The 56,866-nt window shown below is 72.5% G+C and carries 54 protein-coding genes, 1 tRNA gene and 1 riboswitch (1 of these 56 cut by a window edge); of the genes, 42 read left to right on the top strand and 13 right to left on the bottom strand.

Going from position 1 to position 56,866, the window contains the following annotated elements; all coding sequences use genetic code 11:
- The 3 genes in view from J2W20_RS00275 to J2W20_RS00265 are tightly spaced (at most 50 nt apart) and all read left to right on the top strand, a layout consistent with a single transcriptional unit that may run on beyond the window.
- A protein-coding gene (locus tag J2W20_RS00275) for a lysophospholipid acyltransferase family protein (RefSeq protein WP_373457951.1) crosses the window boundary here: on the top strand, positions 1-412 show its 3' portion. The gene continues 347 nt to the left of window position 1, outside the view; only the last 412 of its 759 coding nucleotides appear in the window; the start codon falls outside the window, past its left edge; its stop codon occupies positions 410-412.
- Between the two features lie 50 nt (positions 413-462).
- Positions 463-1,461, top strand: coding sequence for an NAD(P)H-dependent glycerol-3-phosphate dehydrogenase (locus J2W20_RS00270; RefSeq protein ID WP_373457950.1), 999 nt, complete (start codon positions 463-465; stop codon positions 1,459-1,461).
- Positions 1,462-1,463: 2 nt separating this feature from the next.
- Complete coding sequence (locus J2W20_RS00265) at positions 1,464-2,582, top strand: D-alanine--D-alanine ligase family protein (protein WP_307003572.1); 1,119 nt, start codon at positions 1,464-1,466, stop codon at positions 2,580-2,582.
- Positions 2,583-2,595: 13 nt separating this feature from the next.
- Here J2W20_RS00265 and J2W20_RS00260 read toward each other — a convergent pair whose 3' ends face one another.
- A complete protein-coding gene (locus tag J2W20_RS00260; RefSeq protein ID WP_307003570.1) occupies positions 2,596-3,159 on the bottom strand; it encodes a DUF3515 family protein in 564 nt (187 codons plus the stop codon).
- An 80-nt stretch (positions 3,160-3,239) separates the two neighbouring features.
- On the opposite strand from J2W20_RS00260, the gene J2W20_RS00255 reads away from it, so the two are divergent.
- The 6 genes from J2W20_RS00255 to J2W20_RS00230 all read left to right on the top strand — a co-directional run bounded on the left by J2W20_RS00255 (position 3,240) and on the right by J2W20_RS00230 (position 8,923).
- Positions 3,240-4,259 (top strand): thiamine-phosphate kinase, encoded by a 1,020-nt coding sequence (locus tag J2W20_RS00255; RefSeq protein ID WP_307003568.1) that lies wholly within the window; start codon positions 3,240-3,242, stop codon positions 4,257-4,259.
- Between the two features lie 22 nt (positions 4,260-4,281).
- Positions 4,282-5,274: a DAK2 domain-containing protein gene (locus tag J2W20_RS00250; RefSeq protein WP_307004678.1), complete on the top strand. Its 993-nt coding sequence runs from the start codon at positions 4,282-4,284 to the stop codon at positions 5,272-5,274.
- Positions 5,264-7,489 (top strand): ATP-dependent DNA helicase RecG, encoded by a 2,226-nt coding sequence (locus tag J2W20_RS00245; RefSeq protein WP_307003566.1) that lies wholly within the window; start codon positions 5,264-5,266, stop codon positions 7,487-7,489. Before J2W20_RS00250 ends, J2W20_RS00245 begins: the two co-directional genes overlap by 11 nt.
- Positions 7,490-7,507: 18 nt before the next feature.
- Entirely contained in the window at positions 7,508-8,122 is a 615-nt protein-coding gene (gene rsmD / locus J2W20_RS00240) for a 16S rRNA (guanine(966)-N(2))-methyltransferase RsmD (protein WP_307003564.1), read from the top strand.
- Positions 8,119-8,571, top strand: coding sequence for a hypothetical protein (locus J2W20_RS00235; RefSeq protein WP_307003562.1), 453 nt, complete (start codon positions 8,119-8,121; stop codon positions 8,569-8,571). Before rsmD ends, J2W20_RS00235 begins: the two co-directional genes overlap by 4 nt.
- Positions 8,572-8,725: 154 nt before the next feature.
- Positions 8,726-8,923, top strand: coding sequence for a hypothetical protein (locus tag J2W20_RS00230; RefSeq protein ID WP_066498309.1), 198 nt, complete (start codon positions 8,726-8,728; stop codon positions 8,921-8,923).
- A 3-nt stretch (positions 8,924-8,926) separates the two neighbouring features.
- Here the strand turns inward: J2W20_RS00230 and J2W20_RS00225 are convergent, their stop codons facing one another.
- Both J2W20_RS00225 and J2W20_RS00220 read right to left on the bottom strand, forming a co-directional pair.
- Positions 8,927-9,709, bottom strand: coding sequence for a spermidine synthase (locus tag J2W20_RS00225; protein ID WP_307003561.1), 783 nt, complete (start codon positions 9,707-9,709; stop codon positions 8,927-8,929).
- Positions 9,706-10,935, bottom strand: coding sequence for an aminotransferase class I/II-fold pyridoxal phosphate-dependent enzyme (locus J2W20_RS00220; RefSeq protein WP_307003559.1), 1,230 nt, complete (start codon positions 10,933-10,935; stop codon positions 9,706-9,708). The genes J2W20_RS00225 and J2W20_RS00220 overlap by 4 nt, the downstream gene beginning before the upstream one ends.
- A gap of 79 nt (positions 10,936-11,014) precedes the next feature.
- On the opposite strand from J2W20_RS00220, the gene coaD reads away from it, so the two are divergent.
- The 7 genes from coaD (at position 11,015) to ftsY (ending at position 19,122) form a co-directional block, all read left to right on the top strand.
- Positions 11,015-11,497 carry a pantetheine-phosphate adenylyltransferase gene (gene coaD, locus J2W20_RS00215; RefSeq protein ID WP_307003557.1) on the top strand — a complete coding sequence of 161 codons (483 nt, stop codon included), beginning with the start codon at positions 11,015-11,017 and terminating at the stop codon, positions 11,495-11,497.
- Positions 11,498-11,659: 162 nt separating this feature from the next.
- The gene (locus J2W20_RS00210; protein ID WP_307003555.1) at positions 11,660-12,190 is read left to right on the top strand and encodes a YceD family protein; all 531 of its coding nucleotides are present in this window, start codon (positions 11,660-11,662) and stop codon (positions 12,188-12,190) included.
- 31 nt (positions 12,191-12,221) lie between these two features.
- Positions 12,222-12,425, top strand: coding sequence for a 50S ribosomal protein L32 (gene rpmF, locus J2W20_RS00205; protein ID WP_066498296.1), 204 nt, complete (start codon positions 12,222-12,224; stop codon positions 12,423-12,425).
- An 18-nt stretch (positions 12,426-12,443) separates the two neighbouring features.
- Entirely contained in the window at positions 12,444-13,145 is a 702-nt protein-coding gene (gene rnc, locus J2W20_RS00200; protein ID WP_307003553.1) for a ribonuclease III, read from the top strand.
- 6 nt (positions 13,146-13,151) lie between these two features.
- On the top strand, positions 13,152-14,105 hold the full coding sequence (mutM, locus tag J2W20_RS00195) for a bifunctional DNA-formamidopyrimidine glycosylase/DNA-(apurinic or apyrimidinic site) lyase (RefSeq protein ID WP_307003551.1): 954 nt from the start codon (positions 13,152-13,154) through the stop codon (positions 14,103-14,105).
- 94 nt (positions 14,106-14,199) lie between these two features.
- Positions 14,200-17,832, top strand: coding sequence for a chromosome segregation protein SMC (smc, locus tag J2W20_RS00190; RefSeq protein ID WP_307003549.1), 3,633 nt, complete (start codon positions 14,200-14,202; stop codon positions 17,830-17,832).
- A gap of 69 nt (positions 17,833-17,901) precedes the next feature.
- Positions 17,902-19,122 carry a signal recognition particle-docking protein FtsY gene (gene ftsY, locus J2W20_RS00185; RefSeq protein WP_307003547.1) on the top strand — a complete coding sequence of 407 codons (1,221 nt, stop codon included), beginning with the start codon at positions 17,902-17,904 and terminating at the stop codon, positions 19,120-19,122.
- Positions 19,123-19,332: 210 nt separating this feature from the next.
- Here the strand turns inward: ftsY and J2W20_RS00180 are convergent, their stop codons facing one another.
- Positions 19,333-20,583 carry an MFS transporter gene (locus tag J2W20_RS00180; RefSeq protein ID WP_307003546.1) on the bottom strand — a complete coding sequence of 417 codons (1,251 nt, stop codon included), beginning with the start codon at positions 20,581-20,583 and terminating at the stop codon, positions 19,333-19,335.
- Between the two features lie 271 nt (positions 20,584-20,854).
- On the opposite strand from J2W20_RS00180, the gene J2W20_RS00175 reads away from it, so the two are divergent.
- The 4 genes from J2W20_RS00175 to J2W20_RS00160 all read left to right on the top strand — a co-directional run bounded on the left by J2W20_RS00175 (position 20,855) and on the right by J2W20_RS00160 (position 24,674).
- Positions 20,855-22,246: an ammonium transporter gene (locus tag J2W20_RS00175; RefSeq protein ID WP_307003544.1), complete on the top strand. Its 1,392-nt coding sequence runs from the start codon at positions 20,855-20,857 to the stop codon at positions 22,244-22,246.
- On the top strand, positions 22,243-22,581 hold the full coding sequence (locus J2W20_RS00170; protein ID WP_066498288.1) for a P-II family nitrogen regulator: 339 nt from the start codon (positions 22,243-22,245) through the stop codon (positions 22,579-22,581). The genes J2W20_RS00175 and J2W20_RS00170 overlap by 4 nt, the downstream gene beginning before the upstream one ends.
- A gap of 327 nt (positions 22,582-22,908) precedes the next feature.
- Complete coding sequence (locus J2W20_RS00165) at positions 22,909-24,339, top strand: ammonium transporter (RefSeq protein ID WP_307003541.1); 1,431 nt, start codon at positions 22,909-22,911, stop codon at positions 24,337-24,339.
- Positions 24,336-24,674 (top strand): P-II family nitrogen regulator, encoded by a 339-nt coding sequence (locus tag J2W20_RS00160; protein WP_066498285.1) that lies wholly within the window; start codon positions 24,336-24,338, stop codon positions 24,672-24,674. Before J2W20_RS00165 ends, J2W20_RS00160 begins: the two co-directional genes overlap by 4 nt.
- A gap of 87 nt (positions 24,675-24,761) precedes the next feature.
- Here J2W20_RS00160 and J2W20_RS00155 read toward each other — a convergent pair whose 3' ends face one another.
- Entirely contained in the window at positions 24,762-26,195 is a 1,434-nt protein-coding gene (locus J2W20_RS00155; RefSeq protein WP_307003539.1) for a glucose-6-phosphate dehydrogenase, read from the bottom strand.
- 128 nt (positions 26,196-26,323) lie between these two features.
- Here J2W20_RS00155 and ffh point away from each other — a divergent pair, with 128 nt between their 5' ends.
- Positions 26,324-27,910: a signal recognition particle protein gene (gene ffh / locus J2W20_RS00150; protein WP_307003537.1), complete on the top strand. Its 1,587-nt coding sequence runs from the start codon at positions 26,324-26,326 to the stop codon at positions 27,908-27,910.
- Between the two features lie 305 nt (positions 27,911-28,215).
- On the opposite strand, the gene thiC is transcribed toward ffh, so the two are convergent.
- Positions 28,216-29,967, bottom strand: coding sequence for a phosphomethylpyrimidine synthase ThiC (gene thiC / locus J2W20_RS00145; RefSeq protein WP_307003535.1), 1,752 nt, complete (start codon positions 29,965-29,967; stop codon positions 28,216-28,218).
- Positions 29,966-30,073: riboswitch (TPP riboswitch) on the bottom strand. Its footprint overlaps the gene before it by 2 nt.
- 32 nt (positions 30,074-30,105) lie before the next feature.
- Here thiC and J2W20_RS00140 point away from each other — a divergent pair.
- The 17 genes from J2W20_RS00140 (at position 30,106) to J2W20_RS00060 (ending at position 43,319) form a co-directional block, all read left to right on the top strand.
- Positions 30,106-31,209 carry an amidohydrolase family protein gene (locus J2W20_RS00140; RefSeq protein WP_307003533.1) on the top strand — a complete coding sequence of 368 codons (1,104 nt, stop codon included), beginning with the start codon at positions 30,106-30,108 and terminating at the stop codon, positions 31,207-31,209.
- 137 nt (positions 31,210-31,346) lie between these two features.
- The gene (locus J2W20_RS00135; RefSeq protein WP_307004675.1) at positions 31,347-32,180 is read left to right on the top strand and encodes a VOC family protein; all 834 of its coding nucleotides are present in this window, start codon (positions 31,347-31,349) and stop codon (positions 32,178-32,180) included.
- Between the two features lie 88 nt (positions 32,181-32,268).
- Positions 32,269-32,724, top strand: coding sequence for a hypothetical protein (locus tag J2W20_RS00130; protein ID WP_307003531.1), 456 nt, complete (start codon positions 32,269-32,271; stop codon positions 32,722-32,724).
- 186 nt (positions 32,725-32,910) lie between these two features.
- On the top strand, positions 32,911-33,318 hold the full coding sequence (gene rpsP, locus J2W20_RS00125) for a 30S ribosomal protein S16 (protein WP_307003529.1): 408 nt from the start codon (positions 32,911-32,913) through the stop codon (positions 33,316-33,318).
- 1 nt (position 33,319) lies between these two features.
- Positions 33,320-33,562, top strand: coding sequence for an RNA-binding protein (locus J2W20_RS00120; protein WP_066498269.1), 243 nt, complete (start codon positions 33,320-33,322; stop codon positions 33,560-33,562).
- A gap of 133 nt (positions 33,563-33,695) precedes the next feature.
- On the top strand, positions 33,696-34,271 hold the full coding sequence (gene rimM / locus J2W20_RS00115) for a ribosome maturation factor RimM (protein ID WP_307003527.1): 576 nt from the start codon (positions 33,696-33,698) through the stop codon (positions 34,269-34,271).
- A complete protein-coding gene (trmD, locus tag J2W20_RS00110) occupies positions 34,272-35,150 on the top strand; it encodes a tRNA (guanosine(37)-N1)-methyltransferase TrmD (protein ID WP_307003526.1) in 879 nt (292 codons plus the stop codon). It abuts the gene before it with no gap.
- Positions 35,151-35,372: 222 nt separating this feature from the next.
- Positions 35,373-35,732: a 50S ribosomal protein L19 gene (gene rplS / locus J2W20_RS00105; protein WP_307004673.1), complete on the top strand. Its 360-nt coding sequence runs from the start codon at positions 35,373-35,375 to the stop codon at positions 35,730-35,732.
- Between the two features lie 36 nt (positions 35,733-35,768).
- Complete coding sequence (gene lepB, locus J2W20_RS00100) at positions 35,769-36,434, top strand: signal peptidase I (protein WP_307003524.1); 666 nt, start codon at positions 35,769-35,771, stop codon at positions 36,432-36,434.
- Entirely contained in the window at positions 36,434-37,180 is a 747-nt protein-coding gene (gene lepB / locus J2W20_RS00095; protein WP_307003522.1) for a signal peptidase I, read from the top strand. Before lepB (J2W20_RS00100) ends, lepB (J2W20_RS00095) begins: the two co-directional genes overlap by 1 nt.
- 8 nt (positions 37,181-37,188) lie before the next feature.
- Positions 37,189-37,974, top strand: coding sequence for a ribonuclease HII (locus J2W20_RS00090; RefSeq protein ID WP_307003520.1), 786 nt, complete (start codon positions 37,189-37,191; stop codon positions 37,972-37,974).
- Positions 37,971-38,294, top strand: coding sequence for a DUF2469 domain-containing protein (locus J2W20_RS00085; protein ID WP_066498256.1), 324 nt, complete (start codon positions 37,971-37,973; stop codon positions 38,292-38,294). The genes J2W20_RS00090 and J2W20_RS00085 overlap by 4 nt, the downstream gene beginning before the upstream one ends.
- 101 nt (positions 38,295-38,395) lie before the next feature.
- A complete protein-coding gene (locus tag J2W20_RS00080) occupies positions 38,396-38,752 on the top strand; it encodes a YraN family protein (RefSeq protein ID WP_307003517.1) in 357 nt (118 codons plus the stop codon).
- Positions 38,752-40,302 carry a YifB family Mg chelatase-like AAA ATPase gene (locus J2W20_RS00075; RefSeq protein ID WP_307003515.1) on the top strand — a complete coding sequence of 517 codons (1,551 nt, stop codon included), beginning with the start codon at positions 38,752-38,754 and terminating at the stop codon, positions 40,300-40,302. The genes J2W20_RS00080 and J2W20_RS00075 overlap by 1 nt, the downstream gene beginning before the upstream one ends.
- Positions 40,299-41,561 (top strand): DNA-processing protein DprA, encoded by a 1,263-nt coding sequence (gene dprA / locus J2W20_RS00070; RefSeq protein ID WP_307003513.1) that lies wholly within the window; start codon positions 40,299-40,301, stop codon positions 41,559-41,561. Before J2W20_RS00075 ends, dprA begins: the two co-directional genes overlap by 4 nt.
- 129 nt (positions 41,562-41,690) lie before the next feature.
- Positions 41,691-42,614, top strand: coding sequence for a tyrosine recombinase XerC (locus J2W20_RS00065; RefSeq protein ID WP_307003512.1), 924 nt, complete (start codon positions 41,691-41,693; stop codon positions 42,612-42,614).
- A gap of 201 nt (positions 42,615-42,815) precedes the next feature.
- Positions 42,816-43,319 (top strand): DUF3145 domain-containing protein, encoded by a 504-nt coding sequence (locus tag J2W20_RS00060; RefSeq protein ID WP_307003511.1) that lies wholly within the window; start codon positions 42,816-42,818, stop codon positions 43,317-43,319.
- Positions 43,320-43,422: 103 nt separating this feature from the next.
- Here J2W20_RS00060 and fabF read toward each other — a convergent pair whose 3' ends face one another.
- The 6 genes from fabF to aceE form a co-directional block, all read right to left on the bottom strand.
- Positions 43,423-44,658, bottom strand: coding sequence for a beta-ketoacyl-ACP synthase II (gene fabF / locus J2W20_RS00055; protein WP_307003510.1), 1,236 nt, complete (start codon positions 44,656-44,658; stop codon positions 43,423-43,425).
- Between the two features lie 99 nt (positions 44,659-44,757).
- Positions 44,758-45,003, bottom strand: a complete 246-nt coding sequence (locus J2W20_RS00050; RefSeq protein WP_066498244.1) for an acyl carrier protein — start codon at positions 45,001-45,003, stop codon at positions 44,758-44,760.
- A gap of 101 nt (positions 45,004-45,104) precedes the next feature.
- On the bottom strand, positions 45,105-46,166 hold the full coding sequence (locus J2W20_RS00045) for a beta-ketoacyl-ACP synthase III (RefSeq protein ID WP_307003504.1): 1,062 nt from the start codon (positions 46,164-46,166) through the stop codon (positions 45,105-45,107).
- Entirely contained in the window at positions 46,163-47,104 is a 942-nt protein-coding gene (locus J2W20_RS00040) for an ACP S-malonyltransferase (RefSeq protein ID WP_307003502.1), read from the bottom strand. Before J2W20_RS00040 ends, J2W20_RS00045 begins: the two co-directional genes overlap by 4 nt.
- A 109-nt stretch (positions 47,105-47,213) precedes the next feature.
- Positions 47,214-48,452: a PucR family transcriptional regulator gene (locus tag J2W20_RS00035; protein WP_307003501.1), complete on the bottom strand. Its 1,239-nt coding sequence runs from the start codon at positions 48,450-48,452 to the stop codon at positions 47,214-47,216.
- 206 nt (positions 48,453-48,658) lie between these two features.
- A complete protein-coding gene (gene aceE, locus J2W20_RS00030) occupies positions 48,659-51,400 on the bottom strand; it encodes a pyruvate dehydrogenase (acetyl-transferring), homodimeric type (protein WP_307003499.1) in 2,742 nt (913 codons plus the stop codon).
- Between the two features lie 475 nt (positions 51,401-51,875).
- Between aceE and J2W20_RS00025 the strand changes: the two genes are divergently transcribed.
- The 4 genes from J2W20_RS00025 to gndA all read left to right on the top strand — a co-directional run bounded on the left by J2W20_RS00025 (position 51,876) and on the right by gndA (position 54,827).
- On the top strand, positions 51,876-52,292 hold the full coding sequence (locus J2W20_RS00025; RefSeq protein WP_307003497.1) for a DUF3052 domain-containing protein: 417 nt from the start codon (positions 51,876-51,878) through the stop codon (positions 52,290-52,292).
- A 5-nt stretch (positions 52,293-52,297) separates the two neighbouring features.
- A complete protein-coding gene (locus J2W20_RS00020; RefSeq protein WP_307004672.1) occupies positions 52,298-52,780 on the top strand; it encodes a peroxiredoxin in 483 nt (160 codons plus the stop codon).
- A gap of 102 nt (positions 52,781-52,882) precedes the next feature.
- Positions 52,883-52,955: transfer RNA gene (locus J2W20_RS00015), tRNA-Val, on the top strand.
- A gap of 432 nt (positions 52,956-53,387) precedes the next feature.
- Positions 53,388-54,827 (top strand): NADP-dependent phosphogluconate dehydrogenase, encoded by a 1,440-nt coding sequence (gene gndA / locus J2W20_RS00010; RefSeq protein WP_307003496.1) that lies wholly within the window; start codon positions 53,388-53,390, stop codon positions 54,825-54,827.
- A 140-nt stretch (positions 54,828-54,967) separates the two neighbouring features.
- Here gndA and J2W20_RS00005 read toward each other — a convergent pair whose 3' ends face one another.
- Positions 54,968-56,608 carry a purple acid phosphatase family protein gene (locus tag J2W20_RS00005; protein WP_307003494.1) on the bottom strand — a complete coding sequence of 547 codons (1,641 nt, stop codon included), beginning with the start codon at positions 56,606-56,608 and terminating at the stop codon, positions 54,968-54,970.
- Between the last annotated feature and the right edge of the window lie 258 nt (positions 56,609-56,866).

Below are 56,866 nucleotides of genomic sequence, written 5' to 3'. Positions count from 1 at the left end.
CGAGGGCGGGGCGATCATCGTCTACCCCGAGGGCACGCTCACCCGCGACCCCGCGCTCTGGCCCATGAAGGGCCACACCGGCGCCGCCCGCCTGGCCCTCAAGACCGGCGCTCCCGTGGTCCCGATCGCCCATTGGGGGGACCACGAGCTGTTCCCGCGCTACGCCAAGCGGCTCTATCCCTTCCCGCGCAAGAAGGCGGTGGTCCTCGTCGGGGACCCGGTGGACCTGTCCGACCTCATCGGCCGTCCGCTGGACAAGACGACACTCGTCGAGGCGACCGAGCGGATCATGGACGCGATCACGGCGCTGCTGGCCCAGCTGCGCGGCGAGCAGCCCCCGGCCGAGCGGTGGGACCCGGCCCAGCACCAGCAGTCCCTCCACGGGCGCGACGTCGAGCGCGGCGGGGCCTGAGGGTGGCCGCTGAGCCTCAGGCCCGCGGGCCGCTCGAGCGCATCGCCGTCATGGGCGCAGGGAGCTGGGGGACCACCTTCGCCAAGGTCCTGGGCGACGCGGCGGCGAACCACGGCAGCCCGCGGTCGATCCGGCTGTGGGGCCGCAACCCCGAGGTGGTCGCCGACGTGGCCCGCCACCGCAACGCCCGCTACCTGGGCGACATCGAGCTGCCTGCCGCCATCACGGCCACCCTCGACCCGTCCGAGGCGCTCGAGGGGGCGCAGCTCGTGGTCCTGGCGGTCCCCGCGCAGTCCCTGCGCGCCCAGCTCACGGCGTGGAGCGCGCACGTGCCGCGCGACGCCGTCGTGCTCTCCCTCATGAAGGGGCTCGAACTCGGGACGGACAAGCGGATGAGCGAGGTCATCGCCGAGGTCACGTCGCTTCCCCCCGAGCAGATCGCCGTGCTCTCGGGCCCCAACCTCGCCATGGAGATCGCCCGGTCCCAGCCCACCGGCGCCGTCGTCGCGTGCACCGACCACGCCACCGCCCAGTGGATCGCCGAGTCCTGCACGGCGCCGTACTTCCGCCCCTACATGAGCACCGACGTGACCGGCGCGGAGATCGGCGGCATCGTCAAGAACGTGATCGCCCTCGCCGTCGGCATCTGCGAGGGCAAGGAGATGGGCGACAACACGAAGGCCACCGTCATCACCCGCGGCCTGGCAGAGACCACCCGGCTCGCCGTGGCGCTCGGGGCGGACCTCACCACCATGGCCGGGCTCGCCGGACTCGGCGACCTCGTGGCCACCTGCTCATCCAAGCTCTCGCGCAACCACACCGCCGGGCGGCTCCTGGGGCAGGGCCTCGACACCGAGGCCGTGGGCGCCCGCATGACCCAGGTCGCCGAGGGGATCAAGTCGGCCCCGGCCGTCCTGGAGCTCGCGCAGCGCCATGGGGTGGACATGCCCATCACCGCCGCGGTCGTGGCCGTCCTGCGGGGCGAGCTGCCGGTGGAGAAGCTCGAACCGCTGCTGCTGGCGCGGCAGCTCAAGTCAGAAGGCGACTAAGCGTGACAGAGACCAGCAAGACCCGCGTTGCCCTCCTCTTCGGCGGCCGCTCGAGCGAGCACGCCGTGAGCTGCGTGACCGCCGCGGGCGTCATGGGCGCCATTGACCCCGACAAGTACGAGGTGGTGCCCGTCGGCATCACCCGGGCGGGACAGTGGGTCCTCTCCCAGAGCGACTGGCACCAGTGGGCGCTCGATGCGGGCACACCGCCCGAGGTCGAGGCCAGCGGGGCCACCGTCCGGCTCGCCGAGAACGACGGCGCAGCCAGGCTCGTGGTGAGCGAGCCCGGCCAGGTGCCGCGCGAGCTCGGCGACGTGGACGTCGTCTTCCCGCTCCTGCACGGCGCCTTCGGCGAGGACGGCACCATCCAGGGCCTCCTCGAGCTCGCCGACGTCCGGTACGTGGGCGCCGGCGTCCTCGCCTCCGCCGTCGGGATGGACAAGCACTTCATGAAGGTCGCCTTCGCGGCGGCGGGGCTCGCCGTCGGCCCCTACACCACGGTGACCGACAAGCAGTGGCGCCGGGACCCGCAGGGGGTGCGCGACGCCGTCGACCGCCTCGGCTACCCCGTCTTCGTCAAGCCGTGCCGGGCCGGCTCCTCCGTGGGCATCTCCAAGGTGGACCGTCCGGAGGATCTCGACGCCGCGATCGCCGAGGCGCGCCGGCACGACCTGCGCCTCGTGATCGAGGCCGCGATCGTGGGCCGCGAAATCGAGTGCGGGGTGCTCGAGGGCCGCGGCTGCGACGCGCCCCGCACGTCGCTCCCGGGAGAGATCGTGGTCCAGGGCGGCGCGCACACGTTCTACGACTTCGCCGCGAAGTACGTCGAGAACGACGCGGCCTCGCTCTCGTGCCCGGCCGACCTGCCGCCGGAGGCGATCGAGCAGGTCCGCGGGCTCGCCGCGACCGCGTTCGACGCCGTCTCCGCCGAGGGGCTCAGCCGCGTCGACTTCTTCTACACGCCCGAGGGCGAGTTCGTCATCAACGAGATCAACACCATGCCCGGGTTCACGCCGATCAGCATGTATCCGGCGATGTGGGCCGCGACCGGCCTGGGCTACCGGGAGCTGATCGACGAGCTCATCCAGCTCGCCCTCGAGCGCCCCACCGGCCTGCGGTAGCGGGCGAGCGGACTCAGCCGTTCGCCGGCAGCGTGGCCAGGTCCTCCTGGCCCACGCAGTGGCGGGTGGCCGGGACCTTCGCCACGGCCGGGGACAGGCTGGCCAGGACGGTCGCGGAGCTGGCCCGGCCCGTATCCAGCAGCAGCTCCGTGGCGGGCTGGCGCCCGAACGTGGTGAGCGTGTAGGTCCCCCCGTCGCCCGGCCCGGGCGCGCTCCCGCTCGCGGTGGGCGACGGCGCTCCCGCACTCGCGGCAGAGTCCTGCCTGATCACCCAGTCGACGCCGTTGACGCTCACGCACCGGTCCGTGGTCGGCCCCGGCGAGGGGACGCCGCAGCGGAGCACGACGGCGGCCGGGTCGCCCCACGCCGCCGTGGCCTGGCTCGTCGTGGTCCGCAGCTTGGCGTCGCCGATGGTGTCCGGGAGGGCCAGCATGAGCGGTGCGCACGCGGGATCGGCCGCATCCGCGGCGGGCTGCACGGAGACCGGGGCTGAGCATCCGGCCAGCGCTGCGACGAGGCCCAGGAGGACCACCGGGATGCCGTACCGGGCTGCGCGGGCGTGGCTTCGTGCGGACATGCTTCTCCATCCGGGGGGCCGAGGGGGTGCCTCCAGACTACCGCCGCCGACGGCGCCGCCTGCGCCGATAGGCTGGGACCGTGACGGATTCCCAGCGTCTGGCGGCGCGTGTGCGCGAGGTGAGCGAGCGCGAGCTGCTCGAGCGGATCTTCCCCCGGCTGGCGGTGCTCGGATCGCCGATCCTCGGCCCGGGCGACGACGCCGCGGTGCTCGCGGCCCCCGACGGGCGGGTCGTGGTGAGCACGGACACCCAGACCGAGGGACAGGACTTCCGGCTCGCCTGGCCCGACGGGTACCGCACCACCGGCGCGGACGTCGGCTGGAAGGCCGCGGCGCAGAACCTCAGCGACATCAACGCCATGGGAGCGGTCGCCACCGGCATGGTGGTGAGCCTGACCCTTCCCGCGGAGACCGAGGTGGCCTGGGTCGAGGGCCTCGCGGACGGCCTCGTCGAGGCCATCACCGGGCTGGAGGCCGGCGGCTGCACGGTGGCCGGAGGCGACCTCGGCCTCGGCGGCGAACTCTCGGTGACCGTCACGGTCCTCGGCAGCCTCGAGGGCCGGGCGCCCGTGCTCCGCTCCGGGGCCCGGCCCGGCGACGTCGTGGCCGTGGCGGGACGGCTCGGCACCGCCGCCGCCGGACTCGCCCTGCTCGAGCACGGCCCCCGGTACGCCGAGCTCGGCGGGGAGGCGCGCGGCGTCATCCGTTCCTTCTGCCGCCCGCGACCGCCCCTCGCGGCCGGACCCTCCGCCGCGCGCGCCGGCGCCACCGCGCTCATGGACCTCTCCGACGGCCTGCTCAAGGACGGGGACCGTCTGGGGCGGGCGAGCGGCGTCGTGCTCGACCTCGACGCCTCCGTGCTCGCGGCGCACGCCGCGCTCCTGGCCGGACCCGCGGCGGACCTCGGGGCGGATCCCCTCCGCTGGGTCCTGGGCGGCGGAGAGGACCACGGCCTCCTCGCGACGTTCCCGCCGTCCTCACAGCTGCCTGAGGGATTCACTGCGATAGGCTCGGTGGTGCCTCCGGCCGGCGGGCCGGGTGGGGTGGCCATCGGCGGGCGCCCCGCGGAACCGAGCGGATGGGACCACTTTGCACGCTAAGATCGCCTCGAACGCCGCTGCGATGCGGCGGTGGCTCGCCGACGCGGAGACCGCCCTCGCCAACCACAGCGACCGGCTCAACGCGATCAACATCTTCCCCGTGGCCGACGGCGACACCGGCACGAACCTCTACCACACCGTCCGCGCCGCCTCCACGGCCGCGGCGGCGACCGAGGGCACGGACCTCGGCCTGCTCCTCGGCGCCGCGGGCCAGGCCGCCATGGAGGAGGCCTGGGGAAACTCCGGCACCCTCTTCGCCGTCTTCCTCGACGCCTTCGCCGCCTCGCTCGCGGGACACACGAGGCTCAGCGCGCCCCTCTTGGCGCGCGCCCTGCACCGCGCCCAGATCCGGGCGTGGTCCGCGCTGAGCGAGCCGGTCGGCGGCACGATGCTCAGCGTGCTCGAGGCCGCGGCCGGCGGCGCCGCCGCCGCTGCCGGCGCCGGAGCCCACGAGGACAGCAACCTCGCCCTCGCGGCGGCGCTCGACGGCGCGGTCGAGGCGGCGCTCGGCGCCGTGGTCGAGACCGAGGCCCAGCTGGGCGTCCTGACCAACGCCCGCGTGGTCGATGCCGGGGGAGTGGGCCTGCTCCTCGTCCTCGCCGCGCTGCGCACCACCGTCCTGGGCGAGGGCATCCCGGAGGATACCCTCGAGACGCTCCACGGCTTCCGGGTCCAGGACCCCCACATCCACGGCGCCCAGCCCGAGGCGGTCGGCGTCGAGATCATGTGCACGATCCAGCTCAGCCCGCTCGACGCCGCCGTCCTGCGCCAGCGGCTGGACGAGATCGGCGAGTCGGTGATCATGAGCCCCGTCGGCGCGTTCGACGACGAGGCGGGCCTGTGCCGCTGGCGCGTGCACGTCCACGTGGCGGACCCCGAGGCCGCCGTCGGCCTCATCCGCGAGATCGGCGAGCCCGAGCGGGTCGCGTTCACGGAGCTCCGCTCACAGGGTCCCGGCGCCGGGGCGGAGGACGCGGCCGGACAGGTCGCCGAGGACAGCCGCCGTGGCCACTGAGCGCGGCCGGGACCTCACCCGGCTCGTCGGGGGCGCCTCGGCGAAGAAGCTCAAGGACCACCTCGGCCTCGCCACGGCCGGTGACCTGCTCGACTACTTCCCGCGGCGCTACGCCGAGCGCGGCGAGCTGACCAGCATCGCCGGGCTGCCGCTCGACTCCGACGTGACCCTGCTGGCGCGCGTGGTGAAGGCCACGAGCCGGAAGATGGCCACGCGCAAGGGCACGATCACCGACGTCGTGGTGACGGACGGCGTCGAGGGCGCCCTCGACACGATCAGCCTGACGTTCTTCAACAGCTTCGCTGCCTCGCGGCAACTCAGGCCCGGGACGGTGGCCATGTTCTCCGGGCGCGTCGGCTCCTACCGGGGACGCCTCCAGCTGACCAACCCCGACTATGTCCTGCTCGACGGCGAGGCCGAGGACGGCGCGAGCGCCGAGGAACTGGCCGGCAAGCCCATTCCGGTCTACCCCGCCACGGCCAAGCTGCCGAGCTGGCGGATCGCCCAGGCCGTCGCGACGGTCCTCGGGCAGGTCGACCTCGAGAGCCTCGAGGACCCGCTCCCGCAGCAGCTGCGCGCCAAGCACCGCCTGCCCGGGATCGCCGAGGCCTACCGGATGATCCACGTCCCCGCCACCGCCGAGGAGTGGGCCGCCGCCCGGCGGAGGTTCCAGTACGAGGAAGCCCTCGTGCTCCAGACCGCGCTCGCGCGGCGCAAGGCCCAGCACGCAGAGCTCCCGTCGAGGCCGAGTCCCGCGCGCAGGGGCGGCCTGCTCGACGCGTTCGACGCCGGGCTGCCGTTCACGCTCACCCAAGGGCAGCGGGAGGTCGGGGAGGTGCTCGCGCGCGAGCTGTCCGCCGCGCACCCGATGAACCGGCTCCTGCAGGGCGAGGTCGGTTCCGGCAAGACCGTCGTGGCCCTGCGGGCCATGCTCCAGGTTGTCGACGACGGCGGCCAGGCCGCGCTCCTGGCCCCGACCGAGGTGCTCGCCGCGCAGCACTACGAGTCGATCCGCCGCACGCTCGGACCGCTTGCGCGGGATGGCATCCTCGGATCGGCCGACGGCGTCGAGGTGGTCCTGCTCACCGGGGGCCAGAGCGGTGCCGAGCGCAAGAGGTCCCTCCTCGCCGCGGCCAGCGGCGAGGCCGGGATCGTGGTGGGCACCCACGCCCTGCTCTCCGAGCACGTGCAGTTCGCCGACCTCGGCCTCGTCGTGGTGGACGAGCAGCACCGTTTCGGCGTCGAGCAGCGGGACGCCCTGCGTGCCAAGAGCCTCGCCACCCCGCACCTGCTCGTCATGACGGCGACCCCCATCCCGCGGACCGTGGCCATGACCGTGTTCGGCGACCTCGAGACCTCGATGCTGCGCGAACTGCCCGCCGGCCGCTCGCCGATCGCGACCCATGTGGTGGGCCTCGCCGAGAACCCGTCGTGGGAGCGGCGCATCTGGGCGCGCGCCCGCGAGGAGATCGACGCGGGACGCCAGGTCTACGTGGTCTGCCCGACCATCGGGGAGTCGGGAGAGGACGAGGGCGACCTGGAGGCGCTCGACGAGGCGACCTGGGGAGGGAGCGCGCTCGGACCGCCCGAGGAACGCAGCCCCGCGGCCTCCGTCTCGGCCACTCTGGAGCAGCTGGCCGGGGAGTCTGCCCTCGGCGGCACCCGGATCGCCGCCCTCCACGGCCGGCTCGACGGCGCCGAGAAGGCCGCAGCGATGGAGGGCTTCGCCGCGGGGGCCACCGACCTGCTCGTCGCGACCACCGTGATCGAGGTCGGGGTCGACGTCCCGAACGCGACCCTCATGGTGATCCTCGACGCGGACCGCTTCGGCATCGCCCAGCTGCACCAGCTGCGCGGGCGCGTGGGCCGCGGCGGACACGCCGGGACGTGCCTCCTCGTGACCTCGCTCGAGCCCGGGCACCCGAGCCGGGCACGGCTCGACGCCGTCGCCGCGAGCACGGACGGGTTCGTCCTGGCCCAGAAGGACCTCGAGCACCGCCGGGAGGGCGACATCCTGGGGGCGTCCCAGTCCGGGCGCCGCTCGACCCTGCGGCTCCTGCGCGTCCTGCGGGACGCCGACGTCATCGAGCGGGCCCGCGCGGACGCCCTCGGCATCGTGGCCGAGGACCCGGGGCTCGAGGCGCACCCCGCGCTGAAGACCGCCATCGACGCCTACCTGGAACCGGAGAAGGAGGTGTTCCTCGAGCGTGGCTGAGACGACTCGGGCCGCCCGATGAGCAGGATCATCGCCGGCATCATCGGCGGCACGCCCCTGGCCTCGGTGCCGGGATCGGCGACCCGCCCCACGACCGACCGCGTCAAGGAGGCGCTCTTCTCGCGCCTCGACGCGCTGGGCATGGTCTCGCGGGCCCGCGTCCTCGACCTCTACGCCGGCTCCGGCGCCCTCGGGGTGGAGGCCGTGAGCCGAGGGGCCTCCACCGCCGAGCTCGTCGAGGCGGACGCCAAGGCCGTGGGCGTGTGCCAGCGCAACGCTCGGCTCGTCAACGATGCCGTGGGCCGCCGCGCCGTCACCGTGCACCGGGGCAAGGTGGGATCCTTCCTCGATGCGACCGGGCCCGGCCGGCACTGGGACCTCGTCTTCATGGACCCGCCGTATCCGCTCGGGGAGGACCAGCTCGCGCGCGTCCTCGAGGCGCTCGCGCCCCACCTGGCCGAGGACGCCCTCGTCGTCGTCGAACGGTCCTCCCGCTCGCCCGAGCCCGACTGGCCGCACGGGCTGGAGCACTTCGGGGAACGCAAGTACGGGGAGACGCGCCTGTGGTTCGCGGAGCCGGTGGCCGACGGGGCGGCGGCACCGTCAGGGTCCCCGGAGGCCGTGTCGCCATGAGTGCCCAGCTCGCGGTCGCCCAGCTCGCCGCCACCCTGCCCGCGCCCGTGCCCGGCGCCGACGTCGCCGCCGCCGTGCCGCAGTGGTGGGAGATCGTCGCCGCGCTGGCCCCCGTGGGCACGCTCGCGGCAGCGCTCGTTGCGGCCGTCGTCGGGCTCGGCACCATCCGCCAGCGCTCCTACTCGGACCGCCGCGCCGAGTTCTGGCGGCGGACCGAGTGGGCCCTCGAGGCGTCGACGTCCCAGGACCCGCAGCTCGCGGCCATGGGCACCATGGTCCTGGCGAGCCTCGCCAAGAGCGACCTCATCGCCAGTGACGAGGAGCTGCAGCTGCTCGATGCCGTGTGGATCGACCCGATCGCGGAGGCCGAGGAGGCGGGCCTCGACGAGGAGCTCGGCGACGGCGAGGACGACGGTTCCGAACACGAGCGGGGCCCCGACCGGCCCTAGGCGGCCCCGGACCGGTTGACGGCCGCGGCGGGCCCGTGGGGGGGCCGTGGACGGTCGGGGCCTGCTGAGGCGATACTGGAAGGGAGCCTGCGGCGCAGGCCCTGCCCTGCGGGCCCTCCGCGGCGGGGACGGCCAGGCACGAGAAGGAGGAGCCGTGAGCAAGCACGAGGCGCTTCCCGGCGAGGACACGGGGCGGCACACCGGCGAGAAGGCCGGCGAGCGGCGTCCGGGCGCCTCGGACCGCCGGGTCCAGATTGCCGCGGCCAAGCTCCGCGTCGTCCTCGACGAACGGCTCAACCGGCCGACCCCCGAGTGGGTCAAGCGCCTCGCCGAGCAGAAGCTCGCGAGCTGACGGTCAGCCCGCGAGCGGGTCGAGGTCGACCCCGCGGACCAGGCGCGTCGGGTGCGGCCCGGCGGCGGGCAGCTGGGCCGTCCACGATTCCGGCCACGGGCCCCGGAGCCCGATCGCAACGATGTTGCCCGGGAATCTGGCCGTGAACATCTCCGGCTCGGCCAGGGCTGCGACTTCCCCGAACACCGACCGCAGGGCCGCCAGCTGCGAGCGCACGAGGGTCAGCGGAGGATCATCGCCGATATTGACCAGGAGCGCGCCGGCCGGGGCGAGGAGCTCCGCCGCCTCGGCATAGAAGCCGGGCTCCGCGAGGTGCCCCGGTGCCTCGGGCCCGGAGAAGATGTCCAGCACGATCACGTCGAACGGCCCCCGTGCGGCGGCCTCCGGAAGCTGCCACCGGGCATCGCCCAGATGGATGCTCAGATCGGTCCCGGGTGCAAGGGGGAGGCGCTCGAGCACGAAGTCGAGCAGCTCGCGCTCCAGCTCGACCGCGGCCTGGACCGATCCCGGCCGGGTCGCCGCGATGTACCTGGCGAGGGTGAGCGCGCCGGCGCCCAGATGCAGGGCCCGGACCGGCGCTCCGGCCGGGGCGATGGCGTCGACCACGTTCGCGATGCGGCGCAGGTAGGCATAGAAGACGTGGCCCGGGCGCGCGAGGTCCACGTGGGACTGCTCCGCGCCGCCGATCGAGAGCACGTACGCCCCCGGCACGAGGGGGTCCGGCTCCACGGAAGCGTGCGCGCCGATGCCGCGGAGGTACCGGCCCGGGCCGGGGCCGGCCGTCATACGAGCTCCGCGAGCCGCGAGAGCCGGCTGGCGGCCTCCTGCAGGAGCGGCTCCTTCTTGCAGAAGGCGAAGCGCAGGAGCGTCCGGGTGCGCTCGGCGCCCTCGGGATGGCAGAAGACGGAGACCGGAATGGCGGCGACCCCCACCAGCTCAGGGAGCCGGCGCGCGAGGTCCACCGCGCTGTCGAACCCGAGTCCCGCCGCGTCCGCCGTGATGAAGTACGTGCCCTCGGGGCGGAAGACCTCCAGGCCGGCCGCCTCCAGGCCTGCGGCGAGGATGTCCCGCTTGGCGCTCAGCGCCGCGGCGATTCCTTCGAAGAAGCTGTCCGGGTAGCCCAGGCCGAGGGCCACCGCCTCCTGGAACGGCGTCCCGGAGCTGTAGGTGAGGAACTGCTTGATCGTGCGGACGCGCGCCACGAGCTCCTCGGGTCCGGTGACCCAGCCCACCTTCCAGCCGGTGAAGGAGAACGTCTTCCCGGCCGATGAGATCGTCAGGGTGCGCTCTGCCGCGCCCGGGAGGGACGCCACCGGCACATGGCGGGGCCCGAAGACGAGGTGCTCGTAGACCTCGTCGGTGACGATCACGGCGTCGTGCTCCGCCGCGAGCGCGACGATCCGGGCCAGCACGTCGCGGCCGAACACGGCGCCGGTGGGGTTGTGCGGGTTGTTCACCACGACGACCCGTGTCCGGGGGCCGAAGGCGGCCTCGAGCTCGGCCGGGTCGGGCTGGAACGAGGGCGCGCCGAGCGGGACGGTGACGTGCTCGGCGCCGGCGAAGCCGATCATGGCCCCGTACGAGTCGTAGAACGGCTCGAAGGTGACGACCTCGTCGCCCGGGCCGGCGAGCGCGAGGACGGCGGCCGCGATGCCCTCCGTGGCGCCGGTGGTGACGATGACCTCGCGCCAGGGGTCGAGCCCGATCCCGTAGAAGCGCGCCTGATGCGCCGCGACCGCCTCGCGCAGCCGCGGGATGCCCTGCCCGGGGGCGTACTGGTTCGCGCCCGAGAGGATCGCAGACCGGGCGGCCTCCGCCATCTCGGCCGGGCCGTCCTCGTCGGGGAAGCCCTGGCCCAGGTTGATCGCGCCGTGCCGGACGGCGAGGCCCGTCATCTCCTCGAAGATCGTCACACCGAGCCTGCCGTCGGCGCCGAGGAGGTTCGCCCCGGCCGCCGTGCGCTGCCACGCCGAGGCGTGCTGTCCTGCTGGTCCCTGCCCTGCGGAAGTCACCTGCCCATGCTATCGGCGCGGGCCACGCCGGTGGCTGCGCGCAGGCGGCGGGGGAGGGGGCATGCAGTATGTTGGCGCTATGCGACGCGCGGTGTGCCCTGGCTCCTTCGACCCCATCCACAACGGGCATCTCGAGGTCATCGCCAGGGCCGCGAACCTCTTCGACGAGGTCATCGTCGCGGTGTCGACCAATTACGCCAAGAAGTACCGCTTCGCCCTCGAGGAGCGCCTCACCATGGCGCGCCGGACCCTTGGGGCCATCAGCGGGATCCTCGTCGAGCCGATGGGCGAGGGCCTCCTCGCCGACTTCTGCCGGGAACGGGGAGCGAGCGCCATCGTGAAGGGGCTCCGCTCGTCGTCCGACTTCGACTACGAGCTGCCGATGGCCATCATGAACCGGCAGCTCACCGGGGTCGAGACCGTGTTCCTGCCCGCCGAGGCCCACTACGTCCATCTGTCCTCGACCCTCGTCAAGGAAGTCCACGACCTGGGGGGGAACGTCGCGGACTACGTGCCGCGATCGGTGCTCGCGCGGCTCGCCGAGACCCGGCCGCAGCACTGAGGATGCCGCGGGAGCGGCTAGAATGAACGGGCACCGCACGCTGGACACTGTCCCGGTGCGCGGCGGCACTGCTCGTTTTGGGCCTCGATGCCGCAGCGGCTAGGATAGTGTGTCGGTCTATGTTCTACAGGAGTTCTCATTAAGCGGGAAGCACGTTCGCCTTTGATGTTCGACGTCAAGGACCTCGGGCGCAGCCCGGGGAGTATGCGGACCCTTGAGGAGCATGTACCCGCGCCGGGTGAACTCGGCGTGGCGCTCATCGGCGTCAGGGAAGGATCCCCCGTGGACCTGGACCTGACCTTCGAGTCAGTGCACGAGGGGATCCTGGTCTCGGGGACCGCGCACGTCACGGTAACGGGCGAGTGCGGCCGCTGCCTGGATCCCATCGAGTACGGACTCGACGCCGAGGTGCAAGAGCTTTTCTTCTTCGAGGCCCTTGGGCTCTCGGACGGAGAAGACGATGAAGAGCAACGTCGAGTCGAGCACGATTCCATCGATCTTGAGCCGGTGTTGCGGGACGCAGTGGTACCGCTGCTGCCGTTCCAGCCGGTGTGCCGGGAAGACTGCGAGGGCCTGTGCTCCGAATGCGGAGTGCGTCTCGCGGACGAGCCGGGGCACCACCATGAGGTCGTCGACCCCCGGTGGGCTGCCTTGGCAGATCTGGCGAAGCCAGACCGGCACGACGATGAGTAAGTGTTGGCACTAAGAGAGAAATGAGTTAGCCGTGGCTGTTCCCAAGCGGAAGATGTCTCGCTCGAATACCCGCGCCCGCCGCTCGCAGTGGAAGGCCTCCGTCCCCACGCTGGTCAAGACCGTTGAGAACGGCCGCGTGACGTACAGCCTCCCCCACCAGGCCAAGGTCGTCACCGACTCGGCCGGGACCGAGCTGTTCCTCGAGTACAAGGGCCGCAAGGTCGCCGACGTCTGATCCGGCGGAATCTCGCGCATGAGCCCTCATGACGAGCTTTTGAAGCGTCTCGGCGTCGACATCGACGCCGAGACGCTTCGTCTTGCCCTCACACACCGTTCGTTCGCGTACGAGAACGGCGGCATTCCGACCAACGAGCGCCTCGAGTTCCTCGGCGACTCGGTCCTCGGCTTCTCCGTCACGGAGCACCTCTACAGGGAGTACCCCGACCTGAGCGAGGGCGACCTCGCGAAGCGGCGTGCCGCCGTCGTGAGCACCCGTGCCCTCGCCTCGATTGCCCGGCGCCTCGGCGTGGGGGAGTTCATCTACCTGGGTCAGGGCGAGAAGGTCACCGGCGGGAAGAACAAGTCCTCGATCCTCGCGGACACGATGGAGGCCCTCATCGGGGCGACCTACATCTCCAACGGGCTCGAGCCGGCGCGCCGCTTCGTCGTCGGCCTCATCGAGCCGCTGCTCGCGGACGCCGCTGTGCTCGGGGCGGGGACCGACTGGAAGACCCACATCCAGGAGCTCGCCGCGAGCCGGCAGCTCGGTCCGATCCACTACGCCGTAATCGGGGACGGCCCGGACCACGCGCGCACGTACACGGCCACGCTCCTCATCGGCGGCACCGAGTACGGGACCGGAACGGGGAACTCCAAGAAGGAAGCCGAGCAGCAGTCGGCGGCGAACGCCTGGAAGGTCCTCGGGACCGATTCCGCCGCCTCCGCGCAGGCCTGAGGCGCAATGCCCGAACTGCCCGAAGTCGAGGTGGTGCGCCGCGGCCTCGCCTCCTGGGTGGCGGGGCGGACCGTCGGGGCGGTGGACGTGGTGGACGCCCGCTCGGTGCGGCGCCACGCGCTCGGCGCCGAGGACTTCCGCGGCCAGCTCGAGGGAGCCCGGGTGGTCGACGCCGTCCGTCGCGGCAAGTACCTCTGGCTCCCGCTGTCGGACCCCGCCGCGCCGGACTCCGGCACGGCGCCGCACACCGCCCTCCTCGCGCACCTGGGCATGAGCGGCCAGCTGCTCGTCGAGGAGCCCGACGCGCCCGACGAGAAGCACCTCAAGGTCCGGCTCACCCTCAGCGACGTCCCCGGCATGCCCCGTGAGCTGCGCTTCGTGGACCAGCGGATCTTCGGCGGCCTCGCCGTGGTGCCCCTCGTGGCGACGCACGACGGCGGGCCCGGCGGCCGCGGCGGCTCCGACCTCGCGCTCATCCCGGGGGAGGCCGCGCACATCGGGCGCGACCCGCTCGATCCGCTGTTCGACCCCGAGGCGTTCCACCGGCGCCTGCGGGCGCGGCGCACGGGCATCAAGCGGGCCCTCCTGGACCAACGCCTCGTGTCCGGGATCGGGAACATCTACGCCGACGAGGCCCTCTGGAGCGCGCGCCTGCACTACGCCCGGCCGACCGACACGCTCCGCCGGCCCGAGACGGACCGGCTCGTGCACGCCGTCCGGGACGTCATGGGCCGGGCCCTCGTGGCCGGCGGCACCAGCTTCGACTCGCTCTACGTCAACGTCAACGGGGCCTCGGGCTACTTCTCCCGCTCGCTGGACGCCTACGGCCGGGCCGGGCGCGCGTGCCGGCGGTGCGCGGCGGCGGGGGAGAGCGGCGTGATCGTCCGGGAACCGTTCATGAACCGCTCCTCCTACCGCTGCACGCGCTGCCAGCCGGTTCCGCGCAACGCCCGCTGGTAGGCCCGGTTCCGTCGGTGCCCGGTGGCACAATGACGGACAACCGCCCCCGCCCGCCACTGCCGTCCCGGCCAGCCCAGAGGAGACCCGCAGTCCCTTGCACCTCAAGACCCTGACGATCCGAGGCTTCAAGTCGTTCGCCTCGGCCACGACGTTCGAGTTCGAGCCCGGCGTGACGGCCGTCGTCGGGCCCAACGGCTCGGGCAAGTCGAACGTCGTCGACGCCCTGGCCTGGGTCATGGGGGAGCAGGGCGCCAAGACCCTGCGCGGCGGCAAGATGGAGGACGTCATCTTCGCCGGCACGGCAGGGCGCCCCCCGCTGGGCAGGGCGCACGTCTCCCTCACGATCGACAACGCCGACGGCGCGCTCCCCATCGAGTACGCCGAGGTGACGATCTCGCGGACGCTCTTCCGCTCGGGCGGGTCCGAGTACGCGATCAACGGCAGCCAGTGCCGGCTGCTCGACATCCAGGAGCTCCTCTCAGACTCGGGGCTCGGGCGTGAGATGCACGTGATCGTCGGGCAGGGCCAGCTCGACCGGGTCCTGCACGCGACCCCCGAGGACCGGCGCGGGTTCATCGAGGAGGCCGCCGGCATCCTCAAGCACCGCCGGCGCAAGGAACGCACCGTCCGCAAGCTCGAGGCAATGCAGGCCAACCTCTCCCGGCTCGGCGACCTCACCGCGGAGCTGCGGCGGCAGCTCGGCCCGCTGGGCCGGCAGGCGCAGGTCGCGCGCCGCGCGCAGACTATCCAGGCCGACGTCCGCGACGCGCGCGCACGCCTCCTCGCGGACGACATCGCCACGCTGCGCGCCGCAATGGAGCAGGAGGAGGCGGACCAGGGGGCGCTCGACGCCCGGCGCGCCGCGGCGCAGGGCGAGCTCGACGCCGGGCGCCGCGCCCAGGCGGACGTCGAGCGGTCCGCGGCCGCGGCCACCCCGCACGTGAACGCCGCGCGCGACACGTGGTACAGGCTCTCCCAGAGCCGGGAGCGGCTCCGGGCCCTCGCGTCGCTCGCGGACGAGCGCCGGCGCCTGCTGGGGTCCTCTGAGCCCCCGGTCCGGGGCCGCGACCCGGAGGCCCTCGAACGGCAGGCACGCCAGCTCCGAACCGAGCTCGAGGCCGTCACGGACGGCGTCGAGATCCGGGTAGAGGCCCTCGCCGATGCAGAGGACGCGCGCGCGGCGGCCGAGGAGGCAGCCTCCGCGGAGGACCGCCGCCACACCGCACTCCTGCGCGCCCAGGCCGACCGGCGCGAGGGCCTCGCCCGGCTCGCGGGCCAGGTCGCGGCGGCCCGCAGCCGCGTCGAGTCCGCCGAGGGCGAGGTCGGGCGCCTCCGCGACACGCTGGCCGGAGCCGCCGAGCGGCAGCGCTCCGCGGCCGCCGAGTACACGGCCCTCGAGTCGCAGATCGCCGGGGTCGAGGCCGGCGAGGAGGACCTCGACACGGCCTACGAGGAGGCCGCCGCAGAGCTCGAGGAGGCAGAGGCGGAGCGCGAGTCCCTCCTCGAGCGCCGGCGGCGCGCCGCAGCGGACCGGCAGGCCCAGGAGGCGCGGATCGAGGCGCTCCTGACGGGCTTCAAGGACCGCGACGCCACGGCGTCCGTCGCAGCCTCCGCCGCCGGGGTGCTCGGCCGGGTGGCGGACCTGGTCCGCGTCGAACCGGGGTACGAGGCCGCCGTCGCGGCTGTCCTCGGGCCCTTCGCCGAGGGCCTCGCGATGGCGGGGACGGCCGCGGCGGCGGGAGCCCTCGGCGGTCTCAAGGCGGACGACGCCGGCCAGGCGGCCCTGCTCGTCGGCTCGCCCGAGGGCCCCGCGTACCCGGAACCGCGGATCGGCGACGAGATGCGTACCCGAGACGGGGAATCTGGGGCGAGATCCGTACCCGCGCTGCCGCAGGGCGCCCGGTGGCTCGCGGACGTCGCCGAGCCTGAGCCGCCCGTGGCCGCAGCCGTCTTCCGCCTGCTGCGGGACGCCGCGGCCGTTCCGACGCTCGAGGCGGCCGTCGCGCTCGTCGCCGAGCACCCGCAGCTCGCCGCCGCCACGCAGGACGGCGATGTGGTCACCGCCGCGGGACTGCTCGGCGGCTCTGCCGGAGCTCCCTCGACGATCGAGCTGCAGGGACTCCTCGACGCCGCCCGGGACCGCCTTGCGGCCGCCCAGGCGGAGCACGAGCGGTGCGGCTTCGCCCTGGCCGGCGCGCAGGAGCGCGAGCGTGAGGCCCGCGGGCGCGCGGAGGCGGCCCTTGCCGCGCTGCACGACTCGGACGCGCGCTTCGCCGCGGTGGCCGAGAAGCTCGCGGCCCTGGGCACCCAGCTGCGCGGCGCCGAGGCCGAGGAGCAGCGCCAGCGCGCCGCCCTCGAGGCAGCGCGCACCCAGCTCGAGGCAGAGCAGGTCTCGCTCGAGGCGGCGGCCGAGCGGCTCGAGCTCGCCGAGGAGGCGCCGGACGCCGAGGAGCCGGATTCCTCCGACCGCGACCGGCTCCAAGCCGAGGCCGCCGCCGCCCGGGCCCGCGAGCTCGAGGCCCGGCTCGCCCTCCGCGCGGCCGAGGAGCAGCACCGCACGCTCGAGGCGCGCGCCCAGTCCCTCGAGCGCGCCGCGGAATCGGAGCGGCGCGCCGCCGAGGAGGCCCGCCGCCGGGCCGAGCGCCGCGCCCGCGAGGCCGCACGCGCCGGCGCCGTCGCGGCCGCCGCCCGCGAGGGCCTGTCCCGGCTCGACGGAGCCGTCGACCGCGCCGCCGGCGAGCGTGATGCCGCCGAGGAGCGGCGCGCCGAGCTGGACGAGCGCCTCGGCGCCCTGCGCCGCCGCAACGACGAGCTCGCCCGCGAACTCGCCGACCTCAATGACGCCGTGCACCGTGACGAGCTCGCGCGCGCCGAGCAGCGCCTCCGGCTCGAGGCGCTCGAGGAACGCGTCGTGGACGAGCTGGGCATGGCCGCGGAGGAGCTCGTGCGCGACTTCGGCCCGCACCGGCCCGTCCCGGTGCCACCCGAGGAGGGCGGGGACAAGTGGGCCGCGCTCCGCATGGAGGTCGACGACGAGGGCAACCCCCTCCAGGACGGCGTGCCGTTCGTCCGTGCCGAGCAGGAGAAGCGGCTGAGGAAGGCCGAGCGGGACCTCGCCGCGCTCGGCAAGGTCAACCCGCTCGCCCTCGAGGAGTTCGCGGCCCTCGAGGAGCGCCACCGCTTCCTCGCGACCCAGCTCGAGGACCTGCAGAAGAGCCGCAAGGACCTCCTCCAGATCATCGCCGAGGTGGACGAGCGCGTGCAGCGGGTGTTCGCCGAGGCCTTCGCCGACACCGCGGTCCAGTTCGAGCGCGTCTTCGGCCGGCTCTTCCCCGGCGGTGAGGGCCGGCTCGTGCTCACCGACCCCGAGGACCTCCTCACCACCGGGATCGAGGTCGAGGCGCGCCCCGCGGGCAAGAAGATCAAGCGGCTCTCGCTCCTCTCCGGCGGGGAGCGCTCGCTCACCGCCGTGGCGCTCCTCGTGGCGATCTTCAAGGCCCGCCCGTCGCCCTTCTACGTCATGGACGAGGTCGAGGCCGCGCTCGACGACACGAACCTCGGCCGGCTCATCACGATCTTCGAGGAGCTGCGGGAGTCGAGCCAGCTCATCGTCATCACGCACCAGAAGCGCACCATGGAGGTCGCGGACGCGCTCTACGGCGTCTCGATGCGCGGCGACGGGGTCTCGACGGTGATCAGCCAGAAGCTCGACCGCGTCGAGGCCTAGGCGCCCGGGCGCCGGGGCGGCGCCGCGGCCGCCACAGGCGGTGGGCCGCCCTGTGAGAAGCTAGGAACCGTGACAGACCTTTCCGCCCTGCTGCCCGTCATCATCATCGTCGCGATCGTGATCCTCGTCGTCGCCGGGGTCGTCATCGGCCTCGTGAGCGGCCGCCGGAAGAAGATCACCTACACCGGCCCCCGAGACGCCAACGACCAGGTCATCGCCCCGCCCCGGCCCGGCACCTCCGAGGGCGAGGAGGCCCCGCCCGGGGGAGTCGGCACTCTGCCCGCACCGGCCGAGCCCGAGGGAGCGGCGCCCACCGAGGACGTCCTCGACGAGGCGGTCATCGAACGCGTCCCGACCGAGACGCCCGCTCCGGTGGCCGGCCGGCTCCAGCGCCTGCGCGAGCGGCTCGTCAAGAGCAACAACCTCTTCGGCAAGGGACTGCTCGCCCTGCTCTCGAGCGACAGCATCGACGAGAACGTGTGGGACGAGGTCGAGGAGACCCTCCTGCTCGCCGACATCGGCACCGAGCCGAGCCTCGAGCTCGTCGACACGCTCCGCGACCGCGTGAAGGTCATGGGCACCCGCAGCCCCGAGCACGTCAAGGCCATGCTCCGGGAGGAGCTCGTCAAGCTCGTCGACCCCTCCATGGACCGCTCGCTCAAGGTCGCCCGCGCCGACGGCAAGCCCGCCGTCGTGCTGGTGGTCGGCGTCAACGGGGTGGGCAAGACCACCACGGTGGGCAAGCTCGCCCGCGTCCTCGTGGCCGAGGACAAGGACGTCCTGCTGGGCGCCGCGGACACCTTCCGGGCCGCCGCGGCCCAGCAGCTGGCCACGTGGGGCGCCCGCGTCGGCGTGCCCACGGTGACCTCCGACGTCGAGGGGGCAGACCCCGCGTCGGTGGCGTTCGAGGCGGTCAAGGCCGGCATCGAGCAGGAGGTCGACGTCGTCATGGTCGACACCGCCGGGCGGCTGCAGAACAAGGTCGGGCTCATGGACGAGCTCGGCAAGGTCAAGCGCGTCATCGAGAAGCAGGCCGAGGTGGACGAGGTCCTCCTCGTCCTCGACGCCACCACCGGGCAGAACGGCCTGAACCAGGCCAAGGTGTTCGGCGAGGTCGTCGACATCACCGGGATCGTGCTGACCAAGCTCGACGGCACCGCGAAGGGCGGCATCGTCGTCGCGATCCAGAAGCAGCTCGGCGTGCCCGTCAAGCTCGTGGGCCTCGGCGAGGGCCCGGACGACCTCGCGCCGTTCGACGCCGAGGGCTTCGTGGACGCCATCCTCGCCTGACCCTCCCCGCCCACTCGCCCCGCCCATCCAGCACCGTTTCCGGTACGCATCTCGTCGCGGTTCTCCCGTTCCGGGTACGCATCTCGTCGCCTCTGCGGCGTTGCGGGTACAGCGGACAGGCAGGTGCAGCGGATACACGACGGCGCCCGCCTCCTTCCCGGGGGCGGGCGCCGTCGCGCGTCGGGCGGGAAGGCAGGCGGCAGGGCAGCCTCAGGGGGCGTCGGGGCGCTCCGCCGCCAGGTCCTCCGGGTCTGCCTCCGAGGCCCCGGCCGCTGGCGCGCTGGCCGGCGTGCGCGTGGCCCACAGCGGCACCGCGGCGAGGAGGCACGCCCCGGAGACGGCGAACGCCCACCCGTACCCGAGGCCGTCCGCGAGTGCGCCCGCGGCCAGCGGGCCGAGGATGCTGCCCACGTCGGAGGCCATCTGGAACACGGCCAGCGGCCGCCCGCCGCTGCGGCCGGAGCCGATGGTGTCCGCCACCGTCGCCTGCAGCGACGGGCCGAGGAACCCCGCTCCGAAGCCGGCGGCGACGGACAGCGCGAGGAACACCGGCTCGGAGCCGCTCACGCCGAGGAACGCCGTCGGGAGCGCGGTGCCCACGAGGCCCACGATGGCCACGGGACGCCGGCCCCAGCGGTCCACGAGCCGCCCGGTGAAGCTCAGGGCCGCCGCGGTCCCCCCGGCGTACAGGGCCAGGGCGAGCCCGGCTGCCTGGGGCCCGGCACCGAGGGCCGCTGTGGCGAACAGGGGCACGAGGGCCATCCGGATCCCCAGCGCGGCCCAGCCGTTGGCGAAGTTCGAGCCCACGGCCGCCCGATAGGGCGCGTGGGCGAGGGCCTCCGCGAGCAGGAGCTGCGGCCGGGCCCCGGCCCCCGTGCGGGCGGGTGCGGCGGACCGCCGCCCGAGGAACGTGTGGACCACGGCTGCGGCGACCACGAGCGCCCCCGCGTAGACGAGGAACGGCACGCGCAGGCCGAAGGCCGCCAGGAGCCCGCCGATCACCGGCCCGGCGATATTGCCGAGGAGGAACGAGGCGGCGTAGAGGCCGCTGACCCGCCCCCGCGCATCCGGCGGGGCGAGGCGCACGATCAGGCCGGAGGCAGAGATCGTGAACATCGTGGACCCGATGCCGCCCAGCCCCCGCACGGCCAGCAGCGTCCAGTAGTCGGGGGCGAACGCGCACGCCGCGCTGGAGGCGGCGACGAGGAGCAGGCCCGTGACGTACACGGGCCGTTCGCCGAGCCGGTCGACCAGGGACCCGGCCGCGGGCGCGAGGACGAGCCGGGCGAGCGCGAACGCGCTCACGATCACGGAGGCCGCCGTGGCCCCCACGCCGAAGCTCGTGGCCAGCTGCGGCAGGACGGGGGCCACGAGACCGAAGCCGACGGCGATGACGAACGCGGCGGCGACGAGGACCCAGACGTCGCGGGGCACCGGCGTCCGCGGGGAGGTGCGGGGCATGGGACCACCTTAGCGACGGCGGTACGACGGCGGCACGGCGGCCGAGGCGCGGGGGTACCGCGGCGCTGCCGCGCGGGGCGGGGGACGGGCGAAACATCGTCGAAACGCGTGCGTGACGCCCCCTTAACGCACAGGAGCAAGATGTAACGGGCGCGCAATGTGGGCCGACAGCGGCGGAAACACCGCGGGAGGAATCTTTTCTCAGCGGCCCTCGGACGCCGGGAACGGCGCCGGGCCGGGCAGGTCCCGTTCCATCCCTGAAAGGCACACCATGACCCCCACCCTCAGCGCGGGAGACACCGCCTGGGTGCTCGCCTCGGCAGCGCTCGTGCTGCTCATGACGCCCGGGCTCGCGTTCTTCTACGGCGGCATGACGCGCGCCAAGTCGGTCCTGAACATGATGATGATGAGCTTCGGCGCCATCGCCCTCGTGGGCGTGCTCTGGATCCTCGTCGGCTACTCTATGTCCTTCGGCACCGACTGGTTCGGCGGCCTCGTCGGCAACCTGGACAAGTTCGCCCTCCACGGCATCCTCGCCACGGGCGACGGCACGGCCCTGGCCGGCACCATCCCCGAGCTCGCCTTCGTGGGCTTCCAGGGCGTGTTCGCGATCATCACGGTCGCGCTCATCTCGGGCTCCATCGCGGACCGGGCCAAGTTCGGCGCCTGGATGGTCTTCGCGTTCTTCTTCTCGATCCTCGTCTACTTCCCGGTCGCGCACTGGGTGTTCGACGCGAACAAGGACGCGAACGGCACCTTCATCGGCGGCTGGCTCAACGGCCTCGGCGTGATCGACTTCGCCGGCGGCACGGCCGTCCACATCAACGCCGGCGCCGCGGGCCTGGCCCTCGCGCTCATCCTCGGCCGCCGCAACGGCTTCGGCAAGGACCCCAACCACCGCCCCCACAACCTGCCGTTCGTCATGCTAGGCGCGGGCCTGCTCTGGTTCGGCTGGTTCGGCTTCAACGCGGGCTCGGCCCTGGGCGCCAACGGCGTGGCCGCGTTCGCGTGGATCAACACGCTCGTCGCGCCGTGCGCCGCGGTCCTCGGCTGGCTCGTGGTGGAGAAGCTGCGCGACGGCCATGCGACCTCGCTCGGCGCCGCCTCGGGCGCCGTGGCCGGGCTCGTGGCCATCACCCCGGCCTGCGCCGCGGTCTCGCCCCTGTGGGCGATCGTCCTCGGCCTCCTCGCCGGCGCGGCCTGCGCCCTCGCCGTGGGCCTGAAGTACCGCTTCGGCTACGACGACTCGCTCGATGTGGTGGGCGTCCACCTCGTCGGCGGCATCATCGGCACCCTGTTCATCGGGCTCGCGGCCAACCCGGGCGCCCCCTCCGGCGGCCACGGCCTGTTCTACGGCGGCGGCTTCGAGCTCCTGGGCAAGCAGGCCCTCGGCGCCGGCACAGTCCTCGTGTACTCGTTCGCCCTCTCCCTGGCCATTGGCTGGATCATCAGCAAGACCATGGGCTTCCGGGTCTCGAGCGAGGCCGAGGAAGCGGGCGTGGACATCGCCCTGCACGCCGAGACGGCATACTCCGGCAACAGCATGGGCGGCTCGTCCGGGGCGGCGTTCCACCCGCTCGGGGCGAAGAACGAGGCCGAGGTCGCGGCGTTCAACGCGGACGACCTGCTCACCGAGGCGGCACGGAAGAAGGTCCAGGCGTGAAGCTCATCACCGCGATCGTCCGCCCGGAGAAGCTCGATTCCATCCGCGAGGGCCTCGAGGCCTACGGGGTCCAGGGGCTCACCGTCAGCGCGGCGAGCGGCTACGGCCGCCAGCGCGGGTACACCGAGGTGTACCGCGGCGCCGAGTACAGCGTGGACCTCGTCCCGAAGGTGAGGATCGAGGTGCTCGCCACCGACGACCAGACGGACGACATCCTCGATGTGCTCATCACCACCTCCAACACCGGCCGCGCGGGGGACGGCAAGGTGTGGACCGTGGACGTGCACGAGGCGATCCGCGTCCGGACGGGGGAGCGCGGGGCAGCGGCGATCTAGGCGCACCAAGCGCCGCGGAGGGCGGACGACGGCGGGGACCACCCGCCGTCGTCCGCCCGCGTCGGCGACCGGGCTGACACCGGGAGGCCGGCGCAGGGCGCGGAAAGGGGGCGGCACGGGGGCGACGGAGCGGGCCACGAAACACCCCGTTAACACGGCCGTGACGAACGCTTAACCCCGGGGGGATTCCTGTAACACGAGGGCAACACGGACGGAGCGGACCGGTAACACCGCCACGGGATTCTGGTTCAGGTGGTCCCGCAGACCGTCGCCGGGGACGGCGGACGGGGGCCGAGATCCGTGAACGTCCCTCGAAAGGCCTCACCCATGAACGCTGGCGACACCGCCTGGGTCCTCGTCTCGGCAGCCCTCGTCCTCCTCATGTCACCCGGCCTCGCCATCTTCTACGGGGGCATGACCCGCGTGAAGTCGATGCTCAACATGATGATGATGAGCTTCGGGGCCCTCGCCCTGGTCGGCGTCCTGTGGGTCCTCTTCGGCTACTCCATCGCGTTCGGCACGGACGCGGGGGACGGCCTGTTCGGCAACCCCTTCGAGGACTTCGGCCTCCACAACCTGCTCGCCACGGGCGGCTCGATGCCCCTCGTCGGCACGATCCCGGAGATCGTGTTCGTGGGCTTCCAGGGGGTCTTCGCCACCGTGACCGTGGCCCTGGTCTCCGGCGCCATCGCGGACCGCGCCAAATTCGGGTCCTGGATGGTCTTCGCCGGCGCCTTCGCCGTGCTCGTGTACTTCCCCGTGGCGCACTGGGTGTTCGACTCGAAGAAGGACGCGCACGGGACGTTCATCGGCGGCTGGCTCAACCACCTCGGCCTCATCGACTTCGCCGGCGGCACCGCGGTCGAGGTCCTCGCAGGCGCCGCAGGCCTCGCGCTGGCCCTCGTCCTCGGCAAGCGCGTCGGCTTCGGCAAGGACCCCGAGCACCGCCCCCACAACCTTCCGCTCGTCATGCTCGGCTGCGGCCTGCTCTGGTTCGGGTGGTTCGGCTTCAACGCCGGCTCCGCGCTCGCTGCCAACGGCGAGGCCGGCTTCGCATGGATCAACACGCTCGTGGCCCCGTGCGCCGCGATCCTGTCCTGGCTGGTCGTCGAGAAGGTCCGCGACGGGCACGCGACCTCGTTCGGCGCCGCGTCCGGTGCCGTTGCCGGGCTCGTGGCGATCACGCCCTCCTGCGCCACCATCGACCCGGTCTGGGCGATCGTCCTCGGCCTCCTCGCCGGCGCCGTCTGCGCGCTGGCCGTGGGCCTGAAGTACCGCCTCGGCTTCGACGACTCGCTCGACGTGGTCGGCGTGCACCTCGTCGGCGGCCTCGTCGGGACGCTCTTCATCGGCCTCGCCGCCGACCCCGCCGCCCCGGTGCCCGGCCGCGGCCTGCTCTACGGCGGCGGGCTCGCCCTGCTGGGCACCCAGGCCCTCGGCGCCGGCGCCGTGCTCGGCTACTCGTTCGGCGTGGCCCTCGCGCTCGGCCTCGCGATCAAGGCCGTCATGGGCTTCCGCGTCGCGAAGGACGTCGAGGAGACCGGCGTCGACCTCGTCATCCACGCCGAGACCGCCTACTCGTCGCCGTCCGCCACCACGGGCGGCGGGTTCCACCCGCTCGGCGTCCGGCACACCGTGGAGACCCTGCTCGAGCAGCACCTCGAGCGCCGCCTCGGCCAGCGGCCCGCGGACGGCGCGCACGCCCAGCGCGAGGAGGTTCTGGCCGGGGCCTCGCCGGCCGGTACTGTGGGCTCGTGAAGCTCATCACCGCCATCGTCCGGCCCGAGAAGCTCGATTCCATCCGCGAGCACCTCGAGGCCGAGGGAGTCCAGGGACTGACCGTCAGCGCCGCGAGCGGCTACGGCCGCCAGCGCGGCTACGTCCAGGTGTACCGGGGCGCCGAGTACAGCGTGGACCTCATCCCCAAGGTGAGGGTGGAGGTGCTCGCCACCGACAAGCACGCCGACGAGATCCTCGAGACGATCGTCGTCGCGGCCTCGACCGGCTCGCAGGGCGACGGCAAGGTCTGGGTCGTCGAGGTGCAGGACGCTGTCCGGGTGCGCACGGGCGAACGCGGCGACTCCGCGATCTGACCTCAGAGACGCGGGCCGGACGGACGACGGCGGGCGCCCGCCCGCCGTCGTCCGTCCGGCTCCTCCGTGGGCTCGCCCCGCCACGGGTCAGGACGCGGCAGCACCGTCCTCGCCGGCGGCCGAGGTGGCCCAGCCCGCCGGCCCGCCGCTGCCCGCGGGGTAGGTGTCCAGGGGGACCGCTCCCGCGGCCCACGCGTCCAGCACAGGCTCGACGATCCGCCAGCAGCTCTCGGCCGTGTCCGCCCGCACCGACAGGAGCGGATCGCCGTCGAGCACGCCCTCCAGCACCTCGCCGTAGGGGAGCAGGTCCGCCTCGCCGAGGTCCGCGTCGAGCGTCACGCGGTTCAGCGTCAGCACGTCCCCGGGGCCGTTGACGTCGACGTCGAGCTGGAGCACGTCCGGGCCGAAGCCGATGCGGAGCCGGTTCGGCTCGTCCACGCCGCGGAAGCCCTCGGGCAGGTGCGGGACGGGGCGGAACGTCACGACGGCCTCCTTGCGCCGGGTGCCGAGCGCCTTGCCCGAGCGGAGGATGAACGGCACCCCCGCCCACCGCCAGCTGGAGAGCAGGACCGTGATCTCGGCCAGGGTCTCGGTGCCGCGGGACGGATCGACCCCCGGCTCGTCCGTGTAGTCGGGCACCTGGCGCTCGCCGATGGTCCCGGCGGTGTACCGCGCCCGGCGCGTCGAGTCCGCGAACGGCTCCGGGACCTTCGCGGAGCGGAGCACGGTGCTGATGCGGTCGCGGACGTCCCGCTCGTCGAGGCGCGCCGGCGCGTCCATCGCGAGGACGGCCAGGACCTGCAGGAGGTGGCTCTGGATCATGTCCCGCAGGGCGCCGGCGCGGTCGTAGTACCCGGCCCGTCCCTCGAGGGCGAGGTCCTCGTCGAAGAAGATCTCCACCTTCTCGACGTGGTCCCTGTTCCACACGGGCTCGAGGAAGTTGTTGGCGAAGCGCAGGCCGAGGATGTTCAGGACTGTGCCCTTGCCGAGGAAGTGGTCCACCCGGTGGATCCGGCTCTCCGGCACCAGCCTGCGCAGCGTCTCGTTCAGCTCGGCGGCGGAGGCCTCCGAGGACCCGAACGGCTTCTCCAGCACGAGCCGGGTGCCCTCGGGCAGGTCCCCCGGCTCCAGCAGCTCGCAGGCCTTCTGGCTCACGGCGGGAGGCAGCGCGAAGTACACGGCGACCGGACCCGGGAGCGCGGCGACCTCGCGCGCGAGCTCCCCGGGCGCCGTGACGTCGAGGCGCACGTAGACCGAGTCCCGGCGGATCCGCTCGAGCTCGGCACGGCCGGTCTCGGTGGCGGCCGCCAGGGCCGCCTCGGTGGCATCGTGCACACGGCCGCTCCACTGCTCGGCGCTCCAGTCCTCCGCGCCCGCGCCCACCACCGTGAGCCCGGCGTGCCGGCCGGTGGCGAGGAGCCGGGCGAGCCCGGGGAAGAGGAGGCGGCCGGTCAGGTCCCCGGAGGCACCGAGGATGAGCAGGCTGCGCACGGGCGGGGCGGTCTCTCGAGGCGTCGTCACGAGGCCAGCATGCCATTGCCCGGTCCGTTGGTACCCTTAAGGGTGGCCAGATCCGCTCCCGGCGGGTCTGCCCGACCTCCTGACCCAGCGTCAGATCCCTGGACCACGACTGAAAGCGACTCGGGCACGTGTTCAACTCCCTCTCGGACCGTCTCACTGCGACGTTCAAGAATCTCCGCGGCAAGGGCCGCCTGAGCGAGGCGGACGTCGACGCCACGGTCCGCGAGATCCGCCGCGCCCTCCTCGACGCGGACGTCGCCGTCCCGGTGGTGCGCGACTTCGCCGCACGCATCCGCGAGCGCGCGCTCGGCGCCGAGGTCTCCGGCGCGCTCAACCCGAGCCAGCAGGTCGTCAAGATCGTCAACGAGGAGCTCCAGGCGATCCTCGGCGGCGAGACCCGACGCCTGCGCCTGGCGAAGAACCCGCCGACCGTGATCATGCTCGCCGGCCTCCAGGGCGCCGGCAAGACCACCCTCGCCGGCAAGCTGGGCAAGTGGCTCAAGGGCCAGGGCCATTCGCCCCTTCTGGTTGCGGCGGACCTCCAGCGCCCCAACGCCGTCACCCAGCTCGAGGTCGTGGCCAAGCGCGCCGGCGTGGCCGTGTACGCCCCGCATCCCGGCATCCAGTCCGAGTTCGAGGCCCCCACCGGCGACCCGGTCGCCGTGGCCCGCGACGGCGTGGCCGAGGCCCGCGCGAAGCTGCACGACATCGTGATCGTGGACACCGCCGGCCGACTGGGCGTGGACGCCGAGCTCATGCAGCAGGCCGCGGACATCCGCTCGGCGGTCAACCCCGACGAGGTCCTCTTCGTCATCGACGCCATGATCGGCCAGGACGCCGTCAACACGGCCAAGGCCTTCGAGGAGGGCGTCGACTTCACCGGCGTCGTGCTCTCCAAGCTCGACGGCGATGCCCGCGGCGGCGCGGCGCTGTCCGTCGCCTCCGTGACCGGCCGCCCCGTCATGTTCGCCTCCACGGGCGAGGGCCTGGACGACTTCGAGCTCTTCCACCCGGACCGCATGGCCTCCCGCATCCTCGACATGGGCGACGTCCTGACGCTCATCGAGCAGGCCGAGAAGAGCTGGGACAAGGACGAGGCCGCCCGGATGGCGAAGAAGTTCGCCGACCAGGAGGACTTCACCCTCGAGGACTTCCTGTCCCAGATGCAGCAGATCCGCAAGATGGGCTCGATGAAGAAGATGCTCATGATGATGCCGGGTGCCGCCCAGTTCCGGCAGCAGCTCGAGCAGTTCGACGAGCGCGAGATCGACCGCGTCGAGGCCATCGTCCGCTCGATGACCCCGCACGAGCGCCTCGCGCCCAAGATCATCAACGGCTCCCGCCGCGCCCGCATCGCCCGCGGCTCGGGCGTGCACGTCTCCGAGGTCAACGGCCTGCTGGAGCGCTTCGGCCAGGCGCAGAAGATGATGCGCAAGATGGCCTCCGGCGGCGGCATCCCGGGGATGCCGGGCATGCCCGGCCCGGGCGGCTTCGGCGGCTCGAAGAAGGGCCCGGCCAAGGGCAAGAAGAAGGCGAAGTCCGGCAACCCGGCCAAGGCAGCGCAGGAGCGCCGCGAGGCCGAGGCGCGCCGGACCGCGGGCGCCTCGAAGGCCCTCAGCGGCCAGGGGTCCGCGTTCGGCGGCCAGTCGGCCGAGGACTTCGATCCGTCGGCCCTCAACCTGCCCAAGGGCTTCGAGAAGTACCTGGGCAAGTAGCTCTGAGCCGGCGGGGCCCGTCCGGGCGAGCCGCAGGACCGTTCGCGCACGACGCCGAAGGGGCGCCTCCCTCTGGGAGGCGCCCCTTCCGCCGTCGTCCGCCCCGCGCGAGGTCGCCCCGTGGGTGCGCGAGGTCGCCCAGCAGCGCCTGGCCCTGATCGCGCCCGCCGGCGCTGTCCCCCAGTCGACGAGAAGTGCGCCTTCCGCCGCAGGCTCTGACTGCAGTGCGCGTTTCGCCCTGCAGTCCACGATTCGCGCACTGCAGGGCGAGAACCGCACTTCCGGCGAGCCGCCCCTGACCGACCCTACTCCGGCGAGCCCACGGCGATCGTCTCGGGAAGGTAGACCTTCCCGCCCGCGGCGAGGAACTCCTGGCTCTTCTCCCGCATGCCAGCGATGGCCTCCTGGGCCTCCTTCGAGCCGAACTCGTTGCGGATGTCCTGGGAGATGCGCATCGAGCAGAACTTCGGACCGCACATCGAGCAGAAGTGCGCGGTCTTCGCGGGCTCGGCCGGGAGGGTCTCGTCGTGGAAGGCCTCGGCCGTGGTGGGGTCGAGCGACAGCGAGAACTGGTCCTTCCACCGGAACTCGAACCGTGCCTTGGACAGGGCGTCGTCACGCTCGGGCGCACCGGGGTGGCCCTTGGCGAGGTCGGCCGCGTGGGCGGCGATCTTGTAGGTGATCACGCCGGTCTTCACATCGTCCTTGTTCGGCAGCCCGAGATGCTCCTTGGGCGTCACATAGCACAGCATCGCCGTGCCGTACCGGGCGATCTCGGTGGCGCCGATCGCCGAGGTGATGTGGTCGTAGCCGGGGGCGATGTCGGTCACGAGCGGGCCGAGCGTGTAGAACGGGGCCCCGTCGCACAGCTCCTGCTGCCGCTCGATGTTCTCGCGCACGAGGTGGAACGGGATGTGCCCCGGCCCCTCGACCATGACCTGCACGTCGTACTCCCACGCGCGCTTGGTCAGCTCGGCGAGCGTGTCCAGCTCGGCGAACTGTGCGGCGTCGTTGGCATCGGCCGTCGAGCCGGGGCGCAGGCCGTCGCCGAGCGAGAACGCGACGTCGTACTGCGCGAAGATCTCGCAGAGCTCGTCGAAGTGCGTGTAGAGGAAGTTCTCCTCGTGGTGGGCGAGGCACCAGCCGGCCATGATCGATCCGCCGCGGGAGACGATCCCCGTGACGCGCTCGGCGGTCAGCGGGACGTAGCGCAGGAGCACGCCGGCGTGGATGGTCATGTAGTCCACGCCCTGCTCGCACTGCTCGATCACGGTGTCGCGGAAGACCTCCCACGTGAGGGCGGACGCGTCGCCGTTGACCTTCTCGAGGGCCTGGTAGATCGGCACCGTGCCGATGGGCACGGGGGAGTTGCGGATGATCCACTCGCGGGTGGTGTGGATGTCGTCGCCGGTGGAGAGGTCCATGACCGTGTCCGCGCCCCACTTGGTGGCCCACTGGAGCTTGTCGACCTCCTCCGCGATCGAGGACGTCACGGCGGAGTTGCCGATGTTGGCGTTGATCTTGACCAGGAACGCCTTGCCGATGATCATCGGCTCCGACTCGGGGTGGTTGATGTTGCTCGGGATGATCGCGCGGCCCGCGGCGACCTCGGAGCGCACCTGCTCGACGTCGCAGTTCTCCCGCAGCGCCACGAAGCGCATCTCTTCGGTCACGACGCCGGCCCGCGCGTAGTGCATCTGCGTGACGCGCCGGCCGGGCCTGGCCCGCAGCGGCACGGGCCTGGCGCCCTTCCACTCGGCCGAGGCCTCGCCGCGCCGCACCGCGGAGCGGCCGTCGTCGAGCAGGTTCCGCTCGCGGCCCGCGTACGGCTCGACGTCGCCGCGCTCGGCGACCCACTGGGCCCGGTACGCGGGAAGGCCCACCACAGGGTCGCTGCCCGGGCCCGACGTCCGGTAGACCCGCAGCGGTGCGTTCGCCTCGCCGCCCGGCGAGTCGTCGAGTGCGATCTCGGTGACGGGGACCCGGATGCCGTGCTCCTCGTCGGTCAGGAACGCGAGCGAGTGGGCCGGGTGCTGTTCCATTTCAGATGTGCTCATATGCTGAGCCCTCACTTCCTACGCCGGCATGACCCGGACAGGTTCGACGGTCGCAGGCCGCGTCAGCCCGATCTCAGCCCTTGCGAGGGCACCCGTGTGGACGCCTTGGACCCTAGCACGGCCGCTAGGCTGGGCGGCATGCATGACGTCGTCCACCTCAGCGGCCCCGTCCTCGCCGGCCCCGCCGACCTGCGGCCGGAGGCCTGGATCGCCGACGGGCGGATCACCTTCCGCCGCCCCGAGGCGCCCCCGGCCACGACGCTCCGCGGATGGGTGCTCCCCGGCCTCGTGGACGCGCACTGCCACGTGGGGCTGGTGCCCGGCGGTGCGCCGGATGACGCCGCGGCCCTCGCCCACGCGCGCTCCGAGGCGGCGGCCGGCGTCCTCCTGGTCCGCGACTGCGGCAGCCCCACCGACACCCGCTGGCTGCAGGCGCGCGACGACGTCCCGCGCCTCGTGCGCGCCGGCCGCCACCTGGCTCGGTCCCGCCGCTACCTCCGCGGCCTCGCGCACGAGGTGGATCCCGAGGACCTCATGGAGGCCGTCGTGGCGCAGGCGCGGGCCGGCGACGGCTGGGTCAAGCTCGTCGCCGACTGGATCGACCGCGACGCCGGAGACCTGGCACCCGCGTTCCCGCCCGCCGTGCTCCGCGAGGCCGTCTCCGCCGCGCACGCCGAGGGGGCCCGCGTCACCGCGCACACGTTCGCGGAGGAGACCATCGACCACCTCATCGACGCCGGGATCGACTGCCTCGAGCACGCGACGGGCCTGCAGGAACGGCATCTGCCCCGCTTGGCCGAGGCCGGTATCCCCATCGTCCCGACACTGGTCAACATCGCGACCTTCCCCGACATCGCCGCCCAGGGCCACGCGAAGTTCCCTCGCTATGCGGCGCACATGCGCGCCCTGTGGGAACGCCGGCACGAGCGCGTGGCCGCAGCGCACGATGCCGGGGTGCGGATCTACGCGGGCACCGACGCCGGCACGGTGATCGCGCACGGGCGGATCGCGGACGAGGTCGCCGAGCTCGCCGCGGCGATCGGGCCGGCCGCCGCGGTCGACGCCGCGTGCTGGGCCGCGCGGGGATGGCTGGGCGCCGCCGGCCTCGCCGAGGGCGACCCCGCGGACGCCGTGGTCGTCAGGGAGGACCCCCGTGCCGACGTCGGGACGCTCGCGGCCCCGCTGCACGTGCTGCGGGACGGGCAGCGGATCGCCGGGGCAGCGGAGGCGGCCGCGGTCTAGGGAATACCCGGGCTTGATTGAAGCTTCAAGTAAACGTACGCTTGATGCAGACCCCGACAGCCAAGGAGCTCCCCGTGACCACATCCGCCGCCCCCACCCAGCCCGCCCCCGGAGACCTGCTTCCGGCCGACCTCGCGATGGGCACCGTCATGCTCAAGGTCGGCGACATGAAGCTCATGCTCGACTACTACGAGCGCGCCCTGGGCCTCGTGCCGATCAGCGAGTCGCTCGGCGGGGTGTACCTGGGCCGCCAGGGCCTGCCGGTCATCCACCTCAGTCCCGCCGCGGGGCTGCAGCTCCCCGGGCGCGGCGAGGCCGGCCTCTTCCACACCGCCATCCTGTTCGAGCGCCGCGCGGACCTCGCGGCGACCGTCGCCACCGCGGCCCAGTACGACCCGCGGCTCTTCGCCGGCAGCGCCGACCACCTCGTCTCCGAGGCGTTCTACTTCACCGACCCCGAGGGCAACGGCGTGGAGCTCTACTTCGACAAGCCGCGCGAGACCTGGCAGTGGAACGCCGGCCAGGTGGTCATGGACTCGCTGCCGCTGGCCCCGCAGGCCTTCCTCAACCAGAACCTGACCGAGGCGTCCCTCGAGGGGCAGCGGGAGGCGGAGGCCGGCGTCGGCCATGTCCACCTCCAGGTCGGCGACGTCGAGACGGCGCAGAAGTTCTATGTCGACACGCTCGGATTCGAGAAGACCTCGGGCTGGCACGGCCAGGCCCTGTTCGTCTCGGCCGGCCGCTACCACCACCACATGGCGATGAACGTGTGGAACTCGCGCGGCGCCGGCCCGCGCAAGGACACGCTGGGGCTCGGCGAGGTCCTCATCAGGGTCGGCACCCAGGACGACGTCCTCGCGGCCGCGGACCGGCTCAAGGTGGCCGGCGTCGCCACCCGCCACACCGGCGCCGAGCTGCGCTTCGAGGACCCGTGGCGCAACCAGATCCGCATGGCGTCCGTGCACGCCTGACGTTCCCTGCGCTACGCTCGGAAAGTCCGCGGCCGCCGCGGGCACCTGCAGCCCGAACCGCAGTCCAGCGCCCACAGAGGGGGAAGACGTGTCCGCTCCCAGTCCGTTCGCCGAGATCTTCGTCTCCACGCACGCCGACGCGCTCGCCCGGGCTTCCCAGCTCGACGGCGGCGATGCCGAGGACACCGGGGGCCTGAGGATCCCGGGCGTCTCGGACTACGAGATCGAGCAGCTCGGCTCCCTGGTGGGAACCGCGGTGCACGCCCCCGGCGCCGACTACGAGCTCACCATGGTCGACGTCTCCTCGGACAGCCTCCTCGCGGTGCCCTCCACCATGGTCCGGGCCCTCGCCGACCTCCTCGTCTTCGAATCCGAGGAGGGGGAGGGCAACGCCGTGGAGCGCGTTGCGGCGGCCTGGGTCGACCAGGAGGACCTCCCGTTCGACGCGCGGGAGGCGTACGACTACGTCGAGCAGCTGGCCAAGCTGGCCGCCGACGTCGACGACTCGAACCGGCAGGAGCTCTTCGTCTGGGCGAGTTCCTGACGCGCCGCGGTCCGGCGGCATGCGAATCGCCCCCGGATCTGGCACAATGGTCAGGTACCAATCCGCGCGGCCCCCTCTCTCCGCGTGCGGTTGTGTCCATCGGAGCCCTGGCGAAGTACGGCCCGCCCCACGGGAGCGGAAAAGTCCGGGCTCGCCTCATGTGCAGAAACAGGAGTGACCACAACCGTGGCCGTTAAGATTCGACTCAAGCGCTTCGGCAAGATGCGCGCCCCGTACTACCGCATCGTCGTCGCCGACTCGCGCACCAAGCGCGATGGCCGTGCGATCGAGGAGATCGGCAAGTACCACCCCACCGAGGAGCCCTCGTTCATCGAGGTCAACTCCGAGCGTGCCCAGTACTGGCTCGGCGTCGGCGCCCAGCCGACCGAGCAGGTCCAGGTGCTCCTCAAGATCACCGGCGACTGGCAGAAGTTCAAGGGCCTCCCGGGCACCGAGGGCACCCTGAAGTACCCGAAGGGCAAGGAGCCGTTCGTGGCCCCCGAGAAGGGCTCCGTGATCCTCCCCGAGGCACCGAAGGCGTCCAAGGAGGCCGAGGAGTCCGCCGAGGCCCCCGCAGAGGCCGAGGCTGAGTAACTTGCTGGCCGAGGCACTCGAGCACCTGGTCCGCGGCATCGTGGACAACCCCGATGACGTCGCGGTCCAGGCCAAGAGCGGCCGCCGCGGCGACGTCCTCGAGGTGCGCGTCCACGAGGACGACCTCGGACGCGTCATCGGCCGCCAGGGGCGCACGGCGCGTGCACTGCGCACTGTGGTCGCGGCCCTCGCCGACGGCGAGCCGGTCCGCGTCGACGTGGTCGACACGGACCGCCGCCGCTGACACTGCCTCACCCCGCTCCGGCCCCTCCTCCCACCAGGGTGGAGGGGCCGGAGCTGTTTCCACCCTCGCGGCGGCCAGCCGCGCACCGCACCCCGACGGGCCTTCCCGGCCCACGACGCAGGAGGCCCATCCCATGCAGGTCCAGGTCGCACGGATCGGCAAGCCGCACGGCATCCGCGGCGAGGTCACCGTCCAGGTCCTCACCGACGCCCCCGAGGACCGGTTCGTCCCCGGCACCGCATTCATCGTCGAGCCCGCCTCGAGCGGCCCGCTGACGCTCGAGGGCGCGCGCTGGAACAAGGACATCCTCCTGCTCGCCTTCGCCGAGGTGCCCGACCGGACCCGCGCCGAGCAGCTCCGCGGAGTCAAGCTTTACCTCGAGTCGGAGGACCTCGAGGACGACGACGAGGGCTGGTACGAGCACGAGCTCGTGGGCCTGGCCGTCCGCGTCGACGGCCGCGACGTCGGCACGGTCGCCGCGCTCCAGACCATGCCCGTGCAGGACCTCCTCGTCCTCGACACGCCCGCTGGGGAGGTGCTCGTCCCGTTCGTGGAGGAGATCGTGCCCGAAGTCGACGTCGAGGGCGGCTTCATCGTCCTCGTCCCGCCGCCCGGCCTCCTCGAGCTCAACCTCGACACCGGCGACGCCGGGGCCGACGCCGGGGCCGCCGGCGGCGGCCCGGAGCGGCAGCCGGGGTCGGAGGCCTAGGTGCGCATCGACGTCGTCAGCATCTTCCCCGAGTACCTCGCCCCGCTGCGGCTCTCCCTCCTGGGCCGCGCCCAGGAGGACGGGCTGCTGGAGCTGGCAGTGCATGACCTGCGCGACTTCACCTTCGACCGCCACCGGACGGTGGACGACACGCCCTACGGCGGCGGCGCCGGCATGGTCATGAAGGCCGAGCCGTGGGCGCTGGCCCTCGAGCACGTCCTCGCGTCGCAGGCAGCCACGGCGGAGCAGCCGGGCAGCATGGGGGAGGCCGGGCAGGCCGCGCCGACGGAGGAGGCCGCGCACGACGCCGGCCCGGCCTCCGCGCGCCGCCCGGTGCTCATCGTGCCGTCCCCCGCGGGCGCGGTCTTCACCCAGGCGATGGCCTACGAGCTCTCCGAGGAGCCCACGCTCGCATTCGCGTGCGGGCGGTACGAGGGCATCGACGAGCGCGTCCTGGACTGGGCGGCCCAGCGCTTCGACGTGCGCCCCGTGAGCCTCGGGGACTACGTGCTCAACGGGGGAGAGGTGGCGGTCATGGCCATGGTCGAGGCGGTCGGACGGCTCCTGCCCGGCGTCGTCGGCAACCCCGAGTCCCTCGTGGAGGAGTCCCACGCGGACGGGCTGCTCGAGTACCCCGTCTACACCAAGCCCTCGCTCTGGCGGGGCCACGGGGTGCCCGAGGTGCTCCTGTCCGGGAACCACGGCAAGGTGGCCTCCTGGCGCCTCGAGCAGCAGCTGCGGCGGACCGCGGCGCGCCGCCCCGAGCTCCTCGACGGCGCGGACGCCGCGCCCTACGGCAAGGCCGAGCGCGCCGTGCTGCGTGAGCTCGGGTACGAGGTGGCGGACGGGCGGATCCGGCGGGCCGCGCCCCGCGCCTGACGCGGCCGCCGACATGACGGCCCCGCCCCCGATATGGCACAATGGAGCGTTGTGTCTGCCGGGCATTGGACCTGCCACAGGGGGCCTGAGCCAACGGTGATGGACACGCCGCCCTGCCGGGCCCTTCGGCGGGCGGTCATGGATTCCGGCCCGATCGCCCGAGCGCGGTGCGGGCCGCACACCAAAGCGGGTGACCTGTGGCATCTGCCAGGAGAGATGACAATGAACATCCTCGACTCCGTCGACGCCGCGTCGCTGCGCTCTGACATCCCCGCGTTCGCGCCGGGTGACACCATCAAGGTGCACGTGAACATCATCGAGGGCAAGAACTCGCGCGTCCAGGTCTTCCAGGGCTTCGTCCTCGGCCGTCAGGGCCAGGGCGTGCGCGAGACCTTCACGGTCCGCAAGGTCTCCTTCGGTGTCGGCGTCGAGCGCACGTTCCCCGTGCACTCCCCGATCATCGACAAGATCGAGGTCGTGACCCGGGGCGACGTGCGCCGCGCCAAGCTGTACTACATGCGCGAGCTGCGCGGCAAGGCCGCCAAGATCAAGGAGAAGCGCGACTTCAGCCGCACCAAGTAGCCCCAGGCTGCTCCCAGCGTGCTGAACGCCACCTCCATGGCACGATCCGAACGCCAGTCCCGGCTGAGGGGCTGGCGTTCGGTCGTTCTGGCCGTCGTGCTGGCCTTCGTCGTGTGGGCGGTCATCCGCTCGTTCGTCGTCGACGTCTTCTACATCCCCTCCGCGTCCATGCAGCCGCTGCTCGAGCCGGGCGACCGGATCGGCGTCGTCCGTGCGGGGGTCGACCCGGCGCCGATCCGCCGCGGAGACGTGGTCGTGTTCGACGGCAGGGGCTCCTTCGCACCCCTCACCTCGGGGCGCGGGTGGGCGGGGGACGTCCTCCAGGGGGCGGCCGAGTGGCTCGGCGTCGTGCCCACCGAGACCGTGTACGTCAAGCGGGTCATCGGCGTGGGCGGCGACCACGTCCGCTGCTGCACCGCCGGTGGGAAAATCGAGGTGAACGGCCAGCCCCTCGACGAGCCGTACCTGTTCCCGGGCGACGCGCCCAGCGAGCAGCGGTTCGACGTCATCGTGCCGGCCGGGCGGCTGTGGCTGCTGGGCGACCACCGCTCGGAGTCCGCCGATTCCCGAGCGCTGCTGGGCGCCCCCGGGGGCGGCCTCGTCCGGGCGGACAAGGTGATCGGCCGACCGGTGGCGATCCTGTGGCCACTTGATAGATTGGGCGGGTTCACCGCCTCCCCGACAACGAAGGACACCCAGTGATGCGCAGCCGAGATGCCGGGGCCGACGCCGCAGGAGCGGGGCCGGAAGCGCCCGGCGAAGGCGGCGACGGGGCCCCGCGCCGCGGAGGCCTCATGGCGTGGATCCGCGAGATCGCGATCATCCTCGGCGTGGCCATCGTGCTGTCCTTCCTCATCAAGACCTTCCTCTTCAAGGCGTTCTACATCCCGTCAGAGTCGATGGTGCCCACCCTCGAGGAGAACGACCGGATCTTCGTGAACCTGTTCGTGCCGCGCAACTTCGCGCTGCAGAGGGGCGAGGTCGTGGTCTTCAGGGACACGAAGGGCTGGCTCCCCGAAGTGCCCCAGCCTGCACCGAACCCCGTGCAGGAGGCGCTCGAGTTCGTGGGCCTGCTGCCGGACACCTCCCAGCAGCACCTCATCAAGCGCGTCATCGGGCTGCCCGGGGACCACGTGGTCTGCTGTGACGCCTCCCAGCACATCACCGTCAACGGCGCCGCCCTCAACGAGCCGTACGTCAATCCCGCCGAGACCCCGCACGTGGTGCCCTTCGACGTCACCGTCCCGGCCGGCAGCATCTGGGTGATGGGCGACAACAGGAACCACTCCTCGGACTCGCGCTACCACAATTCGGTCCAGCCGGGTGCGGGCTTCGTCTCGATCGGCGACGTCGAAGGCCAGGCCGCCGTGATCGCATGGCCGCTGAACCGCATCCGCTCCCTCGACAGCTACCCGGACACGTTCAAGGACGTGCCCGCACCGAAATGAGCACCCGCATGGCCGCAGGGGCCCGGGCGCCACGGCCGCGTCGCTCCACGGCTCCCACGCTGCGGTTCGTGAACCGGCTCGCGGGCGCCTACGGACCCCTCATCGCGGGCTGCGACGAGGTCGGCCGCGGGGCGCTCGCCGGCCCCGTCTCCGTCGGGATCGTGGTCGTGGACGCGCGGCGGGTCGTGACCCGCACCGTGCTGCGCGACAGCAAGCTCCTCACCCCCGAGCGCCGCGTCGAGCTGGTCCCGATGATCCGCGCGTGGGGCGTCGGCTCCGCCGTGGGGCACTCGGGTGCGGAGGAGATCGACGAGGTGGGCATCATGGAGGCGCTGCGCCGGGCCGGACGCCGCGCCCTGGCCGAGATCGCCGCCCAGGGCGTCGTGCCGGACGCCGTGCACCTCGACGGCAACTACGACTGGCTCTCGCGGGGCGGCCAGGGCTCGCTGTTCGACGAGCCCGACGCCGGTCCCCTGCTCCCGGTCCAGACCACGATCAAGGCCGACCTTGCATGCCAGGCCGTGGCCGCGGCCAGCATCCTCGCCAAGGTGGCCCGGGACGGGCTCATGGTCGGCTACGGGACCGAGGACCCGCGCTTCGGCTGGGCAGTCAACAAGGGCTACGCCACGGCCGAGCACCGGGCGGCGCTCCTGGAGCACGGGCCCACCGTGCTCCACCGGCGCTCGTGGCGCCTGGGAACCGCGGACGCGGACACCGAGGACGAGATCGAGGCCGCCGCGCAGGAGCGCGCCGCGGCCGAGCAGGATCTCGAGGGGAGGAAGATAGGACTATGAGCGCCGAAGACCTTGAGAACTACGAGACGGACATGGAGCTCCAGCTCTACCGCGAATACCGGGATGTCATCTCGCTGTTCAGCTACGTGGTGGAGACGGAGCGGCGGTTCTACCTCGCCAACCACGTGGACCTGCAGGCCCGCTCCGCCGACGGCGAGGTGTACTTCGACCTGACCCTACAGGACGCCTGGGTCTGGGACGTGTACCGCAGTGCACGGTTCGTCAAGAGCGTCCGCGTCATCACCTTCAAGGACGTCAACGTCGAGGAACTGCCCAAGGTCGAGGACCTGGGCCTGCCCAAGGGCGGTCTGGGGGCCTAGCAGGGCACCACTTCTCCTCCACAGGCGGTTGGCCGGGCAGGTTGCCCACATAGGCCGGGACGCCCGCGCTGCGGCGTCCGCCGCGGCGCGAGTCTGGTCCCATGAGAGCCAAGGACAGACTCGGTCAGCGCGGGGAACGCCTCGCGGAGGAGTATCTGCGGAGGGCCGGTGCGGCCATCCTGGACCGCAACTGGCGGTGCCGGGACGGGGAGCTCGACATCGTCGCCGCCGACGGCGGGTTCCTCGTCGCTGTCGAGGTGAAGGCCCGCCGCTCGTGGGACTACGGGCACCCGTTCGAGGCCATCGACGCCGCCAAGCTGGGACGGCTCGTGCGCCTGCTCGCGGCGTGGGCCGAGGCGCACGGTGTCCGGGCCCGGGCCCGGCGGGTGGACGTCATCGCCGTGACGGGCCCAGACGGCGGGGCGGCCCAGATCGAGCACCTGCGGGGCGTGGCCTGATGGCCGGCGTCGGGCGCGCGCTCGGTGTCGCACTCGTCGGGCTGAACGGCTACCTCGTCGAGGTCGAGGCGGACATCGGCCAGACCCTTCCCAGCTTCGTCCTGCTCGGCCTGCCGGACTCGGCGCTGAGCGAGGCGCGTGAACGGATCCGCAGCGCCGCCAAGAACAGCGGCCTGCCGCTGAGCCGGCGCAAGCTCACCGTGAACCTGATCCCCGCGTCGCTGCCGAAGCGGGGCACGGCCTTCGACTTGGCGATCGCGGTGGCCTCGCTCGCCGCCGCGGGCGACCTGCGGCCCCCTGCGGGCGTCGTCTTCCTCGCCGAGCTGGGCCTCGACGGCAGGCTCCGGCCCGTCCGCGGTGTGCTGCCGGCGGTCATGGCGGCCGTGCGGGGCGGACGGCCCGACGTGGTCGTCGCGGGCGCGAATGCCCGTGAGGCCTCGCTCGTCCCGGGGGCGAGGGTGCATGCCTACGACTCCCTCGGGCAGCTTGCCCTCGACCTCGGTGCCGACCCCGAGGCGGTGGCGGTGCCCGCGCACGAGGACGGCGGGACGGGACCGGAGGCAGACGGCGCCCGGCCGGCGCGCCACGCCCTGGCCGTCCCCGACCTGAGGGACGTCGCGGGCCAGCCCGAGGCGCGTATCGCCGTCGAGGTGGCTGCGGCCGGCGGCCACCACATCATGCTGGTGGGACCGCCCGGGGCGGGCAAGACGATGCTCGCCGAGCGGCTCCCGGGCATCCTGCCCGACCTCGACGACGAGGCCGCCATGGAGGTGACCGCGATCCACTCGCTCTCGGGTGAGCCCGGTACGAGCGAGCTCATCCGCCGGCCGCCGTTCGAGAGCCCGCACCACACTGCGAGCGCTCCGGCGATCGTCGGCGGCGGTTCGGGCATCCCCCGGCCCGGGGCAGCGTCCCGGGCGCACCGCGGCGTCCTCTTCCTCGACGAGGCGCCCGAGTACGAGCGAAGGGTGCTCGACTCCCTCCGCCAGCCGCTCGAGAGCGGCGAACTCGTGATCCATCGGGCCGCGGGCACCGCCGCCTATCCCGCGCGCTTCCAGCTCGTCATCGCGGCGAACCCGTGCCCGTGCGGACAGGGGACGGGCAAGGCGCTCGAGTGCACGTGCACGGCGCAGGCGAAGAGGCGCTACTTCGGCCGCCTCTCGGGCCCGCTGCTGGACAGGGTGGACATCCAGCTGCGCGTGAACAAGGTCTCGGCCCTCGATTTCGGGCAGGTGCCCGTGGGAGAGGCGACGGCGGAGGTCGCCCCGCGCGTCCTCGCGGCCCGTCGCAGGCAGGCGGAGCGGCTGCAGCAGTACGGGCTCGAGACCAACGCGCAGGTGCCCGGCCGCCTGCTGCGGGACCAGCTCCGGCTCGATCCGGGCTCCACCGCTCTGCTGGACCGGGCCATGGTGGCGAACACGCTCACGGCCAGGGGGTTCGACCGAGTCCTCCGGCTCGCCTGGTCCATCGCCGACCTCGCCGGCCTCGAACGGCCAGGAGGCGACGAGGTAGGGCAGGCGCTCCTCCTCAGGCAGGCGGTGGCGGCATGACGGGGGGACAGCAGGCGCGCGGCGGCCGGCCCCAGCAGGCGGGGGGCAGCGGCATGGATCAGGTGCGGGTGGCCCGGGCGGCCCTGTCCCGGCTCTTCGAGCCACTGGATCCTGTGGGGACGCTCCTCGTGGAGGCCTTCGGGCCCGCGGAGGCCCTCAGGATCGCCGCCGGTCGCGCGCCCGCCGAGGAGGTGGGCGCCCTTGCGAGCTCCCTCCAGGGAGCGGCCGGTGCGGACCACGGAGATGCGTCCGGGCCGCGCGCGGCCGCCGCCAGACCCGGCGCGCTCGCCAGCGCGCTCGAGCGGTGGGCGCCGCGGGTGCCGCACCTGGCACCCGAGCGGGACCTCGAGGCGATGGCACGGCTCGGCGGACGGCTGGTGATCCCCGAGGACGCCGAATGGCCAGCCGGGCTCCTCGGACTCGGGGCCGAGGGACCCCTGTGCCTGTGGGTGCGCGGCGACGAGTCGCTCCCGGCAGCGGAGCGCAGTGTGGCCATCGTCGGATCACGGGACGCCACCGGGTACGGGATCTCCGTGGCGGGCGAGCTGGCCAGGGGGATGGCGGACCTCGGGCTGACCGTGGTCAGCGGCGGGGCCTACGGCGTCGACGGGCAGGCGCATCGGGCCGCGCTCACGTCCTGCACGCCCGCGGTCCCCACGGTCGCCGTCATGGCCGGGGGAGTGGACCGCTATTACCCCTCAGGCAACGAGGAACTCCTCCGGGAGGTCGCCCGGCGGGGCCATCTCGTCTCCGAGCTGCCTCCCGGTGCTTCGCCCTCCAAGCACCGCTTCCTTAAGCGCAACCGCCTGATTGCGGCCCTGTCGGCGCTCACCGTGGTGGTCGAGGCCCGGTGGCGGTCCGGGGCGCTGAGCACCGCCCGCCGGGCGGCGGACCTCGGCCGGCTCGTCGCCGCGGTCCCCGGATCGGTGTACAGCGCGAACTCGGCCGGATGCCACCGGCTCCTCCGGGACGGCGCCGCCTGCGTCACCGACGCGAAGGAGGCCTACGAACTGGTGGCGCCGTCGGGGGAAGGACTGACCGAGGACCCGGAGGGGCAGGTCCGCGCCCATGACGGGCTCTCCCTCGTGGACCTCATGGTCCTCGAGGCGCTCCCCGTGCGGCGGGGCGCAGGGGTGGAGAGCCTGGCGGTGGTCGCCGGCCTGAGCGAGGCAGAGGTCCGGGCTGCCCTGGGGCGGCTCTGCCTCGTGGGCCTGTGCGAGCGGTCCGAGGGCGGCTGGAGGCGCAGCAGGAAGGGGTGATTGCACCGATCCGGCTCCGCCGGGCCGCGCTCCGGCCCTGGACCTGCCGCCCCCTGCGCGTGTCGGGCTTGCCGCGGCGTCACGCGCCGCGAAAGATGGAGGAGGCCGGGGCCGGGACAAGGAGGCTGTGTGGGCAGCGACGCGGTGCCTGAGGGGCTGGAGGGGCCCCTGCGGTCGTTCCTGCGCTATCTGGCACTGGAGCGCGGGCGATCAGTCCACACGGTGCGCGCCTACGAATCGGACCTGACCTCGATGCTCGCTTCCGCCGCCGACGATGGCGCGGTGGACCTGCGCGCCGTCGACCTGGCCATGCTGCGCCGCTGGCTCGGCCGCCAGAGTGAGGCCGGGCTCGCGCGCTCGACCCTGGCCCGGCGTTCGGCGGCCGCGCGCTCGTTCCTCTCGTGGGCGGCGCGGGAGGGCCATGTCGATGCTGATCCGGCCATCCGGCTCGCGGCGCCCAAGCGGCAGGCCCACCTCCCCGAGGTCCTGCACCGCGACCAGGCGGAGCGCCTGCTCGGCGACGCCTCGACGGCCGCCGGCGGGGGCGACCCGGTGGCGGTCAGGGACCTCGCGATCGTCGAGCTCCTCTATGCGACCGGGGTACGGGTCGGTGAACTCGTGGCCCTCGACGTCGACGACGCGGACTTCGGCCGTCGGACCGTCCGGGTGCTCGGGAAGGGCAACAAGGAGAGGACCGTCCCGTTCGGGGTCCCTGCCGCAGACGCCCTCACGCGCTGGCTCGGCGCCCGGGCCGCGCTCACGACCAGTGCCAGCGGGGCCGCGCTCTTCCTCGGCGCCCGGGGCGGCCGGCTCGGGCAGCGGCAGGCCCGCGCCGTCGTCGACCGCGCCCTGCGGGGGCTGGGCGACACCTCGGCCAGCGGTCCCCACGCCCTCCGCCACACGGCGGCCACCCACCTCCTCGACGGCGGCGCCGATCTCCGCAGCGTGCAGGAGCTCCTCGGCCACGCGAGCCTCGCGACCACCCAGCTGTACACCCATGTGTCCGTCGAACGGCTCCGGGCAAGCTACCTCGCGTCCCATCCGCGCGCGTAGCCGACGGCCCCACGGGCGGGGCGTACTGGCATCTGGCAGATTCGTCCGGCAGAATGGTCGCGAAGCCCCAGTCGGAGCAGGTCCCGCACCTTGAAGGCGTGGGGCACCTCCGCCCGGAGGGACAACTCAATAGCCATGCATCGCTGGATCCGCCAGCTGACGGTCGTAGGGGAAGACGTACCGACAGCGATGGAGGATGGAATGTCTGCAGTGATGACCCGTGGTCTGCTGTTCGTGCACTCGGCACCGAGCGCGCTGTGCCCGCACGTCGAGTGGGCGATCAGCTCGGTGGTGGACAAGCGGACAGACCTCGACTGGACGGCGCAGCCTGCCGCTCCGGGAATGTTCCGTGCCGAGCTTTCGTGGATCGGCAAGCCGGGGACGGGCGCACACCTCGCCTCGGCCCTCCGGGGCTGGGCGCACCTGCGCTACGAGGTCACCGAGGAGCCGAGCCCGAGCGTGGACGGTGGCCGTTGGTCGCATACCCCGGAGCTCGGGATCTTCCATGCCATGACGGACGTCCACGGCAACATCGTCATCTCGGAGGACCGGATCCGGTACGCCTACGAGTCCGCGGGCGGGGACGCGGCGGCCGTGTACCACGAGCTCTCCCTCGCCCTCGGCGAGGCCTGGGACGAGGAGCTCGAGCCGTTCCGCCACGCAGCCGAGGGCGCGCCCGTCCGCTGGCTGCACCAGGTCGGCTGACCTCCACCAGCCCCGCCTGTCACAGTCCGTTTGAGACGAACAGGGAGGGGCCAGTCTCACGACTGGCCCCTCCCTGTTCGCGCGTCCCGGGCGTGCGCCCGCGTCAGTGGTTCCGGATCACCACGACGGCGTTGTGGCCCCCGAAGCCGAAGGAGTTGCTGAGGGCGACGATGTCCCCCTGGGGCAGCTCACGCGCGGTCGTGACCACATCGAGCGGGATCTCGGGGTCCTGGTGGTCGAGGTTGATCGTGGCCGGGGCGCGGCGCTCCTGCACGGCGAGCACGGTGAGCACTGCCTCGACGGCACCCGAGGCGCCGAGGAGGTGGCCCATCTGCGACTTCGTCGCGGAGACCGCCACATTGTCCACGTGGTTGCCGAGCGCAGCCTTGAGCGCGGTGTACTCGGGCTTGTCGCCAACCGGGGTGGACGTCGCATGGGCGTTGACGTGCACCACGTCCTCCGGCTGGACGCGGGCGTCGAACATCGCGGCCTTCAGGGCGCGGGTGGCACCCAGGCCCTCCGGGTCCGGCGCGGTGATGTGGTAGGCGTCGGCCGTGACAGAGGTGCCCGCGAGCTCGGCGTAGATGCGGGCGCCGCGCGCGAGGGCGTGCTCCTCCGCCTCCAGCACGAGGGCACCGGCGCCCTCGCCCATGACGAATCCGTCCCGGTCGAGGTCGTAGGGCCGCGAGGCGCGCTCGGGGTCGTCGTTGCGCTTGGAGAGGGCCTGCATCGCGGCGAAGGAGGCGAGCGGCATCGGGTGGATCGCAGCCTCTGCGCCGCCGACCATCACCACGTCGGCCTTGCCGGCCCGGATGAGCTCCTGGCCCACCGCCATGGCCTCGGTCCCGGAGGCGCACGCAGAGACGGGCGTGTGGGCGCCGGCCCGCGCGCCGAGGTCGAGGCTGACCGCCGCGGCCACGCCGTTGGGCATCAGCATCGGCACGGTCATGGGTAGGACCCGCCGGGGGCCCTTCTCCTTGAGCGTGTCCCACCCGTTGAGCAGGGTCCAGACGCCGCCGATCCCGGTGGCGAAGGCGACCGCGAGGCGATCGTGGTCGATCTCCTCGATGCCGGAGTCCCGCCAGGCCTCGCGGGCGGCGATCACGCCGTACTGCGTGGAGGGGTCCATCCGCTTCATCTCGACGCGGCTGAGCACCTGGTCGGCGGGGGTGGAGAGCTTGGCGGCGATCTTGACCGGCAGCTCGTACTGCTCGACCCAGTCATCGGTGAGCCTGCGGACGCCGGAGACCCCCTTGAGGGCGTTCTGCCACAGGGTCGGGACGTCGCCGCCGATGGGCGTCGTGGCACCAAGGCCGGTCACAACAACTTTGCGCGCCATGCTTCGCTACTTTCGTGGTGCAGGAGGAGGCCAGAGTGCTCTGGCCTCGTCAACAGGAGGCGGCCGGCGCGGTGCGCCGGCCGCCGGGGCGCGAGGCCCTTAGGCCTGGGCCTTGGCGATGAAGTCGACGGCGTCGCCAACCGTGGTGAGGTTCTTGACCTCCTCGTCGGGGATGCGGACGCCGAACTTCTCCTCGGCGTTGACCACGATGGTCATCATCGAGATCGAGTCGATGTCGAGGTCATCGGTGAACGACTTGTCGAGCTGGACGGCGTCGGTGGCGAGCCCCGTCTCCTCGTTGACGATCTCGGCCAGACCGGCGAGGATCTCTTCGTTGGTTGCCATGTCGGCTCCTTTTCTCGGTTCCCGGCGGTCCGCCGGATCAGGGTTCCAGCCGCTGTGCGCGGCCTGGTCTCAGCGCGGCCCGTGTGGGCAGCGCCGTGGTCTCAGGGGAGGACGATGACTTGGGCGCCGAAGACGAGGCCTGCGCCGAAGCCGATCTGGAGGGCCAGCTTGCCGTGGAGGTCGGGGTGCTCCTCGAGCAGCCGCACCGTGGCGAGCGGGATCGAGGCCGCGGAGGTGTTCCCGGACTCGGCGATGTCGCGGCCCACGATGACCGTCTCGGGCAGCTTGAGCTGCTTGACCATCTCGTCGATGATGCGCATGTTCGCCTGGTGCGGGATGAATGCGGCGAGGTCCTCCGGCTCGATCCCGGCGGCGTCGAGGGCACGCCGGGCCACCTTCGCCATCTCCCACACGGCCCAGCGGAAGACGCTCTGGCCGTCCTGGCGCAGGGTCGGCCAGATCTTCGCCTCGGTGCCCAGCACGGCCGCGGCGTTGCTCGCGCCATTGTGCTCGGCCTCGTCGGAGAGGTCACGGATGTCGAGGAGCGAGTGGGTCATGCCGATGACGTTCCACTTGCTGCCGTCGGAGCCCCACACGGACGGTCCGATGCCGGGGGTGTCGGAGGGGCCGATCACCACGGCGCCCGCGCCGTCGCCGAGCAGGAAGGAGATGCTGCGCTCCGTGTTGTCGATGAAGTCGCTGAGCTTCTCGGCGCCGACCACGAGCACGTAGTCCGCCGCTCCGGACCGCACGAGCGCGTCGCCCTGGGCGATGCCGTAGCAGTAGCCGGCGCAGGCGGCCGAGATGTCGTAGGCGGGGGCCGGAGTGGCCCCGAGGCGGTCCGCGAGGGCCGCGGCCGCCGACGGCGTGGCGTACGGGTGGGACACCGTCGAGATGATGACGGCGCCGAGCTGGCTCGCCTCGATGCCGGCCGAGGCGAGGGCCTCGCGGGACGCGCCCTCCGCCATGTCCAGGACGCTGACGTCCTCGGGGGCGCGGCGGCGGGTCACGATGCCGGTGCGCTGGCGGATCCACTCGTCGGAGGAGTCGATCCACTGGCAGACGTCGTCATTGGTGACAACAACCGAGGGGCGGTAGCCGCCGATGCCGAGGATGCGCGAGTGCGCGTGGGTCTCGGCCTGCTTGAGGGTAGGGGTGCTCACACGGTCTCCTTGTCGCTGCTCGCGTCGGCGGCGAACAGCTCGAGAGCCGCGTCGACGTCGGAGGGGCCCTTCACGGCCACGGTCTTGATGCCGGGCATGCCCCGCTTCGCCAGGCCCACGAGCGTTCCGGCGGGGGCGAGCTCGATCACGCCGGTCACGCCGCGCGCGGCGAGCGTCTCCATGCACAGGTCCCAGCGGACCGGGCGGGAGACCTGGGCGATGAGGCTCTCGAGCGCGGACTCGCCCGAGGCGACCTCCGCGCCGTCGTAGTTCGAGAGCAGGGGGACGGCCGGGTCGCTCACGGCCAGTTCCGGCCGGAGTGCCTCGAGGTCCGCCACGGCCGAGGCCATGTGCTGCGTGTGGAAGGCCCCGGCGACCTTGAGCGGGATGACCCGGGCCTTGGCCGGCGGGTTGTCCGCGAGCTGCTTGAGGGCCTCGAACGTGCCCGCGGCCACGATCTGGCCGCCGCCATTGACGTTGGCCGGTTCGGCGCCGGCGGCCTCGATGGCCGCGAGGACCTCGTCGCGGTCTCCGCCCACGACGGCGCTCATGCCGGTCGGGGTTACGGCGGCCGCCTTGGCCATGCCACGGGCGCGGACGCCGACGAAGCGCATGGCATCCTCGGCGCTGAGCACGCCGGCCAGCGCCGAGGCGGTGATCTCGCCGACCGAGTGCCCCGCGAGCACGACCGGGAGGTCGGAGAGCTCGGCGTCGAACATCGCCTCGGCCGCGACGATGCCGGCGGCCACGATGAGCGGCTGGGCGACGGCCGTGTCCTTGATCGTCTCCTCGTCCGAGGTCGTCCCGTGCGCCACGAGATCGAGGCCCACCACCTCGCCGAGGGCCCCGAGGCGGTCGGCAACGGAGGGCAGCTCGAGCCAGGGGGCCAGGAAGCCGGGCGTCTGGGAGCCCTGTCCAGGGCAGACAATTGCTAGCACGTAACCAAGCTTTCCAAATCGGGGATGCTCTGAGTGGGGAGAGCGCGCACGAAGCTCCTCCATGCGGTTTGTGGGAAGTCTACAACGTGCCCCGGGCGCGGACCCCGCATCAGGAGCGCTGCGGATGCCGCTCGGGGCCCGGTTTCGGGGCAGCGGCGAGGCGTCCCACAACGAGCGCGGTCTGCAGCACGAAGGCCTCGCGGGGCAGGAGCGGGTCCCACCCGGTGACGTCGCAGACCCGGCGCAGCCGGTAGCGGACGGTGTTCGCGTGGACGAAGAGCTCCCTGGCCGTCGCCTCGAGCGAGTGGCCGAGCTCGAAGTAGGCGCTGAGGGTCTCGACCAGTCCATTCGAGGCGGCCACGAGTGGGCGGTAGATCTTCTGGACGAGCGCCCGGCGGGCGGCGTCGTCACCCGCCGCCACCCGTTCGGGTAGCAGGTCGTCCGCCGAGACGGGCCGCGGGGCGTTGGGCCAGGCCCGGGCGGCCGAGAGGCCCGCGAAGGCCGCCTGCGCGGAGGTGCTCGCCTCGGGCAGGGTGGCAGCCTCGGGCCCGTACACCACGGGGCCGGGGGCGAAGAGCTCGGCGAGCCGCGCCAGGGCCGTGGCCGGCTCCTGGAGGCCACCGAGGATGAGGATCAGGCGGTCGCCCTGGATGCCGACCAGCGCATCCTGCGCGTGCCTCCCCGCGATCCGCCGCAGCTCGCCCACGTAGGTTGGGCTCGGCTCCAGCGGGGAGGACCCCACCATGACCGTGAAGCGCTCCTGGGCCTTCCACCCGAGCGCCGCGATGCGGGACCGCAGGGCGTCGGTGTTCTCGCCGCGCAGGATCGCGTCCACGATGAGGGCCTCGAGGCGGGTGTCCCACGAGCCGCGGGTCTCGGCGGCCCGCGCGTACACGTCCGCTGCCGCGAAGGCGACCTCGCGGGAGTAGCGCAGCACGGCCTCCCGCAGCGCGGGCTGGTCCTCCTCGGGGGCGAGGTGCGGCACCTGGTCCTCGACCGTCTCGACGACGATCCGGATCAGCTGGAGTGCCTTCTGCAGGCTGATGGACCGTGTGAGCTCCGTCGGGGCCGTGCCGAACACGTCGGAGAGGATCCAGGTCGGCAGGGTGGGGCGCTCGTACCAGGTGACGAACGCCGCGATCCCGTTCTGGGCGACGAGTCCGAGCGCGGAGCGTTCGTCGGCGCTCAGCCGGGTGTACCACGGCAGGGACCGCTCGAGCTCGCGCATCGTGCTCGTGGACAGCTGGCCCACATTGGCCCGCAGCTTCTTGACCGTCTCGGCCTTGGCCGGCGAGATGGTCAGCTTCCCGTTCGGCGGGATGGCGGAGGGGTGCTGCGGCTGGGGCATGTGAAGAGCATAGCGAGCACTCAGGTGGGGGCCAGTTTTGTGTGAAGGCTACAAGGGCCCGTGCCCGGTGCCACAGGCAGGAGCGGCCCGGGCGCGCCTCCACGGCACCGGTCACGCACGACGGCGGCCCTCCCCGGGAGTGGGGAGGGCCGCCGTCGTGCGGTGGTCGCCTGCAGGCGGCCGAAGCGCGCCGGGAGCGCTGCGGGCTAGCTCTCGCCGCCGGCGTTGCCCGTGGTGCCCGCGTTCACATCGAGCAGGCGGTACCGCTCGAACGCCTGGCGCGGCGCGTCGGCGTCGACCTCGCCGCGGCGGGCGAGCATCTGCAGCGCCCGCACCACCACGGAGTGTGCGTCGATGTGGAAGTACCGCCGCGCGGCCGCACGGGTGTCGGCGAAGCCGAAGTCGTCGGCGCCGAGGGTCGCGAACTCGTTCGGGAGGAACTGGCGGATCTGGTCCGGCACGGCCTTCATGTAGTCGGTGACGGCCACGATCGGCCCCGTCGCCCCGGCGAGCTGCTGGGTGACGAACGGGACCCGGGGCTCCTCCTCCGGGTGGAGGAAGGCCTGCTGCTCGGCGGCGAGGCCGTCGCGGCGCAGTTCGGTCCAGCTCGTCACGCTCCACACGTCGGCGGAGACGCCCCACTCGTCTGCGAGGATCTGCTGGGCCTCGAGCGCCCAGGGCACCGAGACGCCGGAGGCGAGCAGCTGCGTGCGCGGTCCGTCGATCTTCGCCGGCGCCAGCAGGTAGATGCCGTTGAGGAGGCCCTCGACGTCGAGCTCGTCGGGCTCGGCCGGCTGGACGATCGGCTCGTTGTAGACCGTGAGGTAGTACATGACGTTCGGCTGCGGGTGCTTGCCGCCGTACATGCGCTCGAGCCCGGCCTTGACGATGTGGCCTATCTCATAGCCGTAGGCCGGGTCGTAGGTGACGACGGCCGGGTTGGTCGAGGCGAGCAGGGGGGAGTGCCCGTCGGCGTGCTGCGTGCCCTCGCCGGTGAGCGTGGTGCGGCCGGCGGTGGCGCCGATGATGAAGCCCCGGGCCATCTGGTCCGCCGCTGCCCAGATCCCGTCGCCGGTGCGCTGGAAGCCGAACATCGAGTAGAAGACGTAGACCGGCACGAGCGTCTTGCCGTGGGTCGCGTAGGACGTCCCCGCCGCGGTGAAGGCCGCGATCGAGCCGGCCTCGTTGATCCCGGCGTGCAGGATCTGGCCCTCGGGCGCCTCCTTGTAGGCCAGGACGAGGTCGCGGTCCACCGAGAGGTAGTTCTGGCCCTTGGGGTTGTAGATCTTCGCCGTGGGGAAGAACGCGTCCATGCCGAAGGTGCGCGCCTCGTCCGGGACGATCGGCACGATCCGCTTGCCGAACTCCTTGTCCCGCATGAGGTCCTTGAGCAGGCGGACGAACGCCATGGTCGTGGCGGCCTGCTGCTTGCCGGAGCCGCGCTTGGCGACCTCGAACGACTTCTCCGCCGGCAGCGTGATGCCCTCGTGGGGGTCGCGCCGCTCGGGCAGGAAGCCGCCGAGGGCCCTGCGGCGCTCCATCATGTACTGGATCTCGGGGGAGTCCTGCCCGGGGTGGTAGTACGGGGGCTCGTAGGGGTTGGCCTCGAGCTGCTCGTCCGAGATGGGGATGCGCAGGTGGTCGCGGAAGTCCTTGAGGTCTCCCAGCGTCATCTTCTTCATCTGGTGGGTCGCGTTGCGCCCCTCGAAGTGCGGGCCCAGGCCGTAGCCCTTGACCGTCATCGCCAGGATGACCGTGGGCTTGCCCTTGAACTCGGTGGCCGCCTTGTAGGCCGCGTAGACCTTCCAGTAGTCGTGGCCGCCGCGCTTGAGGTTCCAGATCTGCTCGTCCGTGTAGTCGGCCACGAGCTCCTTGGTCTCCGGCGTCTTGCCGAAGAAGTGGTCGCGGACGAACCCGCCGGACTCGGCCTTGTAGGTCTGGTAGTCGCCGTCGAGCGTCTCGTTCATGATCTTGACGAGCTGGTTGTTGTCGTCGTGGGCGAGCAGCGAGTCCCACTCGCGGCCCCAGATGACCTTGATGACGTTCCAGCCGGCGCCGCGGAAGAAGGCCTCGAGCTCCTGGATGATCTTGCCGTTGCCGCGCACCGGCCCGTCGAGCCGCTGGAGGTTGCAGTTGACCACGAACGTGAGGTTGTCCAGGTTCTCGTTCGCGGCGAGCTGGAGCAGGCCGCGGGACTCGGGCTCGTCCATCTCCCCGTCGCCGAGGAAGGCCCACACGTGCTGGTCCGAGGTGTCCTTGATCCCGCGGTTGTGGAGGTAGCGGTTGGTCTGCGCCTGGTAGATCGCGTTCATGGGGCCGATGCCCATGGACACGGTCGGGAACTCCCAGAACTCCGGCATCATCCGCGGGTGCGGGTACGAGGAGAGGGCATGGCCCTCCTTGGACTTCTCCTGGCGGAACCCGTCGAGGTCCTCCTCGGACAGGCGGCCCTCCATGAACGCCCGGGCGTACATGCCGGGGGAGGCGTGGCCCTGGAAGAAGACCTGGTCGCCGCCGCCGGGGTGGTCCTTGCCGCGGAAGAAGTGGTTGAAGCCGACCTCGTACAGCGTGGCCGCGCCGGCGTAGGTCGAGATGTGGCCGCCGACCCCGATGCCGGGGCGCTGGGCCCGGTGGACCATGATCGCGGCGTTCCAGCGCATGTATGCGCGGTAGCGGCGCTCGAACTCCTCATTGCCCGGGTACTCGGGCTCCTGGTCGGCCGGAATGGTGTTCACGAAGTCCGTGGTGGTGACCATGGGGACTCCGACACTGCGCGAACCGGCCCGCTGCAGGAGGCTGCGCATGATGTACTGCGCGCGCTCGGTGCCGTGCTCCTCGATCAGGGAGTCGAGGGACTCAACCCATTCGGCGGTCTCTTCGGGATCGCGGTCCGGCAGCTGATTCGTCAGGCCGCTGAGGATGTGCGAGGTTTCCTCTCCTACAGACACGTCCAAACCTCTCTTCGAGCCCGTAGGGCCGGAGCTGGTGGCAGCCGGATGCGGGCAGTCTCGTCGCGGTGCCCTGTGCGTGCAGGGCCGTTGGTACTGTGAGCGCCGCGCGGCCCGAGGGGTCTGCCGGGCGGTGGGCACTCAGATGCCACTCTAGCCGCGCGCGGGAAGGGACCGTTAGCCGGCGGCGGCGCCGCCCGTTCATCTTCGCGCCGGCAGGGACGCGCGCCGGGCGGCGGGCGCCCTGCGGACCCCCAGTCCCCTCGCGGTCCGCGGACTCCGAAGCGGCCCTGAACGGGCGCGACGGGCCCGGCGGGGCGCGCCTCCGCAGGGCGCGTGCTTGAAGCTGGGGGCCAAACGTAGTTGGCTTATAGCTACGGCAGGGCTGTGTGCTGCGCCGCATCCGGTGGATGCGGCCCGCGCCGCCTGCCGGGACAGTGCCGAAGTGCACAGCGAAAGACGAGGAGGAGACGACGTGGGCGAGACCGACACCGCCGCGGGCAGCAATGTGGCGGCGCGATTGGGTTTCAAGGACGGTGACCTGATCCAGGAGTTCGGCTACGACGAGGACGTGGACTTCGGTCTGCGGGAGGCGATCGAGGAGCAGGTCGGCTCCGACCTCCTCGATGAGGAGGACCACGACGTCGTCGACGGCGTGATCATCTGGTGGCGCGAGGACGACGGCGATCTCGTCGACATGCTCATGGACGCGCAGACCACCCTCAACGAGGCCGGCGTCGTCTGGCTCCTCACCCCCAAGCAGGGCCGGGACGGACACGTGCGCCCCGTCGAGGTGCAGGAGTCGGCGCCGACGGCGGGCCTGCATGCCACCTCGTCCGTGGGGGTCTCGAAGGACTGGAGCGCCACGCGCCTGGTCCGCAAGAAGCAGTGACCGCCATGGGGGGAACCGCGCCGACGGTAGGCGAGGGGGCGCCCGACTTCGAGCTGCCCAACCAGTACGGGGAGCCCGTCCGGCTCTCGTCGTTCCTCGGCCGTCCCGTGGTCGTGATCTTCTTCCCCTTCGCCTTCTCCGGAATCTGCACGGGAGAGCTCTGCGAGGTGCGGGAGGGCTGGGACGCCTTCGCCGATGTCGACTGCGAGGTCCTCGCGATCTCCGTGGACAGCAAGTTCGCCCAGAGGGCGTACGCGGCAGCCGAGGGCTATGAGTTCTCGCTCCTGGCCGACTTCTGGCCGCACGGCGAGGTCGCGCGTCGCTACGGCGTCTTCGACGAGCGGGACGGCATGGCCCTGAGGGGCACCTTCATCATGGATGCCGAGGGCGTGGTGCGCTACCGGGTCATCAATCCCCGGGGCCAGGCCCGCGACATCGCCGAGTACCGCCGGGCGCTCGCCCAGATCACGGGCACGGGCGCTCCGTAGGGCGCAGGGTCCCGGCGACCGGAGCGCCCGCCCGCGGTTCGCGGCTCCCCGGCCTCTGCGGTACTGTTGAACCCCGTCGGGCCGCGGAGCGGTCCGTCTCAAGGGTCTTTAGCTCAGCTGGTAGAGCGCCACGCTTACACCGTGGATGTCATCGGTTCGATCCCGGTAGGACCCACCCTCATTCGACCCATCTTCATTCCGCGACGCGCAGCGTCGCGTCGTCCCCGCGCCGCAACCGACGCCCTGAGGGTCCCCTGCCTCCAGACCTCGGCACTCCGCAAAGGACGTCCGGGCATGGAACGAGCCTCCCGCCGCGGCCATTGGGGGGGTTGCCGCGACGGGAGGCTCTGCAGACGAATATAGGACCAATCCCCGGCGAATTCAAAACAGATGAGCAGAAAGCTCTCCCGGTGCGGCGTCCCGCCGCCGCCCCCGGGCCGGCACGCTGGCCTGCGCCTGGCAGCCGTCTGGCGATCGTCCGGCTGGCACGGACTGGCAATCGCTTGCCAAAAGTGAGGCGCACCGAAATACGATGTCAAACGGAAGTCAGGATCCCGTGCCTCAACTAGCCTTGGTCCTTGAGACCCCACGAAGAGACGGAGAGTACATGTCTGCACAGATCGGCGTCACCGGCCTTGCGGTGATGGGCGCCAACCTCGCCCGCAACCTCGCCCGCAACGGCTTCACCGTCGCGCTGCACAACCGGTCCGTCGAGAAGACGGACACCCTGCTGGCCAAGCACGGCGACGAGGGCGAGTTCGTGCGCACCGAGACGCTCCAGGAACTCGTGGACGCCCTCGAGAAGCCCCGCCGGGTGCTCATCATGGTCAAGGCCGGTGCTCCCGTGGACGCGGTCGTCGACCAGCTCGTGCCGCTCCTCGAGGAGGGGGACATCGTCATCGACGGCGGCAACTCCCACTACCAGGACACGAGGCGCCGGGAGGCCGCCCTCGCCGAGAAGGGACTCCACTTCGTGGGCGTGGGCGTCTCCGGCGGCGAGGAGGGCGCGCTCAACGGCCCCTCCATCATGCCCGGGGGCTCCAAGGAGTCCTACGATGCGCTCGGCCCCCTCCTCGAGAAGATCTCGGCGAAGGCCGACGACGGCGCCCCCTGCTGCGCGTGGATCGGCACCGACGGCGCCGGCCACTTCGTGAAGATGGTGCACAACGGCATCGAGTACGCCGACATGCAGGTCATCGGCGAGGCGTACAGCCTCCTCCGCGGTGCCGCCGGCATCGAGCCGGCCGAGCAGGCCGCCATCTTCGAGGAGTGGAACCAGGGCGAGCTCTCGTCCTTCCTCATCGAGATCACCGCCCAGGTGCTCGGGCACGTGGATGCGAAGACCGGCAAGCCGTTCGTCGACGTGGTCGTGGATGCGGCCGGCCAGAAGGGGACTGGCCGCTGGACCGTCCAGTCGGCGCTCGACCTCGGATCGCCCGTCTCGGGCATCGCCGAGTCCGTCTTCGCCCGCGGGATCTCCTCGCAGGCGGCCCAGCGGGAGATCGCCCAGACGACCCTCGCCGGGCACGAGGCCGAGGTCGCCCTCCCGGAGGACTTCGTCGAGGACATCCGCCAGGCGCTCTACGCGTCGAAGCTCGTCTCCTACGCGCAGGGGCTCGACATGCTCACCAGCGCCGCCAAGGAGTACGGCTGGGACCTCAAGCTGGACGAGATCGCGTCGCTGTGGCGCGCGGGCTGCATCATCCGCGCCGACCTGCTCAAGGTCATCATGGAGGCCTACAAGGGCGACCAGGCGCCGGCGAACCTCCTCTTCGCCCCCGCCTTCGTGGAGTCCGTGGGGAAGGCCGTCCCGGCCTGGCGGCGTGTCGTGGCCACGGCCGTCCAGCTCGGCATCCCCGTCCCGGTCTTCTCGTCCTCGCTGGCCTACTACGACGCGCTGCGGGCCAAGCGCCTCCCCGCCGCCGTGATCCAGGGCCAGCGCGACCTCTTCGGAGCGCACACGTACCGGCGTGTGGACGCCGAGGGCACCTTCCACACCCTCTGGGGCGAGGACCGGTCCGAGATCTCGGCCGTCGACACCCACTGAGGCACCCAGCCCAACAGATCCAGGAGCCACCTTCTGGGGGTCACCTTCCGGGGGTCACCTCCGGGAGCACGACGGCGCCGCCCACCCTACGAGGTGGGCGGCGCCGTCGTGCGTGGAACGGCCGTGCGGCCGCCTGGCCGTCAGCCCTGCTGGCCCTGCTTGCCTTGCTGTCCCGGCCGGCCGGACGGCTGGCCGGAATCGGAGCGCGGGCGGCGCAGCGTGAACGTCTCGAAGGCCTCGAGGCCGCCGCCGACGCCGGTGACGTTGTAGTAGGTGACGGTCATCGTGGTGTCCCCGCCGGGCCTGCCCGGATCGACCTCGAAGGCGCCGAAGCCGTACGAGTTTGCGGCGTCGCGGGCGGCGGACCATGCCGCCGGCTCGTGGACGTACACGGGGACGCGGTGATGCGTCGTCGGGCTCGGCTGGTCCGAGACCGAGACGATCACCCGGCACTCGGGCGGGGTGAACAGGAGCTGGTTGGACGGCGCGGACGTCCCGCCGCCGCCCAGGATCATGTGCACGGTGCCCCGGGTCGTGTCGATCGTCCGCGTGTCCGTCGCGGCAGGCAGCGGGGTCAGCGTCTGGTTCGCCTCGTGGCCGCGGATGGGGTGCGAGCGCTCGTAGTGGTGCTCATGCCCGCACACCACGAGGTCGACTCCGTACCTGTCGAACAGCGGCACCCACTCCTGGCGGATGCCCAGGTCGGCGCCGTTGAAGTTGTTGGCAGTGCTGATGGCCACCTGGTGCATGCACACCACGATCCAGTCGATCTCGCGGCTCGACCGGGCCGCGGAGAGCTCCTTCTCGAGCCAGGCCTTCTGCGCGCCGCCCGAGTAGCCGCGCACATACGAGTCGCCGCCGTCCTGGTAGCACACGTCGTCATTCGCGATCGAGATGACCCGCACGGCGCCGGCCGTGAAGCTGTACCAGAGCCCGCGCGTCACCTCGGTCTGGCCCGCGGCCTCGGGGACCTCGAAGTAGGTCTGGTACGCGGCGTAGCCGATGGGGCCGTTGCCCAGCTCGTTCTCGTGGTTCCCCGCCGAGGGCATCCACGGCCGGTTCCGGGCACTGCGGGAGTTGTTGGCCCAGAAGTCCCACCACGAACGGATCCTGTCCGTCGCGAGGTTCGCATAGCAGAGGTCGCCGTTGAAGAGATGGAACATGGGTTGGACCCGCTCGACGCCGCCGGTCGTGTCGCCCGCGGCGGGGGAGCCGAGGTTGTCGTTGGCCCACGCGGTGCCCAGCTTCCTGCCGAGCGTCGGGGTCCCCTGGTCGCCGAAGCTCGTGAAGGTCACGCGCGCGCGGCCGTGGGGCGCGGTGGTGAAGGTGCCGAACTGCGGCGCCGCTCCGTCATGGACCGCCGCGTAGAGGTAGCCCGTCTGTCCGGCCAGGCCGGTCAGGACTGCGTGGTGCGCGTACACGGTCCGGCCGGACTTCGCGTCGACGTAGCTCCGGGTCTCCGCCGCCACCGCCTTGGCGAATGTGCCATGCCCGTCGCCCAGGACCACGCGGGCGTCCCGCACCGGCTGGAGCGTGTGCCACGAGACCACCATCTCGCTCGAGGCATCCGAACCGAACTGGAGGTGGAGGCCGTCGACCGTCGGCACGGCCGTGGGATCCGTCGCCGAGAGCGAGCCGGGCAGGTCCCTGCTGGACGCCGGGCGTCCGGGGGCCGCGTCTGCGGGGGCGGCGAAGGCCACGCTGCCGGCGGCGGCCGCGAGCCCGGCGCCCAGGAGCAGGCGCCGGCGGGTGACGGGGGAGTTCTCTGGGGGGTTCGTCATGGGCCGAGCATGCCGCGCCCGCGTGCGGTCCGGGCCAACCGGGCGTTAACGGCCGGTGGACGTTGCGGGACGATCCCGGACGACGACGGCGCCGCACCCCGCGCGGGGGAGCGGCGCCGTCGTGCGTGGTCCCGGCCGTCCGGCCGGGCCGGACAGACGGGGACTAGACGGTATGGAGTGGCCGCCTTAGTGGGTGGTTGCGGGCCGGGGCCTCGCTCACGCAGATTCGTGGGTTACCGGACAGAAGTCCCTGCCCGG

This window comes from Sinomonas atrocyanea (genome assembly GCF_030812675.1).
Taxonomy (GTDB): Bacteria; Actinomycetota; Actinomycetes; order Actinomycetales; family Micrococcaceae; genus Sinomonas; species Sinomonas atrocyanea_B.
The sequence above is the reverse complement of the archived record's forward strand: the minus strand, read 5'-3'. Positions and strand labels throughout refer to the sequence as shown.

Coding starts and splice junctions, on each gene's coding strand:
- coaD (WP_307003557.1), top strand. CDS start 11,015: ATGCGACGCGCGGTGTGCCCTGGCTCCTTCGACCCCATCCACAACGGG.
- mutM (WP_307003551.1), top strand. CDS start 13,152: ATGCCCGAACTGCCCGAAGTCGAGGTGGTGCGCCGCGGCCTCGCCTCC.
- rplS (WP_307004673.1), top strand. CDS start 35,373: ATGAACATCCTCGACTCCGTCGACGCCGCGTCGCTGCGCTCTGACATC.
- J2W20_RS00225 (WP_307003561.1), bottom strand. CDS start 9,709: ATGACGGCCGGCCCCGGCCCGGGCCGGTACCTCCGCGGCATCGGCGCG.
- thiC (WP_307003535.1), bottom strand. CDS start 29,967: ATGAGCACATCTGAAATGGAACAGCACCCGGCCCACTCGCTCGCGTTC.
- J2W20_RS00135 (WP_307004675.1), top strand. CDS start 31,347: ATGGGCACCGTCATGCTCAAGGTCGGCGACATGAAGCTCATGCTCGAC.
- J2W20_RS00050 (WP_066498244.1), bottom strand. CDS start 45,003: ATGGCAACCAACGAAGAGATCCTCGCCGGTCTGGCCGAGATCGTCAAC.
- J2W20_RS00020 (WP_307004672.1), top strand. CDS start 52,298: ATGGGGGGAACCGCGCCGACGGTAGGCGAGGGGGCGCCCGACTTCGAG.
- rimM (WP_307003527.1), top strand. CDS start 33,696: ATGCAGGTCCAGGTCGCACGGATCGGCAAGCCGCACGGCATCCGCGGC.
- dprA (WP_307003513.1), top strand. CDS start 40,299: ATGACGGGGGGACAGCAGGCGCGCGGCGGCCGGCCCCAGCAGGCGGGG.
- J2W20_RS00075 (WP_307003515.1), top strand. CDS start 38,752: ATGGCCGGCGTCGGGCGCGCGCTCGGTGTCGCACTCGTCGGGCTGAAC.
- J2W20_RS00180 (WP_307003546.1), bottom strand. CDS start 20,583: ATGCCCCGCACCTCCCCGCGGACGCCGGTGCCCCGCGACGTCTGGGTC.
- J2W20_RS00090 (WP_307003520.1), top strand. CDS start 37,189: ATGGCCGCAGGGGCCCGGGCGCCACGGCCGCGTCGCTCCACGGCTCCC.
- J2W20_RS00270 (WP_373457950.1), top strand. CDS start 463: ATGGGCGCAGGGAGCTGGGGGACCACCTTCGCCAAGGTCCTGGGCGAC.
- J2W20_RS00005 (WP_307003494.1), bottom strand. CDS start 56,608: ATGACGAACCCCCCAGAGAACTCCCCCGTCACCCGCCGGCGCCTGCTC.
- fabF (WP_307003510.1), bottom strand. CDS start 44,658: ATGGCGCGCAAAGTTGTTGTGACCGGCCTTGGTGCCACGACGCCCATC.
- J2W20_RS00060 (WP_307003511.1), top strand. CDS start 42,816: ATGTCTGCAGTGATGACCCGTGGTCTGCTGTTCGTGCACTCGGCACCG.
- gndA (WP_307003496.1), top strand. CDS start 53,388: ATGTCTGCACAGATCGGCGTCACCGGCCTTGCGGTGATGGGCGCCAAC.
- J2W20_RS00235 (WP_307003562.1), top strand. CDS start 8,119: ATGAGTGCCCAGCTCGCGGTCGCCCAGCTCGCCGCCACCCTGCCCGCG.
- J2W20_RS00035 (WP_307003501.1), bottom strand. CDS start 48,452: ATGCCCCAGCCGCAGCACCCCTCCGCCATCCCGCCGAACGGGAAGCTG.
- lepB (WP_307003522.1), top strand. CDS start 36,434: ATGCGCAGCCGAGATGCCGGGGCCGACGCCGCAGGAGCGGGGCCGGAA.
- J2W20_RS00080 (WP_307003517.1), top strand. CDS start 38,396: ATGAGAGCCAAGGACAGACTCGGTCAGCGCGGGGAACGCCTCGCGGAG.
- J2W20_RS00250 (WP_307004678.1), top strand. CDS start 4,282: ATGCGGCGGTGGCTCGCCGACGCGGAGACCGCCCTCGCCAACCACAGC.
- J2W20_RS00085 (WP_066498256.1), top strand. CDS start 37,971: ATGAGCGCCGAAGACCTTGAGAACTACGAGACGGACATGGAGCTCCAG.
- lepB (WP_307003524.1), top strand. CDS start 35,769: ATGGCACGATCCGAACGCCAGTCCCGGCTGAGGGGCTGGCGTTCGGTC.
- J2W20_RS00260 (WP_307003570.1), bottom strand. CDS start 3,159: ATGTCCGCACGAAGCCACGCCCGCGCAGCCCGGTACGGCATCCCGGTG.
- J2W20_RS00140 (WP_307003533.1), top strand. CDS start 30,106: ATGCATGACGTCGTCCACCTCAGCGGCCCCGTCCTCGCCGGCCCCGCC.
- J2W20_RS00165 (WP_307003541.1), top strand. CDS start 22,909: ATGAACGCTGGCGACACCGCCTGGGTCCTCGTCTCGGCAGCCCTCGTC.
- rsmD (WP_307003564.1), top strand. CDS start 7,508: ATGAGCAGGATCATCGCCGGCATCATCGGCGGCACGCCCCTGGCCTCG.
- J2W20_RS00175 (WP_307003544.1), top strand. CDS start 20,855: ATGACCCCCACCCTCAGCGCGGGAGACACCGCCTGGGTGCTCGCCTCG.
- rnc (WP_307003553.1), top strand. CDS start 12,444: ATGAGCCCTCATGACGAGCTTTTGAAGCGTCTCGGCGTCGACATCGAC.